This window comes from Ruegeria sp. Alg231-54 (genome assembly GCF_900143525.1).
Lineage (GTDB): Bacteria > Pseudomonadota > Alphaproteobacteria > Rhodobacterales > Rhodobacteraceae > Ruegeria.
The window spans coordinates 1-57,472 of the sequence record NZ_FREZ01000008.1 but is presented as its reverse complement, the minus strand read 5'-3'; the positions used below and the strand labels follow the sequence as shown (position 1 = coordinate 57,472).

The window sequence follows — 57,472 nt, the reverse complement described above, 5'->3', positions numbered from 1 at the left end:
CTACCGCCATCAGACGCTCACCAATATTGCCGCCAGCACTGACCGACATCCGCAGGCCGTCTCGCGCATGCTGATGTACAAAGGCCCAGTCCGTACGGCTCAGCATCCGACGTTCCGGTTCGGACATGGTGACCGTATCCACTGGACCATCAGCGCGCGTGCCAAAAATCACCTGCCCCGCATCGGGTTCCAGATGACCGGCCATGCAATTCAACAGCGTCGACTTGCCCGATCCGCTTTCACCCACAATCCCCATCACCTCACCGGGGAAGAGATCAAAACTCACATCCGAGCACCCGATCCGCGCGCCATAACGCTTTTCGATGCCTTTGACCTGCAACAGGGGGGTCATGCCGCATTCTCCTCGGCCAATCGGCCAACATGGCCCGCCTCGCGGCGAGACCGGCAATAATCGGTGTCGGAACAGACGAACATCCGGTTGCCTGCATCATCCATGATCACTTCGTCGAGATAGCTATCCTCTGCCCCACAAAGATCGCATGGGTGATCGGCCTTGGTGGCCTCAAACGGGTAATCCTCGAAATCCAGACTGACGACCTTGGTATGCGGCGGAACTGCGTAAATTCGCTGTTCCCGTCCCGCACCAAACAGCTGGATCGCGTCCATCTCAAGCTTTGGGTTGTCGAATTTCGGGATCGGCGACGGGTCCATCACATAGCGGTCCGACACTTTCACCGGATAGGCATATGCGGTCGAAATCGCCCCGTGCTGGCTGATGTCCTCGTACAGCTTCACATGCATCAGCCCATATTCTTCGAGGCTGTGCATCTTGCGGGTCTCGGTCTCACGCGGTTCCAGAAAGCGCAGAGGTTCCGGGATCGGCACCTGATAAACGATGATCTGGTCCTTGCGCAGCTTCGCCTCGGGGGTGCGGTGGCGGGTCTGGATGACCGTGGCCTTTTCGGTTTCCTCGGTCGTTTTCACGCCTGCCGTGTTCTCAAAAAACTTGCGGATCGACACAGCATTGGTGGTGTCATCGGCGCCCTGATCGATCACTTTAAACGTGTCTTCGGGTGTTAATGTAGCGGCTGAAACCTGCACTCCACCGGTGCCCCAGCCATATGGCATCGGCATTTCACGGCTGGCGAATGGCACCTGATAACCGGGCACAGCCAGAGCTTTTAGAATGGCGCGCCGGATCATTCGCTTGGTTTGTTCGTCCAAATATGCGAAGTTATACTCATTCATTTTGATGTATCACTTTGTTTTTGGTGTTTTTGTGGACGTATTTCTGTTGGGCGCATTGTTATTGGCGCTATTGGTGTATCTTTTCTTTCACTCTCGTCATGCGAAGCGACGACGTCGTGCGCAAAAGCGGGATCCAAATGGCGAATGGAGTTCGGTTGGCGCGCGCACGGACTCGCCACCCGGTAGAAACCTGCGACGCCAATAAGGCAGGTTGGTAAAATCCCCAGCTTGGCTTGCCGCCGCGCATATGCGGGCGCTATCCAGTTCATTGATGCCCCCTTTCCTTTGGCTCGACCTTCATTCCGCAGCTTCTTTCGGCTGCATCCGTTCTTCGGCTTCGCGTCGTAGTTTGCGAACCAGTTCCAGCTCGGACTGGAAATCCACGTAGTGCGGCAGCTTGATATGCTCGAGGAAACCCGTCGCCTGAATGTTGTCCGCGTGGCTGAGCACGAATTCCTCGTCCTGCGCGGGTGCGCCCAGATTGTCTTCGCCCAACTCTTCCCAACGCAGGGCGCGATCCACCAAAGCCATCGCGATGGATTTCCGTTCAGACTGACCAAACACCAAACCATAGCCACGGGTGAATTGCGGGGGTTCCGTCTTGGAACCTTTGAACTGGTTCACCGTCTCGCATTCGGTCAATTCGATTTCGCCGATGTCGATGGCGAAACCCAGTTCCGGGATGTCCATTTCCACTGCGACCTTACCGATCCGCAACTCACCGACGAATGCGTGGTTACGGGCGTAACCGCGTTGCGTTGAATAGGCCATGCCCAGTACAAACCCCTCATCCCCGCGGGTCAGGGATTGCAGACGCAGGGGGCGGTTCGACGGAAACTCCATCGGTTCGCGCGTCAGATCACCCGGGGTGGTGTCACTGGCGGGTTCATCCTGAATGATGTCCTCGCCCTTCAGGAACTCAGTGATATGCGGCGTCGCCTCGGTGCGGGGTTGCGCCGTAGGCGCAGCCGGAACCTCACCTTCTGCGGCCAGTTTGAAGTCCAGCAAGCGGTGTGTGTAATCAAAGGTTGGCCCCAGCACCTGCCCGCCCGGCGCATCCTTGAACGTGGCCGAAATCCGGCGATCACACGCCATCTCATCAGTCTTAACCGGTTTCGAATAGCCAAATCGCGGCAATGTCGTTCGGTAGGCTCGGATCAGAAAGATCGCCTCGATCAAATCGCCGCGCGACTGCTTGATGGCCAGGGCCGCCAAATCGGGGTCGTACAAAGACCCCTCGGCCATCACCCGATTGACCGCCAGACCCAGCTGTTCCCGGATTTGGGCGATGCTCAGTTCGTCAATGTCGGTTGCGCCGCGTCTTTCTTCCGCCAACCAGGCATGTGCGTTTTCGATGGCCGTCTCGCCACCCTTGACTGCAACATACATTGCCTAGGCCTCCACACTGATTTGGGTACTGCGAGGCAGGGCCGCCACCCGGTCGCCGCAGGTAAAAAAGAAGTCACATCCAAGCGGGTACAAAGCCGCGTTGGCCTGCAATGCCGGGGCATCCGGCAAGGATAGCCGCGCAGTGTCTTTGATCCCCGGACCACTTAGAATAGCACCTGCTTGTTGCAGCGCGTCACATTCAACAATCAAGGTGGCCGAGCGATCTGGGTATTCTGCGGTACCGATACGAAATGATCCCAGTGGGCTGAGCTCAGCCCAACTCCCTACGGCGAAATCTGCTACAGCAGCCTGTGAAATGGGCGCACCTGTGTGAAAGGTCAGCCACTCGCGCACCCCATCGGTGTTGAACTCGCCCGCCAGATGGACCTTTGTCTCGGGGTCACACAAAGTCAGCAGCAAGGTTCCTGCTGCGATCGATAGGGGCTTTGGCGGTTGCGCACCCCTCAGGTCACGGATTTCTCCGGGCTGGGCCATTACGGTCATGGCGGCGCGGAATGCATGCGCGGCCTGGACAGGTGCATTCTGAAAACCCCCGGAAAATTGGGTCTGCGCCGTCATGTGTCCTCTCCCCTTACCATGGTGAAAAACTCAACCTTCGTCGCTGCGGCTTTGGAGGCGCGATCTGTTCTGGCGGACTGTATCTGACCCTCGAGCGGCGCGATCACTTGGTCATGAACTGCACCCGCAGCCGAGGTCTGCATCAAAGCATCAATCAATGCGGCCGCTTGGGCCTTGGACTTGGACCGGCCCTGCACGTATCCATGCCCAACCGTTCCATCCTGCAGCACCAGAGAACACCGCGTGACGGTCATTTCGCCAATGTTGAACCGAGCGCCAGTGCCACCAGTGCGCCCGCGCACCATGACGCCGCCCACTTCGGGGCTGCGCAGCCATTCAAAATTCGGGCGTACTTCGTACTTGTCCCAAAGGGGCATCAGCGCGCTTTCGGGCGCACGCGCCAGCAGGCCCATCCAGTCCTGTCGCGTTGCCTTAGAATTATATGTTTGATCTGTCATCAAAGCCTCTTGGCCGGGTTGTCTACGTGATCTATACAACTAGACAAATACTACATCCCGCTGCTGTAGCTGGCAATCCGCAACCTTGTGAAGATTTGATGACATGAGAAAAACACCTGTCTGGAAAAGCATCGCCCTGAACCTGACATCCGACATTGCGGAAGGTCGGTACAACACTGGCGACCGCCTGCCGACCGAGGCACAATTGGCGGCAAAACACGGGGTCAACCGCCACACGGTGCGGCGCGCATTGTCGGATCTGGCGGATCAAGGTCTGGTGCATGCCCGTCGCGGCGCCGGTGTCTTTGTCGCGGCCCGTCCGACCGATTATGCCATCGGCAAGCGCGTCCGATACCACAAGAGCATCTCGGCCAGCGGCAAGATCCCCGGCAAAAAGATACTAGCGATCACAACACGCGCCGCAGATGAAACAGAAGCAGAGGCCCTAGAGATCGCTTCAGGCGATCAGGTACACGTATATGACGGACTGTCTCTGGCGGATGGGCAGCCGATCGGGCTGTTCCAAAGTGTCTTTCCCGCGGACCGCTTGCCCGGCATTCTTGAGGCGCTATCCGAGACAGAATCTGTAACGAAGGCTTTGCAGCGCTGCGGTGTTAAGGATTACACCCGCATCTCAACGCGCCTGAATGCGCGCGCGGCGACGGCAACACAGGCCCTGCACCTGCGACTGACAGAAGGTGCGCCAGTTCTGTATTCCGTCGGCATAAACGCAGATCCCAATGGTCTGCCGGTTGAATTCGGGCGAACCGTATTTGCCGGAGATCGGGTCACCCTGACCCTGAACGAGGACTAGGCCGTAACGACCCTCCCGCCCGTCTTCAACCTCCTGACTGAAGTCTCATCCCGTTGGTCATTGGCCCCGTTCCCCAAGGACAGGTCCATAATGCGTTCGGCGAAGGCGTTGTCGTGACGGTTAGCGCGTCAGTTCATGCTGGGTTCCAGATTATGCTGGCACAGGAACGTCTGCCCATCTCGGCCAGTGAACTGGGAGCCCTGAATTGAGTGGGCGGTGACCTTGCCTGTGGGCTTAAGGTTTTGGAAAAGGACCATGCCGATCTCGATCTGGTCCTTGACCAATACACAAGGACGGCCAATCGTGTGATCAAGCTCATTCAATTGGATGAGGCTCAGGCCCGATCCGAAGTCGGATCCTTGCGCGACACATCAGAGGCCATCGAGGCCTTTCTGAAACGCCACCTGAGCGATGAGGAAGACCTTGCGGTTCCAATTATCCTGCACCACCGCCTAAGAGGATAAGGCCACGCATGACCGACCATTCCAAACAGGAAGATCAGGCCCATGCCTCAGAACGCCGCGCACGAGGGGAGTTCGTGCGCGGCGTCAGTGGATTCCGACATGCTATCGGCGATCCAGAGTTCCCGGCTGAACCGGGGCGCTATCACCTGTTTGTCGCCCTCAATTGCCCGTGGTGCCATCGGGTGACGCTTGCCCGCAACATATTGGGACTGCGGGATAGCATTTCGATGGATGTGGCGTTTCCCAATCGCACCACAGAAGACGACCCAGAGGGTCCGAACAACTGGCAGTTCGCCCCCGAGCTTGTTGCTTCGGCAACTGGAGCGACGTTGCCTGAATGCACCTTGGAAACCGCAACGGGACAAGGTTTCAGGTTGGTTCGCGAAATCTACCGGGCTGAAGGCTCAGAAGAACGTTCAGTTCCGATCCTGTATGACAAAATAGCCGGCCGTATCGTCAACAATGAAAGCGCCGAGATCATTCGAATGCTGAATGGCAATGCGGCGCTGCTGGGCCGCTCCTGCAATGAAGCCAACCGGCCCAACCTATACCCGGATGATCCTGCGATCCGAGCTGAAATTGACGAACTGAACGTGCAAATCTACGTCGCCATCAACAACGGGGCATACAAGGCCGGGTTCTCGTCTGATCAAAACGTCTATGCCGCCAGTTTCGGGACTTACTTCAAAACATTGGCGCAGTTGGAAGACCGCTTGGCCAGCGATGGCAGACCTTTTCTGACCGGGGACCGATTTACAGAAGCCGATCTGCGCCTTTTCCCGACGCTCTACCGCCACGACCCGGTTTACTACCTGCGCATGAAGCTAAATGGCGCCAAGATCCTTGACTACCCGCACCTCTGGCGCTGGCTTTGTCGCATCCATGACCTGCCCGGGGTGGCGAAAAGCAGTTCATTGGATCACTGTCGGCAAGGGTATTTCGGCCGAAGCTGGAACGGTGTCATTCCCGCAGGCCCATTCGTGCCGATGACGTACCCAAAAGCTTATGGGCATCCTGAACTGGCGGTTCAGCACGGGACTTCGTCGGTCATTCCCAAGACAAATGTTTAAAGCGCCGAAGCAGCGAACTTGGTATAAACTGGCACGAATTTTTCCAACCAAGAGAGGGATATTGCCATGGGAATTCGGCAGACTGAGGGACGCAAACGGCTTTATGACAGTGTTCTCGACACCGTAGGTGACACGCCCTGCATTCGGATCAACAAGATCGCGCCGTCGCATGTGACGGTCTATGTGAAATTCGAGGCTTTCAATCCTGCAGCTTCGGTCAAGGATCGATTGGCGCTGAACATTATCGAGGCGGCGGAACGTGACGGGCGGCTGAAACCTGGACAAACTGTTGTCGAGGCCACATCCGGCAACACCGGGATCGGCCTTGCGATGGTGTGTGCTGCCAAAGGGTATCCACTGGTGTTGACCATGGCCGACAGCTTTTCGGTCGAGCGTCGTAAGCTGATGCGCTTTCTGGGGGCAAAGGTCGTGCTGACGCCGCGCGCGCAAAAGGGCTTTGGCATGTATGTCAAAGCCAAGGAACTAGCCGAACAGAATGGATGGTTTCTGGCCAGCCAGTTCGAGACGTCGGCAAATGCCGATATTCACGAGAACACCACTGCCCGAGAAATCATGGCAGATTTCGAAGGTGAGCGACTGGACTATTGGGTCACCGGCTATGGCACCGGCGGGACCGTTTCCGGTGTCGCACGCGTTCTTCGTGCAGAGCGCCCCGGCACGAAAATCATCCTGACAGAACCCGCCAACGCGGCGATTGTGTCATCGGGTTATACAAACACCCGCAACGAGGGTCACCAACCCACGGAAAGCCATCCGAATTTTGAACCTCACCCCATTCAGGGCTGGACCCCAGACTTTATCCCATGGGTTCTGCAAGAGGCGATCGACAAGGATTACTATGATGAATTGATCCCTGTCCCTGGTGCCGAGGGGATTGAATGGTCCAGGCGGCTGGCGTCGGAAGAAGGGATTTTCACGGGAATATCTGGTGGCTCGACGCTTGCTGTTGCTATGAAAGTGGCCGAGCAAGCGCCACAGGGTTCCGTTTTGTTGGTGATGTTGCCAGACACGGGCGAGCGCTATCTCTCCACACCACTTTTCGACGGGATCGAAGAAGACATGACCGAAGACGAGCGCATGATTTCGATGTCGACACCTTCGGCACAGATGGCCGCCGAATAGGCAAAGCACACTTCAACTGGACGATGTTAAGACAATGGCATTCGGGATGGCCTGCGCCCCGAATGCCCTTTTTTCCAAGCGCGCTCACAACCTTCGGAACACGCAGGTCAGTCTGTAGTCGAATTCGCGCAAGACGTCGTCACCCGAATGAATTCTTATCGCTAAATCAATTGTATATGCCCGGGCGTTTCGCCGATCTTCGGGTTTGAAGCTTGACTCGGCGACCCTCCCTTCGTGCATGATGGAAGAATAAGCATCGTATTTTAGCTGCTTTTCGAACGGTCTGAATTCTCAGGAGGCGGACGATGGAAGCTATTGTTAACGGCATTAACTCTATTCTTTGGAACTACGTCCTGATCTACGGGTTGCTCGGCGTCGGCGTATTTTTCACCATTCGTCTGGGCGCGCTGCAGTTTCTACATTTCGGCGAGATGATCCGAGTTCTGACCTCGTCCAAATCCACTGACAAACGCGGAATTACGCCGTTTCAGGCACTGACCGTTAGTCTGGCGTCACGCGTTGGCACCGGGAACCTGGCCGGTGTCGCTGTGGCTTTGACCCTGGGTGGCCCCGGCGCAATTTTCTGGATGTGGATCGTGGCCCTGGTGGGGATGGCCACAGCCTATTCCGAAAGCACTCTTGCGCAGCTTTACAAGGTCACGTCTTCAAACGGGCGATACCGCGGCGGTCCTGCTTTCTACATGGCCAATGCGCTGAACGCGCCCTGGGCCGGTGTGATCTTTTCGATCTGCCTGATCGTCAGTTTCGGTCTGGTTTTTGTCGCCGTCCAATCCAACTCAATCGCCGAGGCGTTCGAAGGCGCGTTCGGGTTGAACAAATTGATTGCTGGTCTGGCGCTGGCGGCTGCCGCTGCTGTGGTCATTTTTGGCGGCATCCGAACCATTGCGCGGTTTGCCGAAATCGTCGTGCCGCTCATGGCCGGGCTTTACCTGTTGCTGGCCTGCGTCGTCGTTGTCCTGAACCTGCCACAGGTGCCTGCAATGCTGTGGTCTATCGTTGCAGGAGCCTTTGGCCTTCAGGAAGCCGCAGGCGGCGTCACAGGTGGCGTGATGGCAGCAGCGCTCAATGGTATCAAGCGCGGGTTGTTTTCAAACGAAGCTGGCATGGGTTCGGCCCCCAATATCGCAGCCGTCGCCACGCCGGCTCCGCATCATCCTTCGAGCCAGGGTTTGGTTCAGGCGTTTGGATGTTTCGTGGATACGATACTGGTCGCCACCGCGACCGCATTGCTGATCCTGCTGTCTAGCGCCATCGAACCGGACGGGGCCACCGGAATGCGTCTAACCCAGGATGCGGCAGCGGTCCACCTAGGTGAGATCGGCCGCCATTTTATCGCAATCGCAATCGTGTTTTTTGGCTTTACGTCGATATTGGGCAATTACTCATACGCAGAAAACGCCATGACGTTTCTGAAGCTGGAAGGCAATGTGCCTATCTACATCTTGCGCCTGGGCTGTCTTGCCATGGTCGTCTGGGGCGCGGTGCAAGCGGTCAGCACAGTGTTCAATTTTGCAGACGCAGCCATGGGCGTAATGGCAACCATCAACCTGGTCGCCATCGTGCTGCTATCAGGCACGGTATACAAACTGACCGTGGACTATTTCACGCAGCGAAGACAAAATCTTGAACCCCGTTTTGTGGCAAGCAAATTCCCTGAATTTGACAAAGGCGTGGACCACTCCGTCTGGACGGAGGAGGCATATGCCGAGCCCCAGCTTGATTGAAACCGGCGAGTTGCAGGTCATTCTGGATGACATCGCCGATCGCGTTGCCGGCATGTCCGACCGCGGAAAGGTCGCCCAATATATTCCCGAGCTTGCCGGGGTTGACCTGAACCAGTTCGGCATCGCTGTCGCGCCCATTGACGGCGCGCCTGTATCGGCCGGAAATGCGGACACGCTGTTTTCCATTCAAAGCATTTCCAAGGTTTTTTCGTTGACTGAAGCCCTGCAACATGTGGGCGCGACCCTTTGGCAACGTGTGGGCGCGACCCTTTGGCAACGTGTGGGGCGCGAACCTTCGGGCGATCCGTTTAATTCAATCGTCCAACTCGAACATGAACGTGGAATTCCCAGAAACCCGTTTATTAACCCCGGCGCCATCGTAGTGGCCGACGTTCTGCTAGAAGACCGAAGCTCTGATGAGGCGGTCAACGATGTACTGAACCTTTGCCGGACGCTCGCAGAGGATGCGTCCATGCAAGTGGACAAAGCCGTTGCAGACTCCGAGATGCGGACAGGGTCCAGAAACAGGGCGCTTGCGCATTTCATGAAAGCCGAGGGAAACCTAAAAGCGCCGGTCGAAGATGTTCTGTCGCTGTATTTCCGCCAATGCAGCATCGCCATGTCGTGTCGTCAGTTGGCAGTTGCGGGCCGCTATTTGGCCGCCGCAGGCCAAAACCCTGCAGACGGTTCAACCGTTCTGTCCGCGCAGCGCGCCCGCAGAGTGACTGCGCTGATGATGATGTGTGGATCTTATGACGCCTCGGGCGAGTTTGCATTCCGCGTCGGACTTCCTGCCAAAAGCGGTGTCGGCGGTGGCATCCTGTGTATCGTACCAGGCATCGCAGCGGTCACAGCATGGAGCCCGGGACTGGACGCAAAAGGCAACTCTCATTTGGCTAGCATTGCATTTCAGGAACTGGTCCGCGCGACCAGATGGTCAGTGTTCGGGCCAAGTGTTTGACTGCCGAAACACACAGTTCACTCACGCCGCTTCTCTCGTATATTTCGCGTGGTTTTGCGCAACCTTCCGGGGTTCCTCCTGTCAGCCGCTAAGACACGTGGCATACGGCCGACGTGTGACGGACTTTCCCAAGAAATCGAGAGGTTACCTCCAACCGGCATTTGCAGCGTAGCGTTTCAACAGCAAATATAATAATGTTTCAATATGACAAACAGCCTGCGCTGTGTAGTCGGCATTCTGAAGGGGAGATTGGAATGAAATTGCAGTGTGTTTTTGTGTTGTCGTTGGGCTTTGCCGCCTTATCAGCTGAAGCGCAGGAAAACCCAATTCAACACGATGCGGAATTCTATATCCTTCAAGCACAGCGTGGATCGCAATGGGCCCAGGATGACGCGGCCGTTGACGAAGCACTGGCTGCGTTTCGAGAAAGCAATGGAGGAACGCCCCCAAACATCATCAGTGTCTTGATCGATGATATGGGCTTTGGCGACATGGGAATCCCCGAGCTTAACGCCGTTCGGGGATATGAGACTCCGAACATCAACGATTTCTCAGATCAGGCACTGCGGATGGTGCGGATGTACACCGAGCCTTCGTGTACGCCGACCCGCGTGGCGCAAATGACCGGGCGATTGCCTGTGCGAATGGGCATGGGCGATACGACCGTGGACATCGCTGGTTTTGGTTTGCCCGGCGATGAGGTGACGCTGGCTGAGGTATTGAAACAGGCGGGTTATGCTACCAGTCATGTTGGCAAATGGCACATGGGCGATATCGCTGAAAGCTGGGCGATGAATCAGGGTTTTGATTATGCCCAGCACGCCATCCATCAGCAGGGTCAGTTGACTATATTCAACGACGACGCGATCAAGGAGCAGGTCTCGGTCGCGATCAAGGACTATGACGACAAATACACGCTGGACGGTTGGTTCAGACCGGACTCTGCCGCGATGATGACAGTTATCGAGGGGGAAACCGGCGGTCCGATCCGCGAAATCCGCATGGAAACCGGTGAGCGCTGGAACGCAGCGAAATACGACGAGATGAACCAGGCGTTTCAGGACAAGACACTGGAAGAACTGGACCGTCTTGCAGGCGGTGAAGACCCGTTTTTCCTGCAATACTGGCCGATGATTCCGCTGGACAACACCCGCGCCGGACGGTCGGGGCCAGAGAGCGTGAACGGCGGTCTGTATGTGGACAAAATGCAGTTGCTCGATCAGTGGCTGGGCGACTTGTTCGCGCGGCTAGAAGAGCTGGGCCTGACGGAAAACACTGTGGTTGTGGTCATGGGCGACAATGGCCATTTCACCAAATACGCGCCGCAATCCGGATTCACCCCGCTGATCTATGCTGGCGGCAAGGGTGACACGACTGAGGGCGGAATCCGTGTCGATGCTTTCATCCGCTGGCCCGGCATGATTGAGGCGGACGGTTTGCTCAACAGCATCATCCATGTCTCGGACCTCTATACGACATTGTCGCGCTTTGCCGGGGCGGATCAGTACATTCCGCGGGATAGGCTTGTTGATGGAGTGGACCAGTCTGCCGCCCTACTGTTTGCCGACGAATCCAAGGCCCGTCGCGATCACGTAATCGTCTATTCGGTGAACAAGCCCAAGGCGGTCGTGAAAGACCAGCTAAAGCTGAAACTGCCGGGGCCGGGGGAAAGCGCTATTCTGGCAAAATTCTTTGATCTCTACCGGGACACGCGTGAAGAATACTCGGTCTCGACAGAGGTTGGTGCCTGGGGCGGGCAGGAATTCGCACGCATCCTTGGCCGCCACATGGCCCGCAAAGAGAAATTCCCCGACACCGCGCCCGCCTATGGCGTACCTTACGAAGGGATCGAGAATATTCGCCCGGAAACCCAACTCGCCGTCGACGCGTTTCTCATAAAACGCGCGTCACCGCAGCAATAATTCCTGACCGCCCGCGGTTTTCCTCCAGGCGGTCTATTGGAACCCGAAATCAGGAAAAACATATGGCAGGAAACATCATTTTCGCTCTGGGTTTAGTCGTTTCACTGGGTATCGGGTTCGTCTATTTCCGCGATCTTGGCGACATTTCACAAATGGTGCTTAAGGTTAAACGCAAAAACATGATCCGGTTTATCCGGCACGAATACCGTCTGATCGCAGTGGGGTTGATCGGATTTGCCGTCGCTACGCTTGCGCATTTCATTCTGGGCGGCGGCCCATTCTGGCTGTGGCTATTCGTGACGCTACTGGTTCTTGTTCTGTATGGATTTCCCTATGTGTGGGTCCATCTGGGGCTGAGGAACCAACTCAACACTGCGGCCTTCTTTCCTATTGCCGAGGCGCAAAAATTCATCGGTCCAACCGCGCCGGTCATCGTTATTGAAAACAACGGCCATGCCCGGGCGCATCCCGATGCGCAAATCATGCGGCCCCATTTGGCCGGCAACGCCGACGGGTTGGGTGGCGAAGATATCGTCATGACCTTTTGCGCGATGGCCAACCTTGGGCAAGGCTATGCCCCCCGTATCGAAGGCAACCGGCTGGATCTTGAAGTTCTGGCCCAACATGGCAACAACCTGATCCTGCGGGACAACGAAACCGGGGAACCCATCCAACAGATCTATGGGTTTCGCGAGGCAGATCGTGATTCTGGTACGGATGGGCCCGCCTGCCCTGTGCGACCTGACGCCAAGATGCAGCCCTGGCCCACGTATCGGATGACGTTCCGCGGATTTCAAAAAGCGTTTCCCGATGGCGAGGTGTATCTGAACACGCCCTCGCCCAACCCATTCTTGCGGCTGCTGGACATGGTGACCGAGATAACCTTTGGCTGGGGGATCGCGCGCCAGCATCAGGAAGATGCGCCCGTCATGGACAATATGGACAGTTCGGACGACCGGCTTCCGAATAAGTCTTATGTCTGGGGGATCACGATCGGCAATGATGCCGCCTGCTGGACCGATGATTTCGTGGTCGAGAATGACTGGATCGTAAACGCAAATGTCGGTGGACGAGACGTGGTTGTCAGTCTGGACCCAAAGTACGAAAGCCTTGGCGTTTGGTACAATGACAAAGGCCAGCCCATCACCCGCTGCGATTTCTGGGGGATGTCGGATCAGGGAAAACTGCAACGCGTCGAGACCCTGCGTGCCGGTGTATTCTGGCATGTCTGGTCCGAGTTCTTTCCGGAAACCGATATCAATCGTGTCGGACCGCGCGTTCAACAGTCCGATGAAGCCGCTGAATGAATGAGCAATCAGATCAGATTGCCAAATTGGAACAAACGGAGGATCAAAATGGTCTTTAAGAGGGCAATAACGACCGCAGCATGGGCCGTCGCGACATGGATACCAATGACAACTGCCACTGTGGCGCAGCAATCAGATTGGTCCTATGCGGCAACAATTTACCTGTTCATGCCTGAAACGGAGGTTACGCAGGAAACTGCCCGCGGCACCGTTGATGGAACGCTGAGTTTCTCTGACGCGCTAAAAAATCTCGATCTGGCATTCATGGGCGTCTTTGGTGCATCAAACGGGCGCTGGTCACTATTGGCCGACTACAACTACGTAGACGTCTCTTTCAGCAATGACACGCCCGGTCCGGCAAGTTCTGGTCTTGAAACCTCTCTCACAACGCAATTTTTCAGCGGTTATGTAGGTTACCGGGCTTATACTACAGATACGTCCTACGTGGACCTGGTCGGCGGTTTCCGCTGGTTTCGGACGCAGACCGATTTCACCGTCCTTCCCGGAGCAGCCCCGGGCCGGTCCGTCAGTGTCGATGAAAGCTGGACAGACCCGGTCATCGGCGTTCGAGCCCGCGTCGCATTCAACGACAGGTGGTCCGGCACCGGCTTTTTTGACTACGGCGGCTTCAGCAGCGACAGCGAAACATGGCAGGTCTTGCTGACTGCGGATTATGAAATCAACGACAGGTGGGTGATCCGCGGCGGTTATCGCTATATCTCATTCGATCACGAGATTGACGGCAACGATTTCACGTTCGAACAGTCAGGCCCCATGATTGGTGCGACTTATCGGTTCTGAGGGTCTCTTTTAGCCCTTCAAACCTTACCCGATCCAAAGTCACTTAAACGACGGGGTGATCATGACCGCGTAATTGTCGGCCAGCATGGCGGCGTCATCGCGATTGAATTTGACTGATGAGAGCTTACGCAGGTCGACTTGCGTGGGCCCGTCAAAAAGCTTTGCAACATCGACGTTCATGTGCAGGTCCACATCGCCCTCAACAGCGATATCCGGTGGCAACTGGATATCGACCTCGCGCGCGTTGTCCGAAAACCCAACGTGATAGACCAACGGCGAGACCTCTTCGCCAATCCGCAGCGTTCCTTCCATCACGACGAATTTATAGCCGACCTCCCAATTCCATGCCATTTGACTGTTGGGATCAAGATCCCCGCGCGGCTGGATCGAGCCATTGGCTTCTGGGTCTACGCCGATCATGAAACGGACGTTTTCAATGCTGCCCAGGGGAATGTCGTTCAGCCTGATCGAATTGGTTGTTTCCGGATTGTCGAACCGGAGCAGATGATAGCTGTCAGGCTCAGCAAACAGTGCCCCATCTTGCGAGAGGGTCAGGTTGCTGAGGTAGAGCCGGAAGTCACGAACCCTGAACGTGCCGCGCCCGCCGGGGTTTTCGTACACGAACTCATCAAACACCAACGGATGATCACCCATCTTCGCATGAAAGGTCAAAGTGATCGACGTAGTGCGCTGCGGACCAAGAGCAAAGAACAGCGCTCCGCCAACGAACAACAGTATCGCTAGTCCCGTCATCCAAATACGCATCAGCCGTCTCCTTCGAACGGATTGGAAAACTGTGTGTTTGTTAGAAAACCCTCATCCGTCAGCGTGTTCAGGAACGCGATGATGGACTGCACCTCGTCGGGCGTCATACGCAGGCCCACAGTGCCCTGCCCGGCCTCTGGTGCATTGTCGGCCTCAAGGATCAAAGGGCTGAGCGTATCGCTAACGACAATCCCGTCATTGTAGTGATCCATGACCTCTTCCAATGTCTCGAACCGACCATCATGCATGTAAGGCGCGGTTACGGCGATGTTGCGCAGTGTCGGCACTTTGAAGAAGCCCTTGTGCGCCGGATTGCCGGTCACGGCCATCAGGCCATCCGGCAGGTCGTCATCGGAATCCAGCCCATTGTTTGAAAACCCATCCAATGCGTCCCGAAACCCGGAAGTCAAGAACTGGCTGTGGCAGTCGATGCAGTTCCCACCACGCAATGAAACCTTGGTGTCCGGATGCGCCATAAATAGTTTGCGGCCATGTTCTTCCTGCGCAGTCAAACGCACTTCGCCACGCAGAAACCTGTCGTATTTTGAATCCGACGAAATCAGCATTCGCATGAAGGTCGACAACGCCCGGGCCACGTTTTCGGCGCTGACTTCCCCGTATGCCTTGCGGAACATCCGTCGATAGTCGCGGGATGCCTGCAGTTCCGTGATCAGCGCATCCAAGTCCTGATCCATCTCGTCCGGGTGTTGAATCGGCATCAATGCCTGCGCTTCCAACGACGTTGCGCGACCGTCCCAGAAGAACCGCTCTTGGCCCCAAAGAAGGTTGATCAAACTCATGGAGCTGAACTCCAGCTCTCCGCCAGACAATGCGGGCGACTTTGCCAGACCATCAGTGAAGGCAAGGGCCTGCATATGGCATGTCGCGCAGGACACCTGATTGTTGCCGGACAGGCTCGGGTCGTAGAACAGGTGCCGCCCAAGGGCAAAGGCCTCTTGTGTCAGCGGGTTGTCCGGGGGCACAGCAAAGCGTCCAAATACGAAGGGCGCCGAGAAGCCAGCGATCGGCGTTGCCGTGGGCCCGCGTGCGCGGTCCCAGAAGACCCACGCCGTCGCCGCGATCACCACGGCGACGGCCGCTGTCAAAAACACCCGAAGCATAACGGCCCCAGAGCATTAATGGTGGTGCACAAAACCCGAACCAAACAGCCCTTCAACGTTGTCCACGCCTTTGTTGTAGCGCTCCTTGAAATTGACCTCGGCGATACGTTCGCCCGTCTCAAGATCATGGATCGTGATCGTGTGTGCGTTCAGGTCGGCAATAAAATCCACATCCGTTGGGTCGTCATCAGCCGCGTTGCCCAGATTGAGCAGGTTATTTTGAACGGCGATCAGGTCTCGGCCCGAAGCGGACGTGAAAAAGATCATGTGATGTGCACCCGGATCGGCAACGATGTCCGGCCCGCTGGATACAAGCTCGGGCAGTGCGGCCAGTTCATAGCGCTTCACAACACCCGGTAATCCATGAGAGATGAACAGCTCATCTTCAGTGCCATAGAACTCCAGCGGAACAGCGGTTTCATTGGCCACGCCACTATATATGACTTCGGCTTCTCCAAAGGTTTTGGAATCGGCGTCATAGGGGATTTTCCAGGTCTCGAATCCGAACATCGTATTGGCCAGAATGGCTGGTTCAATGTCAGCATGCATGTCAGGTCGTGCGAACAGCACCTCGACAGGTGAAGACGGAAAATCCAACGGCTTTTCGTTTTCCACCACGATGTTTTGGATGGGTTCAAGCGTGTTAAGGTCTATGATCGTCAACACATTTCCCACACCAGTCGTCATATCGGGATGTATCGTTGAGGTGACCACCATGCGGTCGTCGAACGCAGATATCCCGTGTGGGTACATGATATATGGCTCGCCCTCGCCGACTTGGCTTTTGCGTGCTTCGATAATTTTGACCACCTCGTTGGTCTGAGTGTCGAATACACCGACCGAGCCGCCATCATCGCCTCCAGTGCCACCCATGAAGGTCACGAACATATACTCCTGCCCGTTCGACGTGGCCCACATGATGTCCTCGCCAACGATCTGCCCTTGGGTATCCAGGCAGGTAAAGCCCTCAATCACCGGCGTTCCGCTAGAATCGCGGGACAGTCCAATTTCAGCCAGACTGCAGGACGGGTCCAACCCGGTCGAATAGAGACGCCCGTTCGGGCTGTAGTAGAGGTGATGCAATGGATGCTGGATATCGGGCTGCTCAACTTCACTCAGTAGCTCTCCGAACTGATCAGATTCCGGATCCAGCTCGACAATCGCGATGCTGTGATCTGTATCCAACGTCGGCAAACCGCGCAGCAGAACCATGCCCTGACTTTCCTCGCGGGTCTGAGACTGCGCCGGCGTTAGGCCAACCATCAACAGCCCGGCACCGAAAAGCACGCTTTGCGCAAGCAATTTGAATTTCATAATTCCCCCCCTTGCGATGAAACTTCTAAAAATGATTTTGGAATTCACCTTACGTAGCGTCATATCACATTCAGGAAACTGCATCAAATTGGGTTGCGATCGAGCACAAAAAAACGCCGCCCCGAACGGGACGGCGTAGGCTTAATATTTGCTGATAGACTTCTTTAGGACGCTTGGACGGCCTTCATAAAGCGGTCGCGAATCACAACCGGGTCCATCGTGATCACCGGCATCTTGGCATTGCCGCTTTCGCACTTGCTGACGATGATTGTCATTTGGCCGCTGTCGAGCGCTGCCTGCAATGCGGCGCCAGTGTCTTCGGCCTGGCACTCGACCACATTCTCGCAACCACAGGCCTGCGCCACAGCCGCCAGCGATGTCTTTTTGCCCGCGTAAGTCGGCTGATCCCCGGTCGACCCATAAGATCCGTTATCGACAATCAGCAAGATGTAATTGTCAGCCACGTTGTTGGCGATGGTCGGCAAGGTGCCGAGGTTGGTCAGGATGGACCCGTCACCGTCGATTACGATGACCGCCTTTGGCTGAGACAAGGCCAGACCCAGGCCGATGCTTGAGGCCAACCCCATAGTGCCCAGCATGTAGAAATTGGTGGGCTGGTCGTCGATGGCGTGCAGCTCCTGGCTGGGAATGCCGATGTTGCAGACAACCAATTGATCCCGCAGGATCGGCGCGATTTCTTTCAGGATTTCAGAACGGATCATTGGTCGCCATAGCCTCCCCAGAAATTGGCGTCGGTCAGAATGGCGACCGGCTTGTTGCACATGAAGGTGTATTTCAGGATCGCATCCAGCTCCTCGACATCTGCCTGATGATGGAAGTGGTAGGTCGGGATGTTCATCTGTGCCAGAAGCGCCTTGGTATGCACCGCCATCTCGACCTGGCAGGCGACGGGTTCGCGCAGCTCTCCGCGATATGAGATCAACATGGGCAATGGCATGCGGTAGTATTGGATCAACGTTGCCAACGTGTTGATGGTTACGCCGATGGCCGTGTTCTGCATGATGATCGCGGGGCGTTTACCGCCCATCCAGGCACCGGCGCACAGGCCCATGCCCTCATCCTCTTTGTTCGACGGGATGTGAAAGATGTCTTCACGCGCGTCGATTTCGTCGATAACGCCTGCCAATTGCTTGCACGGAACCGTGGTGACGAATGAGATGTCGTTGGCCACCAGATCGTCGGTGATCTTTTTGTCTATGTTCATGTCCGATATGTAAATCCTGTATGGGCGCTATAGGCGCGATTGACGGGTTACAGCCTGCGGTGCACATGCACGGCGCAAGGCGCATGACGGACGACACGCGAGGCGGTCGATCCCAGAAAATAGTCGCTGACGCCCGGTTCGTGCGAACCGATGACGATGCAGTCAAATTTGTTTTGTGTCGCAAAGTCGATCACCGTGCGAGCCGTGTGACCTTTGACAATCTCGGCCTGAACACCTTCAAGCCCCGAAACTTTTTCCCGCAACAAGGTGCGTGCCGCGCGAAAGCCTTCGGCGACGACATCCTTGTCGAGATAGGCACTGACAGAGCCCTGAGGCATCTCGTAGACATGCAGGGCCACGATCTCGGCCCCTTCTGCCGACAAGGCTTTGGCGATTTCCAAAGTGTGCGGCGAAATCCCATGATCCAGCGCCATTGGGACGAGAATTTTTTTATACATGAATACCTCCGTTTCTGCCTGGACTAGACCCAGGGTGCGAGGATGATCTTAGGTGCGGCCACAGCACCTTTCCGCAAATCGCGAAAGGCGTCGGCAGCTTCAGACAAGGCCCGTTCCTCTATCCAGTTCAACGGGCCCAAACGGCCATCGAAAATCGCCTGCACGGTTTTTCTGAAATCCTCGGCAGTATAAGTATAGGTGCCGATAAACGTGATCTCCTGCAAGGTCATACGACGTATATCCAAACCGCCAGCATCCTCACCCAACCCAACATGCACGATAACGCCGCCCGGCTGAACGTGATGGGAAGCGGCTGCACGGGTCGCAGAATACCCCACTGCGTCAACAACCAGTGAGAACGTATCATCCGTGGCTTCAACCACATTGAAAGAGCCCAAACTCTGTAAATAGGCGCGCCGCATATCATTCGGTTCGATGATGACAATATCGTCAACGCCGGCTGCTGCCAGTGCCAAAGCTGCCGCCACACCAATCGCGCCGCCGCCAATCACCAACGTATCACGCGCCATTCCCTGATGCAGCGCCTCAAGGCCCAAACGAACCGCATGCCAACTAACCGCCAATGGCTCAGCCAAAGCGGCCTGCTGAAATGATACGTGGTCCGGCACCTTAACCAGATTTGCATCCGGCATTGCGACATATTGGGCAAAAGCCCCTTCACGCGGTGGCATCGAGATGATCTGCCGGCTGGGGCACAGGTTTTCCCGACCTGCCTCACACGCCGGGCAGACACCACAGTTGACCAAAGGATTGATCGTTACGCGCGTACCGTCGCGTGGACCTCCAACAATCGTCCCTGCGGCCTCGTGACCCAGAATAAGCGGTGCAGGTCGGCGCGCGTCGTGACCCAAATAGGCGTGCATATCCGAGCCGCAAATCCCGACGGCCTCGACCCGGATCAATTGCTCACCTATGTCGGGCGCAGCATCTGATACGTCCTCATAGGTCAAATGCTCAACACCCTGATAAACAAGCGCTTTCATTTCGCTGTAAACCCTCCGTCGACCATCAAAACTTGCCCTGTGACGTAGTCGGACGCCCGTGAGCACAGGAACAGGATCGGCCCATCGATATCCTCCATCTGCCCGTTCCGGTTCATGCAGGTTTGCGCCGCGTTACGATTTGCCCGGTCGGGGTCATCGAAAACGGCCTGCGTTAGCTCGGTCGGGAAAAACCCCGGCCCGATGGCGTTTGCAGTGATGCCGTCAGCGGACCAAGCCTCGGCCATGGCCCGCGTCAGTTGCCCAACCCCGGCCTTGCTGGCTCCATAAGCAATACCGCCCGGGAAAGCGCGCGTGGTCTGAAGCGAGGCGAAATTCACGATCCGCCCCCACCCCCGAGCTTTCATCGCAGGCACCAATGCCTGGCTTAGGAAGAACGGGGCGCTCAGGTTCAGCTCAAGCGTCTTGTCCCAGCCTTCGGCGGTCACGTCATCGGCCACTTCGCGCGTGTTGATGCCCGCCGCATGTACAATGATGTCCGGCGCGCCAAAACTGGCTGAGACCTCTTCGGTGAGCGATGCCATGCGCGACCGATCGGCCACGTCGGCAACAACTGTGGCCACGCTGTCGCCCCCTTCAGCTTGCAAATCTACCAGTGCTTCCGGTCGACGGGCGACACCAACGACGCACGCCCCCGCTGAGGCCAACACAAGCGCTGCTCGACGCCCAAGGCCCGAGCTTGCGCCAGTCACGCAAGCAACACGCCCGGTCAGATCGAACAACGCGCGCGGATCATTCATCGGCGGTCAGGTTAAACTGTTCGTCAGGGAAATATTTGGCAAGGCGCACGTCTGCAGCCCGCGCATGCCCTTCCATGCCTTCCAGCCGGGAAATACGAGCGGTCGCCTCGGCAATGGATTTCGAGCCTTCGCGTGTAGCGCGCTGCCATGTGACGATCTTCATGTACTTGTGAACGCTCAAGCCGCCGGTATAGCTGGCCGCGCCGGATGTCGGCAGAACGTGGTTCGTACCGGTCGCCTTGTCACCGTAGGACACTGTGGTTTCTTCACCCAGAAACAGCGATCCATAGCAGGTCAGCCGACCCAGCCACCAATCCAGGTCCTCGGCCTGAACGGTCAGGTGTTCGGGCGCATAATCGTCCGAACAGGCCGCCATTTCTTCACGATCTGAACAGACGATAACTTCGGCATAATCACGCCACGCAGCAAAGGCGTTTTCCCGGTTGAGTTCAGGCAGATCCTCGATCAGCGCTGGCACCAGCTCCATGACTTTTTGCGCAAGGCCCCGGTCATCCGTCACCAACCAAACCGGAGAGTTATAGCCGTGTTCCGCCTGACTCACCAAATCGGTGGCCACCACATGCGCATCTGCAGAACCGTCCGCAAGGATCAGGCTGTCGGTCGGCCCGGCAATCATGTCGATGCCAACCTTGCCATAAAGAATGCGCTTGGCCTCGGCCACAAACTGATTGCCTGGGCCCACAAGAATATTTGCGCTCGGCAGGCCGAACAAACCATAGGTCATGGCGGCCACGCCCTGAACGCCGCCCATGGCCAGAATGCTGTCTGCACCGCAAATATGCGCTGCATAGACAATCGCAGGCGCCACGCCTTCACTCGAACGTGGCGGCGAACAGGCTGTGATGTGGCGGCACCCGGCAACCTTTGCCGTAGTGACCGTCATGATCGCGCTGGCAATATGGCTATAGCGTCCGCCGGGCACATAGCAGCCAGCCGCGTCCACAGGGATGGCCTTTTGGCCAGCGACGAAGCCCGGGACAATTTCGATCTCAACGTCAGACACTGTGGATTTCTGCGTTTCAGCAAACCGGCGAACGTTGTCGTGAGCAAACCGAATATCGGCCTTGAGCCTTTCGGGAACAAGCGCGCAGGCGGCCTCGATCTCATCGGCGGTCATCAACACGTTGCCGTCAAACTTGTCGAACTTGACTGCGTATTCCAGCGCTTTGGCATCCCCGCCAGCCTCAATGTCGGCAAGGATTGTCTTCACTGTATCATGCACTTCCGTGGCATGAGATTGAGCCGTCAGGGTCGCCTTTTTCAGATAGTCGCGAGGCATATTCAGTAGGTCCTATTGGTAGATTTCAGGAAGCAAAGTGGTCGAAACCGCCGGAACGTAAGCAATCAGAAGAACTACGATCAGCATTGTTAATACGAATGGAATAGCACGAGCCGCAATCTTCAGAATGGACTCACCCGTAATGCCAGATACGACGAACAGGTTCAGGCCAAGGGGCGGCGTGATAAACCCGACGCCCAGCGCGGTGATCATCATAATGCAGAACTGGATTTCGTTCATCCCGATGTTATCGGCCAACGGTTTAAGGATCGGGGCGAGGATCACGATGTTGGGGGTCGTTTCCATAACGCAGCCCGCAGCAATCAGGATACCGATCATCAGCAGGATCAGCAGGTACGGATCGTCGGTCAGCGAAGTGATCGAGGCGACGAACCCCTGAGGCACGCCCATGATCGCCAGCGCCTCGGCCAAGGGGGCCGAAAAGGCAATGATCGGCAGGATCACCCCGTTCACCTTGGCTGAGCTGACCAACATCGACGGAAAGTCGGCCAGTGTCAGGGTGCGCATGATGAAACCCATGATGATGGTGACAACCACGGCGGTGGCACCCGCCTCGGTCGGGGTCAGGCGACCCGAAAAGATGCCATAGAAGATAATCCCGGGCACAATAAAGGCGTACCAGCCGGATTTCAGGGCCTTGCCCAAATTGGCCAGCCACTCGCCCATCGTCATCATGCCGCCACCCTCATAGGCGTAAAGACGGTTCATGATGATGTTGGTGATCAAGATCGAAACCAGAATGGCCAGACCAGGAATCAGGGCGGCCAGAAACAGGGTCGACGCAGAAATCCCCAACACCAGACCGATGATGATGTAGGCAATCGAGGGTGGGATCAGGATGCCGGTACAGGCCCCGGCCGCGACCAAGGCGCAGGCGTAGGGACGCGGATACCCGCTTTCGACCAAACGGTTGATGGTCATGCGACCGACAGCGGCCGCACCTGCTGCATCCGAACCCGAAATGGCGGCGAACATGCCGCAAACCAGAACGGTGGCCGAGCCAAACCCGCCCTTGGCGAAGCAAGTCAGCGCCTCAGCCACATCCAGGAATTTACGTGACAAACCAGTACGGACCAGCACGTCACCTGTCAGGATAAACAGCGGCACGGCTGTCAGAGCAAAAGCGTCGATTCCAGTAAAAAGGCTCTCGCCCACAAGGCTAAGCGGTAGATCGCCCGACATGACCAACATGACGATGGCAGCAGAACCAATCGCTGCCCACACCGGAACAGCCATGGCGATCAGCACAACGAACAGAATGACGGGCAGGTAGAAATCCCAGCCCAGTTCTACGGTTTGATTGAGGGTGTTCCAGAGCATCTCAGATCCCCTCAGTCAAACAGCTTGTCACCTTCGAAGACGGGCGTGCCGTCGCGAAGGGATTTGATGTCACGCATAAACGATTGGATCAGGCGCCAGATCATCAGCGCAAAGCCGGTCGGCACCGCCATCAGGAACCAGACTTTGGACACCCGGAGGCCATCAGTCACTGACCCGAACTTGGCTGAGACGTGAACCGCCTCATATGACCAGTAAAGCGCGATCACAGCGACGGCGAACATCACAAGATCGCCAAAGATGTACAGCAGGGCCTTGGGACGCGGCCCAAGGTAATGCATGACGACATCAATCCGGATATGCGCCCGTTCCTTGACCGCTGCCGCGGCACCGATCCAGGCCAAATAGATGAAGGAATACCGGACGATTTCTTCTCCCCAGATCGAGGAATAAGCGAATATCTCGCGCCGCAGAACCTCGATGGCCATGGTGATGACCAGCATCACGTAGAACACCAGCAGCAGCCAGCGCTCGGCGTTGCGATCAATATTTCGGAGTAAGGTCATCGTGTTCCCTCGGCGACAGAACAGTCAGGCGCGGCCTTCTGTTTCGGGCCCTTTCAGGCCTGACTGCTGTTGAGTGATTGCGGACGTCTAAAAGACGCCCGCCGGTTTAGGTCATGCGTCGTGGACGTAGTACTTGCCTTGCGTCCCGGCCGCCTCGACAAGTTTCTCAAATGCGTCCATCGACCCGGCCAACTCTGTCTTGAACGGATCCCAATCGGCGTTTTGGTAGCCGCCGACACTTTCCCATTCAGCCAGTTGATCCGCGTTGAGCGAATGGAATTCCACTCCGGCCTTGTTCAGTTCGGCCATGGCAAAGGCACGGGCCGAGGGAACTTTGGAAAGGTTCTGATGGCTGGTCATTTCCGAACCCCACATGATGCCTTCCTGAACGTCCGGCGGCATCGAATTGAACCATTCGAGGTTACACGAATAAACCTGGCTGTCCGGAACGGCCTGCGTAAAGGTCACGTGGCTGAGGATGTCCTTGAAGCCAAACACATACAGCGCTCCGACCGACGGATCGAGCGCATCCGCAACACCCTGTTTGATCGCCGATGGGGTCTCACCCCAGGCAACAGGTGTCGGGTTCGCGCCGACCATGCGGTAGTACTGCTGCAGCATTTTCGAGCCGGGCACGCGGAACTTCACGCCGCTCATGTCACCCGGCGTGATGATGGCATTACCACCCTGACGCACGGCAACGACGCGCGGGTCGATCACCACATAGAACAGGGCCTTGAAGCCGGCTGCTTCGACTTTCGGGTGTACTTCGTTCTGCCATGTGTCGGAATGCACAAGGTTGGTGAACCGCTGGTTCGAGCCGCACAGGTACGGCATATTGATAAGGTCTACTGTCGACGCGAACGGGGCGAAGTTGGACAGCGAATGCTGCGCCGCCTGAATGGTTCCGCCCTGCACTTTCTGCACCAATGCACCACCGGCACCCAGCTGACCACCCGGCGCAAGTTTGACGTACACCTTGCCGTTCGTCGCGTTCTGGATGTTTTCTTTCAGATCAAGCTGCATGATCGGATAGCTACGTGACGCGCCCAGTACATATGCGGTCGCGACCGTCATGACATGATCGGCGGCCTTTTCACGCTCACTTTCTTCTTTGGCTGTCTGCGCCACGGCCTCGGACGACCAAAGGACGCCGCCTGCACCTGCGACCAGCGCTGCAGTGAATGACCCACTGGCGCTGAGCTTCAGGAAATTACGGCGTTCGACGGACGCCAGTTCATTTCTGTCGTTTTTCATTTAGTGCCCTCCCAAGCAAAAAATTCAGCCATCCTTTTTTGCGTCGCGGACAGCTTCCCTTTTTAGAATTGCGACAACGAACAGGATCGACGCCGCGAACAGAACCAACATCTCTCCGACGTCACCAAGAAAGGCGCTGTTTGCAAAAGCCCCCAACGCCACGTTCGCAAAATAGACGGCAAACACGAGTGCGGACGCAGCCAGAAACATCTCTTGGACTCCCTTTTCAGATTCGGCCCAACGTCATTTGTAAGCGCTTGCATGCAAAATGCAAGCGCTTACATAATTGCTTCCCTCTCACCGCAGTTGAGTTTAGAGTTATCAGCAAAAGCAAATTGCGAGTTTGGAAATGGCGAAATCCCGGTCGGCGCCGACACTGGATGATGTGGCAAAAATGGCAGGTGTTTCGACGGCCACTGTGTCGCGCTGCCTCAACAGTCCGGACCGGGTGGTCAAAGCTACCCGTGAACGCGTGCAGTCCGCGGTTGATGCGCTTGGGTACACGCCAAACTTTGCAGCCCGTGTAATGGCGGCCAAGCGGTCGTTCACCGTCGGCGCGATCATTCCAACCATGGAAAACGCGATTTTTGCGCGGGGCCTTCAGGCATTTCAGGAGGAACTGCATCAGCGCGGCTATACGCTTTTGGTTTCAAGTTCGGCCTACAAACCGGAAATCGAAGAAGAACAAATCCGGACCTTGATTGCGCGTGGTGCTGACGGGTTGCTGCTAATCGGGCATGACCGCGATCCCGAGATCTATGACTTTCTGGACCAGCGCAATATTCCTGCTTTGGTCGCCTGGTCTTATCTGCCGGACTCCAAACTGCCTTCGGTCGGCTTTGACAATCGCGCGGCGATGTTCGACCTCGCCAGTCACGTTATTGGGTTGGGGCACACGCGGATCGGCGTGATCTCGGCTCGCGTTGACGGAAATGACCGCGCCCGTCTCAGGGTTCAGGGCATCCGAGAAGCAGTCGCTGATCGTGGGCTTGAGGCCAACAATCTGACCGTTATCGAAACGTCGTATGAAATCGAAAACGGCGCCAAAGCCTTTAACGACCTGATGAACGCCGCCACGCCGCCGACAGCAATCCTGTGTGGTAATGACGTGTTAGCCGTTGGTGCTTTGCGACAGGCGCAAAAAATGGGGCTCGATGTACCCGGCGATGTTTCGATCACGGGCTTCGATGATATCGAACTGGCCCGGATCGTCTCCCCGGCTCTGACCACAGTGCATGTCCCCCACCGTGAAATGGGGCATAAAGCAGCCCTGCAATTGATTGAGATGGTCGAAAACCAAACCGCAGGGACTGGCGAACAACTGGCGACGAGAATTGTAAATCGACCGTCGCTTGGTAAGCCCGCGTCGGGCTAAGCCGCCTCCCCCTCCATCGTGCGGAAATCGTCTTTCAACCAAGGATGCTTGGCGCACATTGGGCGCGTAAAATGTTGCCGGATCAGTTTCACCATAACTTTCTGGATCAATTCCGAGGTCGTCACGGGATACACTTCGGTCGTGAACAGCGACACGGTTCGCACGAAATTTCTGCCGGGAAACGGCATTGCTTTGACGCTGTTATGGAACCGCTGAGTCCGATGAAAACAGGCGGCCGTTGTGATCGCCCAACCGCTACCCTGGGCTACCAAACCGATGATCGACTGGTTGCATTCCAGTTCGAACCTGTTCGGCAAGCTGAACTTGCTACGCGCCAGCTGGATCTCGATTTGCTTCCCGATCACGTAGTCCCGAGAATATCGCAACAGGGGTAGATCCGCGTCCGGGTGAAACAACTCTTCGGGCGCCCCTTCAAAACTGTTGGGAAGCACGACCAAAAACGGGTCGCGCATCAATGGGTACTCGATCAACCCTTCGGTTCGTCCCGGTGGTCGGGTGGCAACGCCCACATCCAGTTTGTGTTCCTGTAGCTTGGAGAGGATTTCGTGGCTGGGACGCGTATAGTGACGAAAATTGCAGCGTGGCAATGCCTGCGCCAGAAACCGGACCATATCAGGCGCGATCTGGTTGTCGAAATCGTCAATAAGCGCCAATCGCAAGTCGGTCGCATGTTGCCAATTGCCCGTTCGGATTTCGGCCTCGCCGCGTTTTAGAACAGTCAAACCGTCGCGGACGTACCGCGCAAAGACCTCGCCCGCGGGCGTCAGGCCCATGGGTCTGCGCCCATGATCGACCAGCTCGATACCAAGCGTGTTTTCCAAGCTGCGCAGGTGGTTCGAGACTGTGCTGATCGACAGACCCGTTTCGGACGCGACCTGTTGGATCGATCCGGATTTGGCGATCAATTGGAAGATTTCCAACCATCTCAGGCTCAGCGATTTGGACATGGGTGCCAATCATTGTTTCGATTTGCTCGAAACTAGCCAAGCAAAGATTTGACCGCACGGCAATGCTGAATTTGACTTTGGGTTCAGGCTTACGCCTTCATCCGGTCAAAGCCCGGGTCATATGGGCATGGCGGAATGACCGTTGCGTGCACCCTCTGCCCGCAGCTGTCCAATTCCATTTCGGAGCCTATATCCGTGTAGACGGGGTCGACAAATGCATGCGCTAGGTTCAGCCCGGTGCGGTGCCCCCATTCGCCTGACGTGACGGTGCCTACCACCTGATCCCCCTGCATCAAGGACGCTCCGGGATGTGCAGGACCCAGGGTCGAGGAGACCCGAAGTGCGGCAAGCTTTTTGCGAGGACCTTCCGATTGCCGTTTCATCAACGCGTCGCGCCCGACAAAATCACCCTTATTCAATCGGACGAACCTGTCCAATCCGGTTTCAAACGGATCGAACTCAGTGATCAGGTCTGCTTTCCAATGAAGAAAGCTCTTCTCCATCCGCATCGATTCAACAGCCCGCGCTCCGAACAGTTTCAACCCTTGCGCCTCACCTGCTTGCCGTAACGCCAGATAGGCCGCGTAGAGCGAGGCGTTGGGCACGTGTATCTCATAAGCCAATTCACCGGAAAAGCTAAGGTTCATGACCGTAGCCGGGGCGATGCCAACAAAGCACTCGCGCACACTGAGCCATGGGAAAGCCTCAGCCGACCAATCCCCTCGGGCGCAGGCCGATAAGACGTCTCGCGCCTTCGGGCCAGCGAGCACCAATATGGTTTGATCATTTGTCAAACTGCGCAAATGAACGTCTTCATCGCTTCGCATGTGCTGGCGTAGCCAATCCATGTCATGAAATTCGCTTGCTGCGGCTGAGCCATACCAGACGCGCGCCTCCCCCCGGTCGCTGGCCGGTAGATTGGCGACAGTAGCCTCTGCTTTGATCATACCACGATGGTTCAGCAGGTATCCTAGCCCAACACGCCCCTCGCGCCGGGTCACAAGCCCGCAGAACATCCGGTCCAGAAAAGCATGCCGGTCGTTTCCAGTGATTTCGATCCGATTGAACCCGTTCACCTCGGCCAGTCCAACACCCGATTGCACATTCCGAACCTCAGCGGCTACCACGTCAAATGTTTCGTCAAAACCGAAACTATGCGTCGGCGTGAACTCCGGCGAGGGTTTGAAATAATCCACCCTCTCCCACCCATTGACCACGGTGAACTCGGCCCCTTCCGCCGCCAGCACCGGTGTCAGAGGTGTGGTCTTGGCGGGACGCCCTGCTGGGCGATGTTCATGCGGAAAGTGGAACCGGAATTCGTTTTGATAATCTTCGATGGCCTTGAGCGCGGTCAATTCGACATTTGCATGGCCAGTGAACCGCCGGGGGTCGAGGCACCACGTATCGTAACAAGCCTCACCATGCACGATCTGCTGGGCCAGCAGCCACCCATGCCCGCCCCCTTCGCCCAGACCTGCGCGCAGGCCAATGATACAAAAGGCGTTGCGTTTGCCAGGGATTGGACCCACCAGCGGAGCCCCGTCGATCGTATAAGTAATCGGCCCATTGACCACCGTGTGAATACCAACCTCCATCAGCGCTGGCATCCGCGCGAATGCGCCCTCCAACACGTCCGTCACGCGATCCAGATCGTCGGGGCAAAGGGCGTTCACAAAGTTCGGATCAATCCCGTCCATACCCCAGCTCTTGCAGTCCTGTTCGTAAAACCCGAGCAACAGGCCGTTTTTTTCCTGCCGGCAATAATAGTCGCTGATCGGACAACGCAGCAGCGGCATCCGGTGACCCGCGTCGCGTATCGCTTGTATCTCTTCGGTCAGGAAGTACTGGTGCTCCATCGACGAAACAGGATGATGAACGCCCATCATTGCGCCGACTTCGTTGACGCGATATCCGCAGGCGTTGACCACGATGTCGCAATCGATGTCACCATGCTCGGTCTGCACAGTCCAGGTGTCGTCGGCGTGCTGCACCAGACCAGTCACTGGTGTATTCCGATAAACCTCTGCCCCTGCCTTGCGCGCCCGGCGCGCCAATGCCTGACACAACTGAGCGGGGTCAATATCGCCGTCCAAGGGGTCCCACAGCCCGCCGATCAGGTTGTCGGTTGAAATCAGAGGGTGGCGGCGGGCGCATTCGTCCGCGTCAATCACCTCGAAGTGCACATCCATACCCCGCGCCATGGATGCAAAGTGGCGATAGCCCTGCATCTGGCCTTCGGTGTTGGCGAGGCGTATCCCCCCATCCCCGTGGTGGTAGTTGATCGGATAATCCGGATCGTCGGCTAACTCCTTGTACAATTGGATCGAGTGCGTTTTTAGGCCCACCATCGTCTGGTTCATGCCAAAGTTCGTCACCTGCGCGGCCGAATGCCATGTCGTGCCCGAGGTCAATTCGTTCCGTTCGACCAGCACCACGTCGATCCACCCCTCTTGCGTCAAATGATAGAGGGTCGAACATCCGGCGATGCCGCCACCTATCACAACGACTTTGGTACGCGACTTCATTGGCTTTGCTCCGTAAGATTTCGTCCAAGTTTTGCGGAAGAAAAGGCTTAGGCGACAACTGCGCAAATGCGGGTGCAGGAAAATCGAAACTACGATTTCGGATTCTGAAAAAGGCAATTCGCCTTTGATGCTGGGATGTTCCGCCCCTTACGGTGCAGGAAAGTGGTAAAAAGGAATTGGACCGGATGTCATCAGAGGGTTCTAAACGCAGCGGCCGAAAAGCGCGGCATGCCCAGCGAGCAGCCAAACCGGTCGTAGACCCCTGCCCACCCGGCCAGAAGGGCGGCGCTTATAAACCTCTGAGCCAACGCGAGATCGAACAGATATACGATACAGCACTGCAGCTGTTGGAACGTTTGGGCATGGGAAACGTGCCAGACAAATTAGCGGCAGACCTCAAAGCCGCAGGTGCGCAGGCGGGTCAGCAAGACCGGTTGCTGTTCCCGCGTGAAATGGTTCAGCGCGCAATCGATACAGCCCCCAAGAGTTTCGTGCTCCATGGCCGGGACGAAAACCGCTCGATCGAGGTTGGCGGCGACCGCGTGTATTTCGGCACGGGTGGCGCCGCCGTTCAAACGCTGGACATCGATAGCGGCCTTTATCGCCCCTCTACCTTGGCGGATTTGCACGACTTCACGCGATTGCAGGACACGCTGGCCAATGTCAGCTGGTTCACCCGATGCTGCGTGGCCACAGATGTACCTGACGTATTCGATCTGGACGTCAACACCGCCTATGCGCTGGTGCGCAATACGACCAAACCAGTGGCAACATCATTTACCCTGGCCGAACATGTCGGCCCCATTGTCGAGATACTGGATATCGTCGCCGGAGGGCCGGGTGAATTCGCCAAACGTCCCTTTCTGAAAGCTCATATCAGCCCAGTGATTTCGCCACTGCGGTATGGGGAAGATGCGGTTGATGTCGTCTATGAATGCGTCGCCCACAACATCCCCATGTCGTGCATCACAGCCGCGCAGGCCGGCGCCACGGCCCCGGCAACTTTGGCTGGGTTTTTGGCGCAATCTCTGGCCGAGACATTGGCGAGCCTTGTCATGGTCTACGCGATCAGACCCGGATTTCCGATGGTGTTTTCCAATTGGCCTTTCATCGTAGACCTCAGGACCGGGTCTTTTGCCGGCGGCAGCGGAGAGACGGCCGTTTTGAACGCGGCCTCGGCGCAGCTCACGAACTGGTTAGGTCTGCCCTCGGGCGTAGCCGCGTCCATGACCGACGCAAAGGCTATCGACGCGCAGTACGGCGTTGAAAAAGGCATGACATCGCTTGCCGCAGCACTGGCTGGAGGGAACCTGATCTATGAAAGCTCGGGCATGACCGCATCCTTGTTAGGGGCAAGCTTCGAGGGGTTTGTGCTGGACAACGAAATGCACTCACACACTTATCGCGCGCTGCGTGGGATTGAGGTGACCGAGGAAAACCTGGGCTTTGACGCCATCTGCCATTCGGTCTTGGGTGACGGACATTTTCTGGGCAGCGAACAGACCTATGCCGCCATGGAGCGAGATTACTTTTACCCTGAACTCGCCGACCGTCAGGAGCCCCGCACTTGGCAAAACGATGGCGCCAAGGATGCATGGTCGTCTGCCCGGCATCACGCCAAAGAAGTTCTGGCCAGTCACCACCCGCAATACCTGAGCGCCGAACAGGATGCTGAAATTCGCAAACGATTCCGCATTCTGGACTGAAGTCTACTGAGCATTCCCAGCACTGCATTGACCCGCTAGGGTCAGCCGGGAAATTACCAAAGGATACCGGTCATGACCGATTCATTTTTTCAGCCGATATCGGCGATGGAGCTAGCCCGATTTGCCGGCATCCCTTCGTTCATGCGTCTGCCCAGTTTGGGCTTAGAACACGAACGCATATCCGAAGTTGAATTGGGTCTGGTCGGCATCCCGTGGGATGGCGGAACCACCAATCGTCCCGGTGCGCGGCATGGCCCGCGACAATTGCGGGACTATTCCACGATGATCCGCGCGATGAACCCGGTCACAGGCGTCGCGCCGTTCTCAATGGTCAATTGCGCCGATCTTGGCGACGTAGCGCCCAATCCGGTTGATATCGAAGATACTCTGAACCGGGTTACGGATTTCTACTCAACCCTACAGGCAAAAGGCATTGTTCCGCTCACCGCTGGCGGGGACCACCTGACCACCCTGCCCGTTTTGCGCGCGCTTGCAGCCGCAGGCCCCGTCGGCCTGATCCAGTTCGACAGTCACACGGACCTGTTCGACAGCTATTTTGGCGGCCATAAGTTCACCCACGGCACTCCGTTTCGGCGCGCGGTAGAAGAAGGGCTGGTCGACCCCAAACGCTTTGTTCAGGTTGGCATCCGGGGCACTGCGTACAACACCGAAGACATCGAATGGGGCGAGGCACAGGGTATTCGCATCATCCGTATCGAGGAACTGTTTGATCGGGGCATCGACGACGTCATGGCCGAGGTGCGCGGCATCGTTGGGCAAGCACCAACGTATTGCACCTATGACATTGATTTTGTTGACCCAACCTACGCCCCTGGCACCGGAACGCCCGAGATCGGCGGACCAAACAGTTTTCAGGCGCAGCAGGTCATCCGCCGGATGTCTGGTGTGAACCTGATTGGCGCTGATCTGGTCGAAGTATCGCCCCCATTCGATCCGAACGGAGGCACCGCGTGGCTGGGCATTTCGCTGATGTTCGAACTGCTCTGCGTTTTGGCGCAGGCTGTGGACGCACGGCGCTAGCTGGCGTTTTCGGCGATCATCGAGATCATTTCGAACATCACCGCAGCTGCCGTTAGCGCGGTGATGTTGTTCGGGCTGTCCTTGGTTGGCATCATGCAGACGACGTCTCCGCCCACAATGTTCAACCCGCGCGCGGCACGCAGAATGCCGATAGCCTCGTCAATATCGAAACCCTTCTCGCCCGGTTCCAGATTGGACACGGCAGGCGCGACAGTGGGATCAAGGCAATCCAGATCGAACGTGATATAGACCGGGCGGTCCCCCAGAACTTCTTTGGTCTGAGCCACGACGTCTTCCAGCCTGCGCTGGCGAAATTCACGCATGGTGACGATGTTGTAGCCATAGTCGTAGGACGGCTGCAGCCAGTCCAAGCTTCGCGGATGGCCCCTAAGTCCGATTTGCATGGATCGCGTGGGGTCGACCTGCCCCTGATCCGCCAGATACGCGCCCCAATGAGCCGCCGACTTCTCGGCCCCTAGGAAATGATCGACCTTGGTGAACACGTCCGTGTGCGCGTCCAGATGCAGAAAGCTGACAGGCTCTCCACCCGCCAGTTTACCGCGACCCAGCGCTTGCACGATCCCGCCAGTGATGGAGTGGTCGCCGCCAATCGACACCGGGCGAGCACCGGCTGCATCGATGTCTTTGTAAAAAGCCGTAATCCGTTCGATGCAGTCTTCGTTATCGTTTGCCCGCGGAAATGGCACGTCGCCTACATCTGCAATCTTCGCACAATTCCACGGATCAATTTCAAACACCGAATGTACCCGCCGCTGTACGGCCGAGACATGCCGCAAAGCACGCGGGCCCAAATGCTGATCCCGCTCGGTTGTGCCGTTGCCCGCCGAATGCGGTACGCCGACCAAAGCGATGTCCTGCCCTTCGGGACCCTGATTGGGGCACCGAAATAAGGTCGGTATCCCCCACCAATATAGATTATCCATCATAGACTGTTCGTAACGGTCGGTCATCTGCGTCTCCGGTCAAAGAAAAACGCCCCCGATGTGATCCGGGGGCGTTTGCGTTCAGAGTTTTTCGTCTTCTCGGCGGAAGGCACCTTGAACGATACGGTCCATGACCATGGCCAGGAACAGGATGGCGAACCCACCCAGCAGACCCGGACCTTTGGCAGCGTATTGCAGCGCCTCAAGGATTTCCTTGCCCAGACCTCCACCGCCGATCAGCGAGATGATCACCACCATCGACAAGCACATCAGGATGGTCTGGTTCACGCCGGTCATGATCGATGGCAGAGCAAGCGGGATCTCAACATCCTTGAGCAACTGCCATTTCGATGCGCCAAAGGCCACGGCAGCCTCTTTGATGCTTTCCGGAACCCCGCGCATCCCCAGCGCGGTCAGACGAATGACCGGCGGCATGCCAAAGATGATCGTCGCCAGAATGCCCGGCGGGTTACCGGTGCCAAAGAAGGCGATGATTGGGATCAAGTAGACAAACGCCGGCAATGTCTGCATCAGGTCCAACACCGGCTCGGCCGCCCGGTAGGCGCGCTTGGATTTGCCGAACCAGATGCCCAGCGGTATGCCAAAAACCACGCATAACAGCACCGCCGCGCCCACCAAGGCCACGGTTTCCATCGCCACATCCCAATACCCCAGAAGCGCGATATAGGCCAACGAAGACGCGGTGAAGATTGCCACCCTTGGCCCTGCCGCGCGCCACGCGGTCACACAGATCACCAACATCACAACCGGCCACGGGGAACCGATCAATGCCACCGTCAACGCATCCAGAACAGATCGCACACCCGCCACGATGCCGTCGAATACATCCCCGCCGGCAGCGGCGGCTGCATCTATTTGCGCCTCCATCCAGCTTGCCAGGTTTGAGAACAACGTTCCGTTGCCATCGCCCAATATCATCGCGGAGACTTCCTGCTCGGGGAATGCATCCAACAATGGGAGTGAGGCGTTTACGGTGAATTTGTACACGATCAGTGGGCCAATTGCGGCCACCAAAACAGCACCCAGAACAGTGTTGCGGGTCGAGCGGCCGCTTTCGGTGCTGGCAGGATCTGTCCGCCAATTCGAGTACTGCTTTTCGTACACACGGTCCGCATAAAAACCTTGCGCAAGCTTGAAAACCAACAACATCAACAGGCCTGTAACCATGATGCCAAACGCCTCAGACTGGGCCGACGCCGCTTTCTCAAAACTGGCATCTGCGGCCTTCTGGATATTCGCTGCCAACTTGTTGAACCGGTCGATGTCCGCCTTTTCGGTGGCCGCAGTCGCACGTTCCAATAGCTCGTTCGCGCGGGTCTGCTGACGTTCAGCCCGTTCGGCCAGATCAGCGCCGGGGTTGCCCCAGGCACCGCGGCCGATCTGAACCCAGGCGATGATTTCCAGGATCAGGAAGGTCCAGAACATCCCCCAGATCGCGCGGGACGCAGACCAGAATGGTCCCAAAACAGCCGCCCAGATGTTGAAGGTATTGGGAATACCGCTGGTCGCGTCATGGATTTTGTGAAACGCGTTGACGTAGTAGTCGCCGTTTGGCCCGGTAAATTCGTGGATCGAGCGGTCCAGCGCCTCGCGGTCGACTTCGATATCCGAGGCGGCCGTGACTTTTACTTCCGTGGTTGCATCAGTCATTTTTGCCCCCCTGAATTCCGCGCAGCAACCGCGGTTTTGTGACCACGCCTACATCAGCGCCAGCATCGGTGATGATGACAGGCAAGTCCGTATTGACGGCAAGGTCAATCAACTGATCCAGATCAGCCCCTTCATCCGCGCGCGGCGCGCCATCGGTCGGGCCAGAGTAACTTTCGATCGGCTCCATGATTGAATGCGCCTTGACCAGTTTCAGCTTGGAAATGCCCTGCACAAACTCTCGCACATAGTCGTCTGCAGGGTTCATGACGATATCTTCCGGCGTACCGATCTGCACAATGACACCGTCTTTCATAATCGCGATGCGGTGACCTATGCGAATGGCCTCGTCCAGATCGTGCGTGATGAACAGTGTCGTCTTTTTCAATTGTGCCACCAGTGCCTTGAACTGGTCCTGCAATTGCAGGCGGATCAGCGGATCAAGGGCTGAAAACGGCTCATCCATCAGCAGAATCTCGGGGTCCGAGGCCAGCGCACGGGCGATCCCCACACGTTGCTGCATCCCACCCGACAATTCCTTGGGCAGGCGATCCTCGTAGCCTGTCAGGTCTACCAGCCCTAATGCGTGATCCGAGACAGCCCAGCGTTTCGACTTGGACACTTTGCGGATTTCCAGCGGGTAGGCGACATTATCGCGAACCGATCGGTGTGGCATCAGTGCCATGTGCTGAAACACCATCCCGATTTGCATGGCTCGAATGCGACGCAGCTCGGCCTCGGAAATCTTGGAGACATCCTGCCCCAGAATTTCGATTTTTCCAGCGGTCGGTTCGATCAGGCGATTAACGTGACGTACCAACGTAGATTTGCCAGAGCCTGACAGGCCCATGATGCAGAAAATCTCGCCCCTTGGCACTTCGAAGGACGCGCCTTGCACGCCAACGACACAATTGAATCTTTCCAGAACTTCAGGCTTTCCGATTCCTTCATTCCGGACGGCTTCCATGGCTTCTTCGGCTTTTGCGCCAAAGATTTTCCAGACATCCGTCAGTTTAACGACTGTTTCGGTCATTTTTGTCCCTTTAGTGCAAAACAGGCCGCCGGGGCTGTCCCGACGGCCTGCCAGAGTTTCAATTCCGGTGGGCGTCAATCAATTTGACATCCAACCCAGAACGGCATCTTCGTTCGCACCGACCCACTCCTCGGCATAAGCCAAAGGCTCTTGGCCTTCGATCACCAACGCAAAGGTCATCGCCGAAACCGTGTCCGTATCCAGTTTCATGTTGGACAGCATGGTCGCCACTTCCGGGTATTCTTCCTCAAGCGACTTTGCGAAGTGCAAATGCAGGTAGGCAAGATCCCAGGCAACACCGGCCTCGGATTTTTCCAGCCAATCCGGGTCGTCTGTGGGCTGCAGCACGTTCCACTTGGCCGCGTCATATGCCGGTTCTTCCAAGATCTGCATGTCATGCAGGGCGAACACGTAGTGCGGCGTGTAGCAGAACCCAACCCACGGCTCGCCTGCCTTGATTGCATTGTCGAGATTCGCGTAAGCCACTGTCTCATCGATTTCTGTCAGTTCAAAAACCTGGTCATAACCATACGATTTGGCCCGAATTTTTTCGACATTGGTCGACGCCCATCCTGGCGCACCGATCCAAAGCTCACCCTGCCCGTCTCCGTTGCTGTCAAACAGCGCAGCATTGTCGGGGTTTGTCAGATCTTCAATGGACGTAATGCCATGTGCTTCGGCGGTTGCCTTGTCGACGCACATACCCTGAAAGGCTTCAACGCCATTCGCGTTGAACGTAACCGTGCCCTTATCTTTTACGTAGGTATCATGCAGGTTTTGCTGGTTGGGCATCCAAACTTCGGGGTGTACATGCATGGCGCCAGAGTCCATCGCCTCGAACACAATCGGGTTGGTGCCATTCTGAAGCTCAACCTCAAGGCCGAGGTTCTGTTCGATCGCGACCTTCAAAATATGTGCCGTCGCATTTACCGAAGGCCAGTTCGGCACGCCTATCACGATATCAGCAGCAAGGGCGGGTCCAGCGACCACAGCGGATACGCCTCCCAGTAACGTGGCTAGTTTTTTCATTTGTGTCTCCATGTTGGGCGTCTGCGGCGCTGTTTTTCTATGCCCGAGGGCCGTGGTGCACCTTGCAAACAAAGTCGGAAAGCCGATGCTTTCCCATTTTTGGGTCAGCCGCACGATGCGCCGACCCGGCAAGAAAAATTGAAACATGGTGACGCGTCACCCATCAAGCGTTACGTCCAAGAAGCACTCAAATTCGATATTATCATAGTAATGTTTCGGCATTGTCGAATATTGGCCGTGAACTCGTACTCTGCCATCAGGCAGCGCCCAGTTCCAGAATGTAAGCGACCGCCTCTTCGGTCAGATGCTTGAACCGCGCATGTTCACTGACATAGAGGCAGACCTGGCGCTGATCGGGCAAATCTGCAATTTCGCGAAACGCCGTCGCCTCGGGCATGAAACTGGCGACCGATTGCGGCAACACCGTTACCCAATCCCCGGTCTTGACCATTGTGATAAGGGAATGGGTGTTGTGAACAGTAACATCCGCCTGCGCTTCGGATGCCCGGAACTTGGGCGATTGAATCAGATCGCACAGCGCGTTTCGTATAAACGGAAGTGTCAGGACTTCGTCAATTGTTGGCGTATTTGGCTGTCGTATCAAACGGTGATCAGAGGCGCATACCAGCCCAAACCTGTCTTCGAACAACGGAAGCGACCGAACTCCGTTCAGCGCGTGCTGACCTGAGGCGATGCCAATATCCGCTTTACCCTCAACCAGTGCGTCCAATACCTGCTGAGTATCTGTGTCGCGCAATTCGACTTTTACTCCGGGAAAGCGTTCTGTGACATAGGCCAGAACCTTAGGAAAAATCAGCGCCGCAACCGATGGTACGGACGCGATGCGCAGCAACCCGTGCTCTGCTTTTGCTGCGGCCATGATATCCAAGACGGCCTGATCGAATTGGCGGACTTGTTTCAATGCCACTTCGAAAACCTGTAACCCCAACGGGGACAGCTGGTTTTTGCGCTCTCCTTCAAAGAGCTTTTTGCCCAGATGATCCTCAAACTGCTTGAGGGTCATCGAGACCGCCGACTGGGTTCGGCCCAATCGGTCGGCCGCCTCGATCAGGTTGCCAGTTTGAGCGACGGTGCAAAAACACCTTAAGGTCTCGATCTTGATCGCCAAGCTTCACCTTTTTTGAAGTTTGCTCAATTTATTTGAGTTTGACTGATATCTACTCAAAAAGCCATTCTGCGCCAGACCAATTTTCATGACTCTGGGGCGCATCGTGACAAAACTGAACCTGATTGCTGGCGAATGGCTGGCGGGCGAGACCGAAATTGAAAACCGCAACCCTTCGGATCTGAGCGATCTGGTTGGCATGTTCGCACAGGCCAGCGCGGATCAGCTTGAGGCCACATTGGATCAGGCGCGTGTTGCACAGGCAGAATGGGAAGCCTACGGTCCCGAACGCAAGCAAGCGGTTCTGATGAACATCGGCAACGAATTAATGTCGCGCGCCGAAGAGCTGGGCACCCTGCTGGCCCGCGAGGAAGGCAAGCCGCTGGCCGAAGGCAAGGGCGAGGTTTACCGCGCCGGTCAGTTCTTTACCTATTACGCAGCCGAATGCCTGCGGCAGATCGGTGAGAACGCCGACAGCGTCCGCCCCGGTGTTGAAATTGACGTACGCCGCGAGGCCGTGGGCGTGGTTGCCATCATCAGCCCGTGGAACTTCCCGACCGCGACCGCGTCGTGGAAGATTGCTCCGGCGCTGTGCTATGGCAACGCAGTAGTCTGGAAACCCGCCAACATCACGCCGGCTTCTGCCGTGGCCCTGACCGAGATCATCGAACGGCAGGACATCCCCAAGGGTCTGTTCAGCCTTGTCATGGGGTCGGGCCGCTCGATCGGTCAGCGTTTGGTTGAAAGCCCCAAGGTCAATGCGATTTCCTTCACCGGCTCCGTCCCGGTTGGCAAAGGCATCGCCGCCGCTGCGATCCAGAACCTGACCAAAGTTCAGATGGAGATGGGATCGAAAAACGCGCTGGCAGTCATGGACGACGCCGATCTGGATCTGGCAGTGACGCTGGCACTTGGTGGAGCCTTTGGTGGAACAGGTCAGAAATGTACCGCGTCCTCGCGGCTTGTGGTTCATGCCGGTGTGCATGATGCGTTTGTTGAAAAGCTTGTGGCTGGTGCTCAGGCGATGAAGGTTGGCCACGCCCTGGAAGAAGGCGTTCAGATGGGTCCGGTCGTCAGCGACCAGCAGCTGGGCGAAAACCTCGCCTACGTCGATCTGGGCAAATCTGAGGGCGCAGAACTGGCCTGTGGCGGTCAGCGGCTTGAGATGCCGCATGACGGCTTCTACATGTCCCCCGGCGTTTTCCTGAATACCAACAACGATATGCGGATCAACCGCGAAGAGATGTTCGCGCCGTTGACCAGCGTCATCAAGGTCGGCAGCTATGACGAAGCGCTGAGCGTGGTGAACAACACAAATTTCGGCCTGACATCAGGCATCGTTACGCAAAGTCTTGCCCGTGCGACCCACTTCCGCCGCAATGCGCGCACCGGTGTCGTAACGGTGAACCTGCCGACCGCGGGCACCGACTATCACGTGCCCTTTGGCGGGCGCGGCGACAGTTCTTACGGACCACGCGAGCAAGGCAAAGCAGCGGCTGAATTCTATACCACCGTTAAAACCGCCTACATCAGCGCGGGAACACCGGTCTGATGCGCATCGACGGGCTGCAATACGCCAACTGGTCGGAGAAGATTTTTCGGCAGCTACGTGAAGGGGGCGTGGACGCGATCCACGTCACCATCTCGTATCACGAGAACTTCCGCGAAACGGTTCTGAACTTTGAAAAGTGGAACCGCTGGTTCGAGCAATACCCAGACCTGATCATGAAAGGCCGCTGGGCCAGCGATATCGACATCGCCCGCGAAACCGGGCGGACGGCTGTGTTCTTTGGCTTCCAGAACCCATCGCCCATCGAAGACGATATCGGGCTGGTGGAAATCCTGCACGATCTGGGCGCGCGGTTCATGCAGCTGACCTATAACAACCAGTCGCTGCTGGCGACCGGCTGCTATGAGGCCGAAGACACCGGCATCACCCGCATGGGCAAACAGGTCATCAAAGAGATGAACCGCGTTGGGCTTGTCGTAGACATGAGTCATTCGGCGGATCGTTCGACTATCGAGGCCGCCGAGATGTCCGAACGCCCCATTGCCATTACCCACGCCAACCCGCACGAATGGTCCCCGGCCCTGCGCAACAAGCGTGATGCGGTGATCCGGGCAGTGACCGAAAACGGTGGGATGTTGGGCTTTTCGGTCTACCCTCATCACCTGAAAGACAAGTCCGACTGCACGCTGGAGAGTTTTTGCGAGATGATCGCCCGTACAGCCGAAAAATACGGTGCACAACATCTGGGGATCGGCACCGACTTGTGTCAGGATCAACCCGACAGCATTGTCGAGTGGATGCGCGTTGGTCGCTGGACCAAGGAAATCGACTATGGCGAAGGTTCCGCCAGCAATCCCGGCTTTCCGCCGATGCCCAGCTGGTTCGAGGACAATCGCGACTTTGGCAATATCGAAACCGGGCTGCGCAACGTTGGCATGAACGCCGAAGAAGTCTCGGGCATCATGGGCGGCAACTGGTATCGCTTTTTCGATCAAAACTTTGGACCACGAACTGCATGAACCACGTCAGTACTGATATCCCGCGACGCGATCCTGCGCAGGTTATGCGCCTGTCGCGGCTGGGCTCGCTGCATCAGTGCAGACTCAGCTTCATGCGGCAACTGACCCGGCGTATGGCGCGTGAGAACTGGGCCTTTACGCGCCCTGTTTTTGAGATCGACGAAAACGGCGTCGGCCACGCAGTCTACACGGCGCAAGGTCCGGATCGCGCCTATTCGCTGGTTGCGTTTGCCCATGACCTGCCGCCCGAACAACGGTCGGACCGGGTGATCGCTGAGGCGTGGGACGCCACTTTCGCATTATTCGATGGCATCCCAACGGAGCAGGACATCCAACGCCTGTCAGAAAACGTTCCTTTGCAAGAGGCAGGGCGCGTAAGCGAAAGCGAGCTGTCACTGTCCCGCGCCAACCGGTCTGTACGTTTGTGGAAACACGTGGTCGACAGGTTGGCTGCCGGACAACAGCCCGACTTGGAGCAAATCCATAAAGTTGGCTACCTGATGCGGACGACGGCCGTATACGGATCGGGCAAGTTCGGCGCCGCAGATCGCGAGAAGATAGCGAACCGGCCAGAACTGCTCGCACCATTTCAGGCGGAAATGCTGTCGGTCTACCTGACGCGAACATTTGTCCGCGATCTGGTGCAACATATGGCCCTCGCCAAAGGCGGTATGCAGACGGCGGATCTGGACCCCGAGATTGCGCAGTGGCTGGGCATCGGTAACTCTACCGGCCTTGGAATGGCTCCGTTCATCGTGAACCACCCGGTGCTGTTCAACAATTGGATTATGACGCGCGAAGAAGCTTTGGCACGGGTGCGATCCCTGCAAACAGCGTCTGAGGATGAAGCCCGACACTTTCGTGAAATCTACGATCGCAGCAAACTGTCGATGTCGTGGTGGCGATCAGAACATCCGGTCCAGATTGAGAAGCTTGCGTCGCTGAATGCCGATCTTGCGGCAATTACCAACTACCTGGATCAGAATGACCTGACGCAGTACCACCCGTGGGACAGGCTGATCCGATGGTCCGAAACCGCACTTGGCGAAGAAGGGCAGGAACTGCTCGCCTCACTTGTTCTGGAACCCTATGGCGATCTGGTGGATGGCCTGACCGGCTGTATGGCTGACGGGAATGCGCAGGCACAGGTTATCAACGGGGGTATGACCGTCGATCAGGTCCGCACCGCGATTCAGGACCGCTTTGGTTGGGCGTTGGATTTGGAATGGTCGGCAGAGGCAAACTGCGCGCGCGCCTGGTACGTGTCTGAAGAAAAACTGGAACCACGCTTGGGTGAACGGTTCGAGGAACCAATTGCCGAATACGAACAGCCCCTTGCCCCGGCCAGAGACGCCGCGCTGGCTTTCGCGGACCTTGAGAATTGGCAGGACGACAGGTCGATAGCCGAGTTCCTACTGCGCCATCCTGAACACCGTCACACGATCCGGCGTGCGCAGATCGGCCTTGTCGCGCCATATGGCGAGCTTCGCGACAACACGATCAGCGCTGGGGTCATGCCCATCGATATGCTCCGGGCCAAGTTATCCTTTTTTGGTGCTACGCATTTTGACCCACGCTCGGACCGCTGGGTGCGTATCTGCATGTACGCTGGCGCCCCCTACCCCGAAGATCTGAACGCCAAAACCGCAGATCTGTGGGTCTATCCGGAGCTTTCGCAATGAACGTCTCGCTGAATGAGGTCGAAGCCACCGCAAAGCGTGCGACCCGAGGAGCTGGATATAGCTGGGGACTTGCTGAGGAAGCCGCGAAAGCAACGCGCTGGCTGTGCGCGCACGGGCAAAACGGTACCGGTGCTTTGGCTCAACTGCTGCAACTAGATTTGGCGAGTACACCAAAAACACACACCCCGTCCGGTCTGAGCGGCGAATGGCAGAGCGAAAACCAGCTGTGCCCATTGGTGACCGGCGCATTATTGTCTGATTGTGCCCACCGCCTGAATTCATCCCCGATAGCAATAAGAAACGTAGCCGTACCCGCACTGCTACTTCCATTTGCGGCCAATGCCGCGCGCTTTTTAAAGACCTGCGTGTGCGTCGAATATGACCACGCACTGGCAGAAACCGACGGTTTTGACTTGTCCCTGGGCGCCCCGATCCCGGACCGGGCACATCAGGTATCTGTGCACCTTGGCGGCCAACTTACAGCCCCCGCCCCGCATCGAACACGGGCCGAACCCGATCCGACCGATTGGGCCATACTAAACCGGTTCGCCCACCGAACATACGCCCCCGCCACCGAGGAATCCCGCCTGCGCGGGGCCGGAGCGGGCTTATCCGACAACGACTAAAGAGGCCCCTATGATTGAAACCCGTACCCTGACCCTTGAGCAGATCGAAGATCTCGCCTTTCGTGCGCTTGTCGCCGCTGGAACCTCTGAAGCCAACGCGCGGCCCTTGGCCGTTGCGACTGCTGCAACCGAGGCGGATGGGGTCGCCAGCCACGGCCTGGCTTACGTCCCAATATATTGCGAGCACGTACAGTGTGGGAAAGTGGACGGAACGGCCCAACCGGAACTGTCGCGCCCGCGCCCCGGCGCAGTGAACGTAGACGCAGCAACGGGCTTTGCCCATTCCGCAATTGATATGGGTTTTGAAGCCCTTATCCCAGCTGCACGTGAACAAGGGATCGCGGCACTGTCGATCCGCAACAGCTATAACTGCGGTGTCCTTGGCTACCATACGTACCGTTTGGCGCAGGCCGGATTGGTGGGATTGGGGTTCACCAACGCTCCGGCCTCGATCGCGCCTTCGGGCGGCGCAAAACCCGTCGTCGGCACCAACCCTTTCTCAATCGCCGCGCCTGGCGCGGACGGCCAGCCCGCCCTGCTGATCGACCAAAGCGCCAGCACGATTGCCAAAAGCGAGGTCATGAAACACGCGCGCGAAGGCAAACCGATCCCGGTTGGCTGGGCACTGGACGCAGATGGCAATCCGACCACGGACCCGAATGTTGGCCTGAAGGGGTCGATGGCACCGTCAGGTGGTTACAAGGGTGTGGGTGTTGCCTTACTGACCGAGATCCTGGCCGCAGCGTTGACTGGAGCGACCCTTGGCATTAACGCCTCGCCCTTTTCCGGTACCGCTGGCGGGCCACCCAAAACTGGACAGTTTTTCATTGCGATAGATCCAACCGCAACCTCTGGCGATGCGTTTGCTTCAGGGATCAGCGAGTTGGTCGGCGCAATCCGCGCACAGAACGGAGCGCATCTGCCCGGCGATGGGCGCGGTGGCAAGCGCAGGCAGGCACAGACCGACGGCGTTGCAGTCAATGCGGCCACGCTGGATAAGATTGAGGCAATCATAGCCTAGCTATTCTGCCCAAGCCTGTCAGGTCGCCAGCGAACGGGTCGTTTGTCTGGCGACACATTCCAAATCACAGCGGATGCTAAAATGCTTTGGGTCATCCGACGTAATAAAGTCGGTAAATTTTTCACCAGCCAGCGCCCCTATGTTTTCTGCGGGAATGCGGATGGTTGTAAGGCCCGGCTCGACGTCAGCTGAGCCTTTGAAATCTCCGATACCAATTATCGACAGATCATCGGGAACGCTTAAACGAAGCTTTTGAGCGGCAAACAGCGCCCCCTGCGCAATGACGTCATTGCCGCACAGCAATGCCGTCGGACGTTTCGGCGTCGTCAAAAGGGCCAAGGCCGCCTGCTTGGCCTGAGAAACACTGTATGGCGCTTGGGTTTCATGCTCGTCAGGCACCGAAACCCCCTGTTCGCCCAGCGCGTCATGCACGGCGGAAAGGCGGTGCTGCGCGCGGTCGTTCCCCTGAGTTTCGGGAAAGATCAACCCGATGTCACGGTGCCCCAGCTCTAACAGGTGTTCCGCTGCCAATCGTCCGGCCAGATGGTTGTCCGCCCCCACACAAGGAAGGGGTGATTCTTCTGAGTAATTCCAGATTGCCAACGCGGGTATCTTCTGCTGCGTGATCAAGCGGTTGGTGGCATCGGAATGTTCCAACCCGACCAGCGCCACACCGTCCACACGATGTTCAAGAAACTTGCGAACCATCGCGTATTCACGATCCAGATCATACCCATGTGACGCCAGCAACAGGCTGAACCCTGCCTTGTCGATCGAATCCGAAAAGGCCTGAATAACCTCGGAAAAAATGGCATGGTTGATTGTGGGCACGACAAGGCCAATTGTACCCGACCTTTTTCCGTGCATCGTTTGAGCCGCGCGGTTGCGGATGTATCCCAACCGCTGCACGGCCTTGTTGATCTTTTTGCGAGTCGCTGGGTTGACCAGATCGGGGTGATTGAAGGTACGTGAAACCGTAGACGGCGACACCTTTGCAGCCTTTGCAACGGCCACAATATCCACCTTACCCTTTTGAAAGTTAGCCATAATTTTACCCCACCCGGTCAAATTTATGAAAACATTTGCAATACTATTTTCATCCCCTAACCTGATTTGTCAACAAAAGTAAAAGTGCGAACGGACGGGTTGGGAGGCCCAGGATGGAATTCATTTACTACTTCGGAGATGTGTTCACGCCGATGTCGTTCCTGCTGCTCTTAGGCGGCACGATCGGAGGGCTGATCCTGGGCGCGACACCGGGCCTGTCGCCAACGATGGCGGTGGCCCTGTTGATCCCGTTCACCTTTCAACTTGAGGCCGCGCAAGGCCTGATCTTGCTGGGGGCGGCCTATACCTCGACCGTGGCTGGCGGAGCAGTCAGTGCCATCTTGCTGAAGATCCCTGGCGCTCCGGCGAATATCGCTACCACTCTGGATGGCCACACGATGGCCAAGAAAGGCGAAGGTGCCCGCGCCTTGCAGCTGTCTTTTCTGGCATCGGCCGTGGGCGGAATCTTTGGCGTTCTGCTGCTGATCTTCCTGACGCCCGTTTTGGCGCAATGGGCGCTTGCCTTTGGCCCGTCGCACCTGTTCTGGCTGGCCATTCTAGGGGTCACGGTGATTGGAACACTGGATTCCGCGTCGGTGGTCAAAGGGCTGCTGTCCGGATGTATCGGGTTGTGGCTGGCCACGATCGGGTTCGACGACATCATGGGTGCACAGCGCTTTATCTTTCATCCCGCGTTGGGCGGCGGCATCAACATCATCGCCGCGTTGATTGGCTTGTTTGCGATACCTCAGGTGTTGACCATGTTCGCCAAGGGTCGCCACAACACAGGTGCCGAAGTGATAGAAGTGCAGCGCCACTCTATCATGGCGGCGTTCAAAGAATTGTTCAGCCGCACCCGTGCGCTGAGCATCGGCACGCTGACAGGCTCGATCATCGGCCTGATCCCAGGTGTTGGTGGGCAGATCGCGGGCCTCGTCGCCTATGACCAGACCAAAAAATTCTCGTCGGAAAAAGAAAAGTTCGGCACCGGCCATTCCGAGGGCGTAATCGCAGCGGAATCCGCAAACAACGCGATGGTCGGCCCCTCGCTGGTCCCGCTGCTGACGCTGTCCATCCCCGGCAGCCCGACTGCCGCCGTGCTGTTGGGCGGGTTGTTGATCCACGGGATTTTCCCTGGCTCGGACCTGTTTGACAATCACCCCGATGTCGCCTGGACCTTCATCAACTCGATGCTGATTGGGCAGGTTCTGATGTGTATCTTCGGCCTCTATGTCGCCGGTCTTGCAGCGCGTGTCGCACAGGTTCCCCAATCCGTGATGGCAGCCATCGTTCTGGCCTTGTCGGTCTTCGGTGCATACTCGGTTCAGGGTTCCATGGGTGATGTCTATGTCATGGCATGTCTCGGAATCGGGATGTTCTTTTTGGAACGCTTCGGTTTCTCGGCTGCTCCGCTGGTACTGGGTCTGATCCTCGGGCCAATCGCCGAGGCCAACTTCATCCAGGGCGGAATGATCGCTGACGCCACCGTCGGCAAGGCTTCATACTTCATGACCGGTGGATTGAACCTGTTCCTGATCGCCGTGGTACTGGCCTCGATCGCCTATTCGGTCTGGATGGAACTGCGCAGCCGCCGCTACACCACCAAAGAGGAGGCACAGGCATGAACCGCTCACAACACGTATTCGGGTCAGGCCTGGTCTTTGCAGTTGGCCTGTGGGTCGCATGGGTCAGTTACACGCAACAACCGGCCGAGGCATTCCTGTTCCCACGCCTTATAGCAACGGTCTTTGTGGTTCTGGCCGGATGGACATTTGGCAAAGCGGTTATGGGTCTGTCCAAGGTCGGAAACGGCGTGACGCGGACGATGTTCGTGAACATGCTGCCAGGTCTGACCATCACGCTGATCTACGTATTTTGGGCGGCGAAGACACTGGGGTTCTACACCGCGACAACCATCGCCTTTTTTACCCTTCTGTCGATCTACGACCCCGCCCCGCATTCCGAGGCCAAAACCTGGATCAAACGCGGGATCATCACGGCGGTCTTTGTGGCGGTGATGTACGGGCTCTTTGCCATGCTTTTGAACGTGTACACACCAAGAGAAATTCTGTTCTGAACACGCAAATGCGCGGATGAACCAACTTAGGGAGGAAACGCAAAATGAAACGATTGATTGCAGGGGCAGCAATGGCTCTGACGGGCCTGACAGGCGCGGCAATGGCCGAGGAGTACCCGGAACGGCCGATCATGATGATGGTCAGTTACGGAGCCGGAGGCGCGACCGATTTTCAGGCACGGATCGTCACCATGACCTCGGGCAACGAGGATGCGCTGGGGATGCCCATCGCCATCATCAACAAGCCTGGTGCCGGTGGGCGCGTTGGCTGGAACTGGTTCGCAACTCAGGCCGATCCGGACGGCTATACGCTGGGTGCCTACAACGTTCCTCATTTCATCGCCCAGTCGATCAAGGGTGGCGTCGAATATTCGACCGACAGCTTTGAACCCATCGCGAACTGGGGTGCAGACCCGGCCGTGTTCGTGGTTGGTGCCGACAGCGAATTCAACTCGATGGATGATGTTGTCGCCTATGCCAAGGAAAACCCAGGCAAGCTGACCGTATCCGGCGCGGGCCTTTTTGTGGGCCACCACATCGCGGCGTTGCAGATCGATAAGGCAGCCGGGACTAAGATGGCCTACATCCCAACCAAAGGCGGCGGAGCAGCAGCGATGAAAGCCGTCATCGCAGGCGAAGTCATGGGTGGTATCAACAACCTGTCGGACGCCTTCCGTGCGAAAGAAGCTGGAAATGTGAAGATCCTCGGCGTTGCTGATCTTGAGCGCAATGCGTTCCTGCCGGATGTTCCGACGATGATGGAACAGGGGTTGGACGTGGACAATTCCTCGGTCAATTTCCGGGGTGTCATGGTGCCCAAGGGAACACCTCCTGAGGTGATTGAAAAATTGGCCGCAACCGTGCCCGAGATGTTCGCCAATTCTCGCGTTTCCAAGAAGATGGAAGCGGGTGGCTCGCCCATGCACATCATGACACGTGACGAAGTGATCGAGATGTGGGCGCAGCGCCAGCAGACCCTGAACGAATTGCTGGCGGGTCTTTAACCGACCACAATCGGGGCGGGCAGAACCCGTCCCGTACAACCAATCGAGGACCAAAATGAACGCTCCAAACGACATAGCCCCCGAAATCGCCGAAGTGGACCGGATCGTGGCACATGCGCGCAAGGCTCAGGCTGCCTATGAGGCTACAGGCAGTCAGGCGCTCTATGATAAGGCGGCGCTGGCGGCAGGCTGGGCGATCATGGAACCCGCGCGCAATCAGGCGCTGGCAGAACTGGCGGTTGAAACCACCGGGCTGGGCAATGTCCCCGACAAGATTACCAAGAACCACCGCAAAACTCTGGGTCTTTTGCGCGACATTGCTGAGGCAAAAACATATGGCATCATCAGCGATGACGCTGAAACAGGCATCACAGAAATCGCCCGTGCGATCGGCGTCGTAGGCGCGGTGGTTCCTTCGACCAATCCGGCCGCAACACCGGCCAACAACATCATTAATGCTCTCAAAGGTGGCAACGCCATCGTCGTCGCCCCCTCGCCCAAGGGCGTTGCATCCTGCGAGAAACTGCTAAGCTTCATTCACGCCGAGTTTGACAAGCTGGGGCTGGATCGGGATCTGGTTCAGATGATCCCCGCACCGGGATCAAAGGCCAAAACACAACGGCTGATGGAGACTTCGGATCGGGTGATCTGCACCGGCAGTCAGAACAACGTCCACCGGGCCCAGTCCTGCGGCACACCCGCCGTCGCGGTCGGCGCGGGCAATGTCATCGTGATTGTCGATGAAACCGCCGATCTGTCGGCGGCCGCGGCCAAGATCACAGCGTCAAAGTGTTTTGATAATGCGACTTCGTGCTCGTCCGAGAACGCGGTTGTGGTGGTGGACGCAGTCTATGACGACTTCGTCGCAGCACTGGCGGCCGAAAGCGGTGCGCTTGTCCCTGCTTCAGATGCCGCAGGTATCATTGCACGTCTCTGGCCGGACGGGCACCTCAACCGATCAGCGATCGCTCAGGACGCCGACAAGATGCTTGAGGCGTTGGGGATGGCAGACAAAGCGCCCGAAGGCACGAAGTTTCTGGCGGTAGAGACCGATGGGATCGGTCCTGACCATCCCCTGTCCGGAGAAAAGCTGAGCCGCGTTCTGGCGCTGTACCGGGCCTCGGACTATGCGGGCGCCAAAGCCCTCGCAGCGCGCGTCCTGGCCCATCAGGGGGCCGGACATTCGGTTGGCATTCACACCAGCGACGACGCGCGCGCTGTTGAGCTGGGCCGAGAGCTCCCCACCTGCCGGGTTATCGTGAACCAGGCGCATACCTTTGCAACGGGCGGCAGCTTTAACAACGGAATGCCCTTTTCCCTGTCCATGGGATGCGGCAGTTGGGGCGGAAACTCTATCGATACCAACCTGCATTGGCGGCATTTCGTCCAGACCACCAAAATTGTGCGTGAAATAGCCCCACGCGAACCCGCGCTTGAGGATGTATTCGGCGCGTATTGGAGGGAGGCTGGCCAATGATGGAACCGCCCAAAGGAACTGTCCGCGATTGGCTGGACCTAAGAGCCGATCAGGGCGGAACCGGGTTTGTTTTTCCCGATGGCGCACAAGATCTGAGCTGGGCTGAACTGCGCGGCTCGGCCAGAAACGTTGCTAGCATGCTGACCAGCCTTGGGGCGCAAAAAGGCGAAAGCGTCGCCCTTATCTACCCCAATTGCCGCGAGGCGCTTATCGCATTGTTCGGCGTACTCTATGGCGGATTCCGGGCAACCATGATCAATCTCGTCGCTGGCGACAGCGCCGTGGCCTACGCCCTGGAACACAGCGGCGCGCGCTATGCTTTCGTGCACCCGGATCAAGCAGAGTTGTTCGGCCGAACAGCCGACCCTACCGTGACCAAGCCTTTGCAGATCGCCGATGCTGGTGACGCAGATACCCAGCTTTATGACCTGACGCCGGAGGATCATGCCCTTCTCATGTACACCTCAGGCACAACCGGCAGACCAAAGGGCGTTGTTCATACCCATTCCAGCCTTTTGGCAGGCGGCTGGACCACCGCTGTCGCACATGAGCTGACCGACACGGATCGCGGTTTCTGCGTCCTGCCGATCTATCACATCAACGGTCTTTGCGTGACCGTGATGGGAACGCTCGTTTCGGGCGGGTCCCTGGCTATGTGCGAACGGTTTTCGGCCAGCCGGTTCTGGGACAATCTTGGAAAAACTGAGGCAACTTGGTTTTCGGTAGTCCCGACCATCATCTCTCATCTGCTGCAATCCGACACCAACCCGGACAGCCAAACCCGTCAACGGTTGCGGTTCGGGCGCTCTGCCTCATCCGCGCTGGCACCGGACGTACAACGGGCTTTCGAAGAACGGTTCGACGTTCCCATCGTCGAAACCATGGGCCTTACCGAAACCGCCGCGCAGATCCTGTCTAACCCACTTCCGCCGGGAGTGCGAAAGATCGGCTCACCAGGTGTTGCCTATGGAAACGACGCCGCGATCCGGGATGCAAACCAACAGCCCGTCCCACTCGGAACCGAGGGTGAGCTTGTCATACGCGGCCCGAACGTGATGCTTGAATACCTTAAGGATCCGGATGCGACCGCAGGCACGTTTACTGCCGATGGATGGCTTCGCACCGGCGATCTGGCGCGTATGGATGAGGATGGATATGTCTATGTCACGGGCCGCTTGAAAGAGCTGATCATCAAGGGCGGCGAGAACATCGCCCCACGTGAAATCGACGAGGCGCTTTATTCCCACCCCGACGTTGTCGAAGCCGCAGCCTTTGCACGCCCCTGCCGCAGCTATGGCGAAACCGTCGAGGCCGCTGTCAAAATCCGGGAAGGATCTAAACTGACGCCGCTGACCCTTTTAGAGATTTGTGAGACCAAGCTGGGTCGGTTCAAATCCCCTGACGAGGTTCACATCCTGCATGATCTGCCAAAGGGACCATCGGGTAAGATTCAGCGCAACCGGATACTTGAAATCGTTGACGATCAGGGCTGAGCACCCGCGCTACGACCGCTGGCGCGCAGCCGGGGCCGACCCGTTGCATTGAACGGCGCTAAGTCTTGCGCCGTTTCGGCAAGGCATCTCCACCTTTTCCCGGTTTCGCGGTCGTAGCGCGGGCGCGGTTTTTCTTGCTGCTGGGTTTTCCCTTGGGCGGCAGCGGGCCTTTGGTGGGTTTGCCGCCCGGCTTTACGCTCGCGTCTTTACTTTTGCTGGCAGGTGCTTTGTGGGGCTTCTTCTTTGCGCTTGTTGCCGTGAATTTGACATCCGCCTCACCCGTTGCACCGGTCACTGACGGGTCCTTGCGCTGTACCGAACCAGATTCTTTGAATCGGGTTGGTTTGGAACGCTGTTCCGCAGGTTTTTTGGGCTTACGATCTTCGGGCTTGGGTTTGCGGCTACGGGGCGTCGGGGCATCGTTCCAATCAACCGGGGTGGTGTCCCCTTTGCGCGGACGCGGTTTACCCTTGGGTGGGCGGTTGGACCTTGGACGCTCAAATGCTGGCACGTCAGGCGCGCCATCCAAGCGCACAACGTCTTTCGAACCTTCGATTTTCATGCCAGGGCCAACAGCCGCCAGAAAGCCTGCAACACTGGCTTCGCGGATCTCGACGTAAGACACATCATCGGCAATCCGGATCGCGCCGATATCGTCTTTGGTCAGATCACCGGCCTTGCAGATCATCGGCAGCAAATGTCGCGGCGAGGCATTTTGGTTGCGACCTTCAGACAAGGAAAACCAAACGCTCGGACCAAAGGCGGCCCGGGATTTCGGGCGGTCCGCCGTCACCGGGGCCAACTCTTCCGGCGCTGAGTGGCGCAATTTATACTGACGAAGATACGCTGCCGCTATTTGCTCAGGGGTAAATTTTTCAACCAGGTGCCGAACAGCACCCTGTTCGCTTTCGGTAACTTCGACTTGCCAGTCATCCGAGCCGAGCATCCGCGCCTGATCCCTTTCGTTCACCTCATCCGAAGACGGGGCGACGCCCCAATCCGCCGTGAGCTTTGCGAACTTCAGAATACGCTCGGCCTTTTTCCTCGATGACGGCTCGACCACCAGGGCGCTGACGCCCTTTCGCCCTGCCCGGCCCGTGCGCCCAGAGCGATGCAAAAGTGTCTCGTGACTGTTGGGCAACTCGGCATGGATTACTAGATCGAGGTTCGGCAAATCAATTCCGCGCGCCGCGACATCTGTCGCCACACACACCCTCGCACGTCCATCGCGCATCGACTGCAACGCGTTGGAGCGTTCACTCTGCGTCAGCTCACCAGACAGTGCCACCACCGAAAACCCGCGGTTGGAAAGCCGCGTGGTCAGACGCGACACCATCGCGCGGGTGTTACAGAAAACGATAGCATTGGGGGCTTCGTAATACCGCAGTGCATTGATGATCGCGTTATCCCCGTCCCGAGGTGCCACCATCATCGCACGATATTCGATATCAGCATGTTGGGTTTTCTCGCTGACAGTGCTCACCCGCTCGGCATCGCGCTGATAGCGCGTTGCCAGGCTAGCAATGGCGCGCGGGACTGTAGCCGAGAACAGCAACGTTTGCCGCTCTGCCGGAGTTTCATCCAGGATGAACTCAAGATCCTCGCGAAATCCAAGGTCCAGCATTTCATCGGCTTCGTCCAGAACCACAGCCCGGATCGCGGTCAGATCAATGGAACCACGCATGATATGATCGCGCAGCCGCCCCGGAGTTGCGACAACAATATGCGCCCCACGCGCCAGAGCCCGGCGCTCGTCACGCATATCCATGCCACCAACACACGAGGCCAGAAACGCACCAGCATCCGAGTACAGCCAGCTCAGCTCGCGCTTGACCTGCATGGCCAGTTCCCGCGTTGGCGCAACCACCAAAGCCAACGGCGCGCCGGACGCCCCGAACGTCTCATCTTCGCCCAGCAACTGTGGTGCGATCGCCAACCCGAACCCGATTGTTTTTCCCGATCCGGTTTGCGCCGACACCAACATATCGCGCCCTTCCAGCTCAGGCCGTGTTACGGCCTGCTGGACTTGTGTCAAAGTATCGTAACCCTTGCGGGCAAGCGCATCTGCGATGGTCTGTTTCACGGTGGTGTTCTTTGTATCAGCCGGGGGATACGTGCCTTGCGGTATTGCAATCAGCGCATCTTCCAAGGTTAAAGACCGCCTCTTAACGGGAGTCGCTGGCAATGTATAGCCGTGTCTTTTGTGGTGACCGAAGTAAAAAACCGCCGGTCACGAAGGTGTATTTTGATAAACTGATCTGCGGCTTCAGCCAACTGTCAAAAGCCGATGCGAAACCAATACTTTACCAGATAAAGTGGTGCCCGGGGGCGGCACATGCAACCTGTTTGAGAATGTTCACTCTTGTGCAGATTCCCCTTCATTTACAATGAATTACCTGATTTAATTGTCCGAGCTTGTCTTGCCATGTTTGACGCCATCCAATAAGTTTAGGTGGATATTAGGGTGGATAGAAATGCGGGCAACAAACAGACTTTCAGCTTCCTTTGTAAAGTCCGCACAGGTCGGTAAATACTGCGATAGCGCTGGGCTTTGGTTCATTAAACGAGACGATGGTGGCGCGCAGTGGATGCTGCGTGTGACGGTGCATGGCTGAAGGCGTGAAATGGGCTTAGGCGGCTATCCAGCTCTTTCTCTTGCAGGTGCCCGAAGTGTTGCACAGCGATGGCGTACGGTTGCTGCTGAAGGCCGCGATCCGGTTAAGGAGCGTGAAGCAGAGGCACGAGCGGCGCGGCGGGAAGATGTTTCACTTGCGGTTCTGACTGCAGATGCATTCGAAGCGCGAAAGGCTGAACTCAAAGGCGATGGAAAAGCCGGGCGTTGGCTCTCACCGCTAAATGGGCATGTACTGCCCAAGCTTGGAAAGGTGCCAGTAACAGACATTGACCAGCGCGACATTCGCGACACCCTGGCTTCAATCTGGCACACAAAAGCCGACACAGCGCGCAAAGCAATGAACCGGCTAAACATTGTATTTCGCCATGCGGCCGCGCTCGGATTGGACGTTGACCTTCAGGCGACAGCTTGTAGCTACGTTGCCAGAGGAGGCGACAGCGGACGCATCGTCTCTGCACAGCAAACTCAGCGTCGAGCCGGAATCGCTTCTGCAATTTGCACCCGCCTTACTCCTGCAGTACGCAGGGTAATCTCAATCTCAGAACCGAAACAAGCCAGCGCCTCGTCTGCAGGCACCATCCAGTGCTACAATTTTCGAAGAGGACGAGATTTCTTGCGAATAATACCGTCATCGAAATCATACCCGAAGTTTTCAACGTCACGGATGTATACGTCGCCAACAGCTTTGTTACTCTCAGCGGAATAATACTCTCGGTAGTCCCGTCTTTTTGACTTTTTTCGATGCTTAAGGAACATACGCCTGCAGTCGATCTCTCGAAGCACGACCCTGAGGTCTTTCTCGAAGGTTTCGAAGCGACCCAGGAAATCCAATGGCATTTCTCCATTGTCATCTATGAGAAAACTAGATTGGGGTCGGAAATATGGAATATCGAGGTACTGTGAGGGCATTTCAATGAATGAAGCCAAGAAGCTTTCAAAGTTCTCGTGATTTGCCACCAGTTCAAATTCTTGGCGCCGCGCGATGATATAGTGATAAGCGGATACCAATCGGTCCCAAGGATTCCGAACAAAACTAAACTTGAAGTACTCGCCCGCCTCCGGCCCCAAATGCCCTAGGTGCTCAAATACTGACGAGTGTTTGTCAATCGCGGGCGAAGGATCATGTTTGCTTAGACGTAAGGGATTCGGGCGACGTAGAATAGTCGATATGGTTGACCCCCCGGTTTTGGGAATATGAACAAAAACGGTCTTTAATGTGGGATAAACTGGCACCGATTTGCTACGCCTTCTTACCAATAACGCTTCCAGCGCTAGCGGGCCTAAGTTGTCGCGCAAAGTTCGCATACGAGGGAACACTCCGACGGAACGTTAGAAAGGGGTAGCGGCGTGTTTTAGGTACCATTGGTCTCACCCATTTCAACGGATTAAACTGCGGTGCTTATACAAAAACCATCGAACAGAAGCATAGAATGCGAACAAGTTTCCCGCCCGGAATCAGAATCTGTAGTTCAATGAAAAAGCAAGCGTGGTTACAACCAAATCTTCAAACTCACGTTCAAAATCTGAGAATACAGAATAGACCACCTCCGCCCCAAGCGTAACCTCCTCTCGAATGAAGCGTTCATAACCAAGGCCTACGAAATAACCACTGCCTTCGCCCGGGTTTATGTCGCCCCTAGCGTGAGTGTCGAGTACAGAATAACCAGCGCTGGCGTAGTACATGCTCAACCCACTGTCGAAGCCGCCTCGCGCACCGAAACGAGTATACGAGCCAAGTTCGAAACCGGGGTCAATGTCCAATACCGTCCGGGTGTATTGCAAGAAATACCCAGCAATGACCTTGCCAAAATCGTAGTCCCAACCAAATTTCGCGCCATAAATCGGGCCGCTGGAGCCTTCCACGTCGGGAGCATAGCCAAGCTCTAAACCGATGGAAAAACCTGTCCAGTCGACGCCCGACTCAGATAGCACGGCCGGCTGTTCGAACGCCTTTAAGGCACTGGAAACCTCATTGTCGCCCGCCATCGAGACTGCCGGATAAATTGAAGCAACGATTAGAGCGACGGTGTTGATGCGTATAGGCAATTTGATCAGATCCAAAGTAAATTTTGTTAGGATTTCATGATAGTGCAGATGCTCCGAATATTTCTATGTACGAACTCTAAAGACACACAAATTCAAAGGCTATTGTGTCAATGTGGCAATGGTTTTGAAGAAGGCTTCTACGACAAAATGTCGTGGCAAATTCCCTTATCTCTCGTGGAGGATCTGTTGCATTAACTGAAGTTGACAGCGATAGTCTCACGGTTTTGAAATGAGGTTCTGATTTCGCGCCGTTATCTATTGAGGTATCTCCGATTTGCCAAGGAAGTCATTCTGTTGGCGGTACGATGGGAATGCAGATATCCGCTGTCCTATCGGGACGCGCGCGACCTATGGGCGAAACGAGGTGTCGATGTGGATCCGTCGACGGTTTATCGATGGGCTCCAACGTTCGGTCCCGAAATCCGCAAGCGCGCCTATAGCAACTACCGATCCTGGTGCGGGTTACAGTGGCACGTGGATGAAGCTTTTGTTCGCGTCGGCGGGAAATGGCGTTATCTTTGGTGTGCAGTTGATTCGGGCGGCCAGCTGATCGATTTCCGACTAACCGCCCCGCGCAATGCCAAGGCCGCAATAGCTTTCATCCGCCAGGCCAGCACCGCCGTCCGCCAATAAAGCCGATGACTATCGTCACGGGCAAGGTTCACAGCTATGGTAAGGTGATCAAAGAAATCAGCAGCACGTGCAGCCCACAAGATGCCATTCCACATTTCGATCACAAACATCTGAACAATCGTATCGAGACCGATCATGGCTCCATGAAACAACCACTCAGACCGAAACGTGGATTTCGCTCACTGACCTCCGCGAAGAACACTTTGTGCGGGCTCGAAACGTTCCGAGCCATCCGGAAAGGTCGCTTCGCGAGCAACCCTACCGGAGTCCGCAAGGAAATCACGTTTCTTGAAATCCTGTTACCGAAAGCCGCTTGAAACCCGGACCAACCTTCCAATTCTGCGGCCAATTGAGCCTCCCCAACTGAACTGGTCCACCGTTATGCTTAGGAAACGGAGGACCACGAATGGCAAACAAGAGACCGAAGCCCGAAGAGATTGTCTCGAAGTTACGGCAGGTTGAAGTTCTGATGGGGCAAGGCATGTCCCGACTTGATGCGATCAGACAGATCGGCGTTGTTGAACAAACCTATTACCGCTGGCGCAAGAAGTACGGCGGAATGGGCGTAGATCAGTTGAAAGAATTGAAGCGGCTTCAGAAAGAGAACGAACGATTGCGACGTGCGGTTTCTGATCTGACGTTGGACAAACTGATCCTGACGGAAGCCACAAAGGGAAACTACTGAGCCCCGCTCGTCGTCGTGCTTGTGTTAACCATGTACGCAACCAGCTGAACGTTTCTGAGAGACGCGCCTGTCGCGTGCTTGGACAACACCGGTCCACGCAACGACGCATCCCAAGAGGCCGCGCGGACGAGGACAGGCTGGTCGCCGACATGATCGAGCTGACCCGTCAATAT

54 protein-coding genes and 2 pseudogenes (1 of these 56 cut by a window edge) are annotated in these 57,472 nt (G+C 56.8%); 26 read left to right on the top strand and 30 right to left on the bottom strand.

The features are described 5' to 3' along the window. The 6 genes in view from phnK to phnG are tightly spaced (at most 28 nt apart) and all read right to left on the bottom strand, a layout consistent with a single transcriptional unit that may run on beyond the window. Positions 1-352: the 5' portion of a phosphonate C-P lyase system protein PhnK gene (gene phnK / locus DHN12_RS14835; RefSeq protein WP_108860913.1), read on the bottom strand. It extends 419 nt beyond the left edge of the window; only the first 352 of its 771 coding nucleotides appear in the window; its start codon is at positions 350-352; its stop codon lies off the left edge, out of view. Further along, a complete protein-coding gene (locus DHN12_RS14830; protein ID WP_108860912.1) occupies positions 349-1,209 on the bottom strand; it encodes an alpha-D-ribose 1-methylphosphonate 5-phosphate C-P-lyase PhnJ in 861 nt (286 codons plus the stop codon). The genes phnK and DHN12_RS14830 overlap by 4 nt, the downstream gene beginning before the upstream one ends. Then, positions 1,206-1,478: a hypothetical protein gene (locus DHN12_RS24460; protein ID WP_159090041.1), complete on the bottom strand. Its 273-nt coding sequence runs from the start codon at positions 1,476-1,478 to the stop codon at positions 1,206-1,208. The genes DHN12_RS14830 and DHN12_RS24460 overlap by 4 nt, the downstream gene beginning before the upstream one ends. Before the next feature lie 28 nt (positions 1,479-1,506). After that, positions 1,507-2,598, bottom strand: a complete 1,092-nt coding sequence (locus tag DHN12_RS14825; protein ID WP_108860911.1) for a carbon-phosphorus lyase complex subunit PhnI — start codon at positions 2,596-2,598, stop codon at positions 1,507-1,509. Positions 2,599-2,601: 3 nt separating this feature from the next. Beyond that, entirely contained in the window at positions 2,602-3,177 is a 576-nt protein-coding gene (gene phnH / locus DHN12_RS14820; protein WP_108860910.1) for a phosphonate C-P lyase system protein PhnH, read from the bottom strand. Next, complete coding sequence (phnG, locus tag DHN12_RS14815) at positions 3,174-3,635, bottom strand: phosphonate C-P lyase system protein PhnG (RefSeq protein WP_058279421.1); 462 nt, start codon at positions 3,633-3,635, stop codon at positions 3,174-3,176. Before phnG ends, phnH begins: the two co-directional genes overlap by 4 nt. A gap of 103 nt (positions 3,636-3,738) precedes the next feature. On the opposite strand from phnG, the gene phnF reads away from it, so the two are divergent. The 9 genes from phnF to DHN12_RS14770 all read left to right on the top strand — a co-directional run bounded on the left by phnF (position 3,739) and on the right by DHN12_RS14770 (position 13,862). Beyond that, the gene (phnF, locus tag DHN12_RS14810; RefSeq protein WP_108860909.1) at positions 3,739-4,449 is read left to right on the top strand and encodes a phosphonate metabolism transcriptional regulator PhnF; all 711 of its coding nucleotides are present in this window, start codon (positions 3,739-3,741) and stop codon (positions 4,447-4,449) included. A 209-nt stretch (positions 4,450-4,658) separates the two neighbouring features. Beyond that, positions 4,659-4,913: a hemerythrin domain-containing protein gene (locus DHN12_RS14805; protein ID WP_108860908.1), complete on the top strand. Its 255-nt coding sequence runs from the start codon at positions 4,659-4,661 to the stop codon at positions 4,911-4,913. A gap of 8 nt (positions 4,914-4,921) precedes the next feature. Next, positions 4,922-5,983, top strand: coding sequence for a glutathione S-transferase C-terminal domain-containing protein (locus tag DHN12_RS14800; RefSeq protein WP_108860907.1), 1,062 nt, complete (start codon positions 4,922-4,924; stop codon positions 5,981-5,983). Positions 5,984-6,049: 66 nt separating this feature from the next. After that, on the top strand, positions 6,050-7,126 hold the full coding sequence (locus DHN12_RS14795; RefSeq protein WP_108860906.1) for a PLP-dependent cysteine synthase family protein: 1,077 nt from the start codon (positions 6,050-6,052) through the stop codon (positions 7,124-7,126). A 305-nt stretch (positions 7,127-7,431) separates the two neighbouring features. Further along, positions 7,432-8,871, top strand: a complete 1,440-nt coding sequence (locus DHN12_RS14790) for a sodium:alanine symporter family protein (RefSeq protein WP_108860905.1) — start codon at positions 7,432-7,434, stop codon at positions 8,869-8,871. Beyond that, on the top strand, positions 8,849-9,832 hold the full coding sequence (locus tag DHN12_RS14785; protein WP_108860904.1) for a glutaminase: 984 nt from the start codon (positions 8,849-8,851) through the stop codon (positions 9,830-9,832). The genes DHN12_RS14790 and DHN12_RS14785 overlap by 23 nt, the downstream gene beginning before the upstream one ends. Before the next feature lie 254 nt (positions 9,833-10,086). Further along, positions 10,087-11,754 carry a sulfatase-like hydrolase/transferase gene (locus DHN12_RS14780; RefSeq protein ID WP_108861038.1) on the top strand — a complete coding sequence of 556 codons (1,668 nt, stop codon included), beginning with the start codon at positions 10,087-10,089 and terminating at the stop codon, positions 11,752-11,754. Between the two features lie 62 nt (positions 11,755-11,816). After that, positions 11,817-13,061, top strand: a complete 1,245-nt coding sequence (locus DHN12_RS14775) for a DUF3179 domain-containing (seleno)protein (protein ID WP_108860903.1) — start codon at positions 11,817-11,819, stop codon at positions 13,059-13,061. Positions 13,062-13,166: 105 nt separating this feature from the next. Beyond that, on the top strand, positions 13,167-13,862 hold the full coding sequence (locus tag DHN12_RS14770; protein ID WP_108860902.1) for an outer membrane protein: 696 nt from the start codon (positions 13,167-13,169) through the stop codon (positions 13,860-13,862). A gap of 39 nt (positions 13,863-13,901) precedes the next feature. Here DHN12_RS14770 and DHN12_RS14765 read toward each other — a convergent pair whose 3' ends face one another. The 13 genes from DHN12_RS14765 to DHN12_RS14705 form a co-directional block, all read right to left on the bottom strand. Further along, a complete protein-coding gene (locus tag DHN12_RS14765; protein ID WP_108860901.1) occupies positions 13,902-14,627 on the bottom strand; it encodes an MbnP family protein in 726 nt (241 codons plus the stop codon). Further along, positions 14,627-15,748 (bottom strand): cytochrome-c peroxidase, encoded by a 1,122-nt coding sequence (locus DHN12_RS14760; protein WP_108860900.1) that lies wholly within the window; start codon positions 15,746-15,748, stop codon positions 14,627-14,629. The genes DHN12_RS14765 and DHN12_RS14760 overlap by 1 nt, the downstream gene beginning before the upstream one ends. Before the next feature lie 15 nt (positions 15,749-15,763). Further along, positions 15,764-17,062 (bottom strand): hypothetical protein, encoded by a 1,299-nt coding sequence (locus DHN12_RS14755; protein ID WP_108860899.1) that lies wholly within the window; start codon positions 17,060-17,062, stop codon positions 15,764-15,766. Between the two features lie 164 nt (positions 17,063-17,226). Next, a complete protein-coding gene (gene comE, locus DHN12_RS14750) occupies positions 17,227-17,784 on the bottom strand; it encodes a sulfopyruvate decarboxylase subunit beta (RefSeq protein WP_108860898.1) in 558 nt (185 codons plus the stop codon). Continuing rightward, positions 17,781-18,287, bottom strand: coding sequence for a sulfopyruvate decarboxylase subunit alpha (comD, locus tag DHN12_RS14745; protein WP_058275426.1), 507 nt, complete (start codon positions 18,285-18,287; stop codon positions 17,781-17,783). Before comD ends, comE begins: the two co-directional genes overlap by 4 nt. A 47-nt stretch (positions 18,288-18,334) precedes the next feature. Continuing rightward, positions 18,335-18,745 (bottom strand): universal stress protein, encoded by a 411-nt coding sequence (locus DHN12_RS14740; protein WP_108860897.1) that lies wholly within the window; start codon positions 18,743-18,745, stop codon positions 18,335-18,337. Between the two features lie 23 nt (positions 18,746-18,768). Beyond that, entirely contained in the window at positions 18,769-19,749 is a 981-nt protein-coding gene (locus DHN12_RS14735) for a zinc-binding dehydrogenase (RefSeq protein ID WP_108860896.1), read from the bottom strand. Continuing rightward, positions 19,746-20,507, bottom strand: a complete 762-nt coding sequence (locus DHN12_RS14730) for an SDR family NAD(P)-dependent oxidoreductase (RefSeq protein ID WP_108860895.1) — start codon at positions 20,505-20,507, stop codon at positions 19,746-19,748. Before DHN12_RS14730 ends, DHN12_RS14735 begins: the two co-directional genes overlap by 4 nt. Next, complete coding sequence (hisD, locus tag DHN12_RS14725) at positions 20,500-21,807, bottom strand: histidinol dehydrogenase (protein ID WP_108860894.1); 1,308 nt, start codon at positions 21,805-21,807, stop codon at positions 20,500-20,502. The genes DHN12_RS14730 and hisD overlap by 8 nt, the downstream gene beginning before the upstream one ends. Before the next feature lie 12 nt (positions 21,808-21,819). Then, entirely contained in the window at positions 21,820-23,148 is a 1,329-nt protein-coding gene (locus tag DHN12_RS14720) for a TRAP transporter large permease (protein ID WP_108860893.1), read from the bottom strand. A gap of 11 nt (positions 23,149-23,159) precedes the next feature. Continuing rightward, positions 23,160-23,672, bottom strand: coding sequence for a TRAP transporter small permease (locus tag DHN12_RS14715; RefSeq protein ID WP_058275420.1), 513 nt, complete (start codon positions 23,670-23,672; stop codon positions 23,160-23,162). A gap of 111 nt (positions 23,673-23,783) precedes the next feature. Beyond that, positions 23,784-24,929, bottom strand: a complete 1,146-nt coding sequence (locus DHN12_RS14710) for a TRAP transporter substrate-binding protein (RefSeq protein WP_058275419.1) — start codon at positions 24,927-24,929, stop codon at positions 23,784-23,786. Between the two features lie 24 nt (positions 24,930-24,953). Next, the gene (locus tag DHN12_RS14705) at positions 24,954-25,139 is read right to left on the bottom strand and encodes a hypothetical protein (RefSeq protein WP_108860892.1); all 186 of its coding nucleotides are present in this window, start codon (positions 25,137-25,139) and stop codon (positions 24,954-24,956) included. 139 nt (positions 25,140-25,278) lie between these two features. Between DHN12_RS14705 and DHN12_RS14700 the strand changes: the two genes are divergently transcribed. Next, a complete protein-coding gene (locus DHN12_RS14700) occupies positions 25,279-26,304 on the top strand; it encodes a LacI family DNA-binding transcriptional regulator (RefSeq protein WP_108860891.1) in 1,026 nt (341 codons plus the stop codon). Here DHN12_RS14700 and DHN12_RS14695 read toward each other — a convergent pair. Next, positions 26,301-27,272, bottom strand: a complete 972-nt coding sequence (locus tag DHN12_RS14695) for a LysR family transcriptional regulator (RefSeq protein ID WP_108860890.1) — start codon at positions 27,270-27,272, stop codon at positions 26,301-26,303. The genes DHN12_RS14700 and DHN12_RS14695 overlap by 4 nt on opposite strands. A gap of 89 nt (positions 27,273-27,361) precedes the next feature. Further along, positions 27,362-29,797, bottom strand: coding sequence for an FAD-dependent oxidoreductase (locus DHN12_RS14690; protein ID WP_108860889.1), 2,436 nt, complete (start codon positions 29,795-29,797; stop codon positions 27,362-27,364). A 185-nt stretch (positions 29,798-29,982) separates the two neighbouring features. Between DHN12_RS14690 and DHN12_RS14685 the strand changes: the two genes are divergently transcribed. Together DHN12_RS14685 and DHN12_RS14680 are read left to right on the top strand one after the other, a co-directional pair. After that, complete coding sequence (locus tag DHN12_RS14685) at positions 29,983-31,503, top strand: trimethylamine methyltransferase family protein (protein ID WP_108860888.1); 1,521 nt, start codon at positions 29,983-29,985, stop codon at positions 31,501-31,503. Positions 31,504-31,575: 72 nt separating this feature from the next. After that, entirely contained in the window at positions 31,576-32,544 is a 969-nt protein-coding gene (locus DHN12_RS14680) for an agmatinase (protein WP_108860887.1), read from the top strand. Here the strand turns inward: DHN12_RS14680 and DHN12_RS14675 are convergent. From DHN12_RS14675 to DHN12_RS14655, 5 genes are all read right to left on the bottom strand, one after another. Next, positions 32,541-33,515, bottom strand: a complete 975-nt coding sequence (locus DHN12_RS14675; protein ID WP_108860886.1) for an arginase family protein — start codon at positions 33,513-33,515, stop codon at positions 32,541-32,543. The two genes, DHN12_RS14680 and DHN12_RS14675, sit on opposite strands and share 4 nt — an antisense overlap. A gap of 54 nt (positions 33,516-33,569) precedes the next feature. Beyond that, positions 33,570-35,159, bottom strand: coding sequence for a proline/glycine betaine ABC transporter permease (locus tag DHN12_RS14670; RefSeq protein WP_108860885.1), 1,590 nt, complete (start codon positions 35,157-35,159; stop codon positions 33,570-33,572). Next, on the bottom strand, positions 35,152-36,189 hold the full coding sequence (locus DHN12_RS14665) for a glycine betaine/L-proline ABC transporter ATP-binding protein (protein WP_058275713.1): 1,038 nt from the start codon (positions 36,187-36,189) through the stop codon (positions 35,152-35,154). Before DHN12_RS14665 ends, DHN12_RS14670 begins: the two co-directional genes overlap by 8 nt. A gap of 78 nt (positions 36,190-36,267) precedes the next feature. Then, complete coding sequence (locus DHN12_RS14660; protein WP_108861037.1) at positions 36,268-37,218, bottom strand: glycine betaine ABC transporter substrate-binding protein; 951 nt, start codon at positions 37,216-37,218, stop codon at positions 36,268-36,270. Positions 37,219-37,474: 256 nt separating this feature from the next. Beyond that, positions 37,475-38,347, bottom strand: coding sequence for a LysR family transcriptional regulator (locus tag DHN12_RS14655; RefSeq protein WP_058275410.1), 873 nt, complete (start codon positions 38,345-38,347; stop codon positions 37,475-37,477). A gap of 85 nt (positions 38,348-38,432) precedes the next feature. Here DHN12_RS14655 and DHN12_RS14650 point away from each other — a divergent pair, with 85 nt between their 5' ends. Genes DHN12_RS14650 through DHN12_RS14630 form a run of 5 tightly spaced genes read left to right on the top strand, consistent with a single transcriptional unit; the run spans position 38,433 to position 44,202 of the window. After that, entirely contained in the window at positions 38,433-39,896 is a 1,464-nt protein-coding gene (locus DHN12_RS14650) for an aldehyde dehydrogenase family protein (RefSeq protein WP_373455760.1), read from the top strand. Then, positions 39,896-40,873: a membrane dipeptidase gene (locus DHN12_RS14645; RefSeq protein WP_108860884.1), complete on the top strand. Its 978-nt coding sequence runs from the start codon at positions 39,896-39,898 to the stop codon at positions 40,871-40,873. Before DHN12_RS14650 ends, DHN12_RS14645 begins: the two co-directional genes overlap by 1 nt. Then, on the top strand, positions 40,870-42,555 hold the full coding sequence (locus DHN12_RS14640) for a hypothetical protein (protein ID WP_108860883.1): 1,686 nt from the start codon (positions 40,870-40,872) through the stop codon (positions 42,553-42,555). The genes DHN12_RS14645 and DHN12_RS14640 overlap by 4 nt, the downstream gene beginning before the upstream one ends. Further along, positions 42,552-43,181, top strand: a complete 630-nt coding sequence (locus DHN12_RS14635; RefSeq protein WP_108860882.1) for a DUF3726 domain-containing protein — start codon at positions 42,552-42,554, stop codon at positions 43,179-43,181. Before DHN12_RS14640 ends, DHN12_RS14635 begins: the two co-directional genes overlap by 4 nt. A gap of 10 nt (positions 43,182-43,191) precedes the next feature. Continuing rightward, entirely contained in the window at positions 43,192-44,202 is a 1,011-nt protein-coding gene (locus tag DHN12_RS14630; RefSeq protein WP_108860881.1) for an Ldh family oxidoreductase, read from the top strand. Between the two features lie 18 nt (positions 44,203-44,220). Here DHN12_RS14630 and DHN12_RS14625 read toward each other — a convergent pair whose 3' ends face one another. Further along, positions 44,221-45,249: a LacI family DNA-binding transcriptional regulator gene (locus DHN12_RS14625; protein ID WP_108860880.1), complete on the bottom strand. Its 1,029-nt coding sequence runs from the start codon at positions 45,247-45,249 to the stop codon at positions 44,221-44,223. 113 nt (positions 45,250-45,362) lie between these two features. On the opposite strand from DHN12_RS14625, the gene DHN12_RS14620 reads away from it, so the two are divergent. Genes DHN12_RS14620 through DHN12_RS14600 form a run of 5 tightly spaced genes read left to right on the top strand, consistent with a single transcriptional unit; the run spans position 45,363 to position 51,300 of the window. Then, positions 45,363-46,874: a tripartite tricarboxylate transporter permease gene (locus tag DHN12_RS14620; protein ID WP_108860879.1), complete on the top strand. Its 1,512-nt coding sequence runs from the start codon at positions 45,363-45,365 to the stop codon at positions 46,872-46,874. After that, positions 46,871-47,326 carry a tripartite tricarboxylate transporter TctB family protein gene (locus DHN12_RS14615; RefSeq protein WP_108860878.1) on the top strand — a complete coding sequence of 152 codons (456 nt, stop codon included), beginning with the start codon at positions 46,871-46,873 and terminating at the stop codon, positions 47,324-47,326. The genes DHN12_RS14620 and DHN12_RS14615 overlap by 4 nt, the downstream gene beginning before the upstream one ends. 44 nt (positions 47,327-47,370) lie before the next feature. Next, a complete protein-coding gene (locus DHN12_RS14610; RefSeq protein WP_108860877.1) occupies positions 47,371-48,330 on the top strand; it encodes a tripartite tricarboxylate transporter substrate binding protein in 960 nt (319 codons plus the stop codon). 55 nt (positions 48,331-48,385) lie between these two features. Next, positions 48,386-49,807 (top strand): aldehyde dehydrogenase family protein, encoded by a 1,422-nt coding sequence (locus tag DHN12_RS14605; RefSeq protein WP_108860876.1) that lies wholly within the window; start codon positions 48,386-48,388, stop codon positions 49,805-49,807. Further along, positions 49,804-51,300: an AMP-binding protein gene (locus DHN12_RS14600; protein ID WP_108860875.1), complete on the top strand. Its 1,497-nt coding sequence runs from the start codon at positions 49,804-49,806 to the stop codon at positions 51,298-51,300. Before DHN12_RS14605 ends, DHN12_RS14600 begins: the two co-directional genes overlap by 4 nt. A gap of 58 nt (positions 51,301-51,358) precedes the next feature. Here DHN12_RS14600 and DHN12_RS14595 read toward each other — a convergent pair whose 3' ends face one another. Further along, the gene (locus DHN12_RS14595) at positions 51,359-53,383 is read right to left on the bottom strand and encodes a DEAD/DEAH box helicase (protein ID WP_108861035.1); all 2,025 of its coding nucleotides are present in this window, start codon (positions 53,381-53,383) and stop codon (positions 51,359-51,361) included. A gap of 541 nt (positions 53,384-53,924) precedes the next feature. Between DHN12_RS14595 and DHN12_RS25230 the strand changes: the two are divergent. Beyond that, positions 53,925-54,308, top strand: a pseudogene (locus tag DHN12_RS25230) (integrase arm-type DNA-binding domain-containing protein); the annotation flags it as partial. 212 nt (positions 54,309-54,520) lie between these two features. On the opposite strand, the gene DHN12_RS25225 reads toward DHN12_RS25230, so the two are convergent. Beyond that, positions 54,521-55,240 (bottom strand): sulfotransferase family 2 domain-containing protein, encoded by a 720-nt coding sequence (locus DHN12_RS25225; protein ID WP_108860874.1) that lies wholly within the window; start codon positions 55,238-55,240, stop codon positions 54,521-54,523. 150 nt (positions 55,241-55,390) lie between these two features. Next, the gene (locus DHN12_RS14580; RefSeq protein WP_108860873.1) at positions 55,391-55,996 is read right to left on the bottom strand and encodes an outer membrane beta-barrel protein; all 606 of its coding nucleotides are present in this window, start codon (positions 55,994-55,996) and stop codon (positions 55,391-55,393) included. Positions 55,997-56,239: 243 nt separating this feature from the next. Between DHN12_RS14580 and DHN12_RS25095 the strand changes: the two genes are divergently transcribed. The 3 genes and pseudogenes from DHN12_RS25095 to DHN12_RS14570 all read left to right on the top strand — a co-directional run. Continuing rightward, positions 56,240-56,614, top strand: a complete 375-nt coding sequence (locus DHN12_RS25095; protein WP_199913515.1) for an IS6 family transposase — start codon at positions 56,240-56,242, stop codon at positions 56,612-56,614. Between the two features lie 5 nt (positions 56,615-56,619). Further along, positions 56,620-56,931 (top strand): DDE-type integrase/transposase/recombinase, encoded by a 312-nt coding sequence (locus DHN12_RS25090; RefSeq protein WP_199913514.1) that lies wholly within the window; start codon positions 56,620-56,622, stop codon positions 56,929-56,931. 89 nt (positions 56,932-57,020) lie between these two features. Beyond that, positions 57,021-57,472, top strand: a pseudogene (locus DHN12_RS14570) (transposase); the annotation flags it as partial.

Excerpts from the sequence above, each read along its gene's own strand:
- DHN12_RS14775 (WP_108860903.1), top strand. The coding sequence starts at position 11,817 with ATGGCAGGAAACATCATTTTCGCTCTGGGTTTAGTCGTTTCACTGGGT.
- DHN12_RS14705 (WP_108860892.1), bottom strand. The coding sequence starts at position 25,139 with ATGTTTCTGGCTGCGTCCGCACTCGTGTTTGCCGTCTATTTTGCGAAC.
- phnH (WP_108860910.1), bottom strand. The coding sequence starts at position 3,177 with ATGACGGCGCAGACCCAATTTTCCGGGGGTTTTCAGAATGCACCTGTC.
- DHN12_RS14650 (WP_373455760.1), top strand. The coding sequence starts at position 38,433 with ATGACTCTGGGGCGCATCGTGACAAAACTGAACCTGATTGCTGGCGAA.
- DHN12_RS14695 (WP_108860890.1), bottom strand. The coding sequence starts at position 27,272 with ATGTCCAAATCGCTGAGCCTGAGATGGTTGGAAATCTTCCAATTGATC.
- DHN12_RS14680 (WP_108860887.1), top strand. The coding sequence starts at position 31,576 with ATGACCGATTCATTTTTTCAGCCGATATCGGCGATGGAGCTAGCCCGA.
- DHN12_RS14770 (WP_108860902.1), top strand. The coding sequence starts at position 13,167 with ATGACAACTGCCACTGTGGCGCAGCAATCAGATTGGTCCTATGCGGCA.
- DHN12_RS14620 (WP_108860879.1), top strand. The coding sequence starts at position 45,363 with ATGGAATTCATTTACTACTTCGGAGATGTGTTCACGCCGATGTCGTTC.
- DHN12_RS14605 (WP_108860876.1), top strand. The coding sequence starts at position 48,386 with ATGAACGCTCCAAACGACATAGCCCCCGAAATCGCCGAAGTGGACCGG.
- DHN12_RS14795 (WP_108860906.1), top strand. The coding sequence starts at position 6,050 with ATGGGAATTCGGCAGACTGAGGGACGCAAACGGCTTTATGACAGTGTT.
- DHN12_RS14790 (WP_108860905.1), top strand. The coding sequence starts at position 7,432 with ATGGAAGCTATTGTTAACGGCATTAACTCTATTCTTTGGAACTACGTC.
- DHN12_RS14640 (WP_108860883.1), top strand. The coding sequence starts at position 40,870 with ATGAACCACGTCAGTACTGATATCCCGCGACGCGATCCTGCGCAGGTT.
- DHN12_RS14670 (WP_108860885.1), bottom strand. The coding sequence starts at position 35,159 with ATGACTGATGCAACCACGGAAGTAAAAGTCACGGCCGCCTCGGATATC.
- DHN12_RS14600 (WP_108860875.1), top strand. The coding sequence starts at position 49,804 with ATGATGGAACCGCCCAAAGGAACTGTCCGCGATTGGCTGGACCTAAGA.
- DHN12_RS14660 (WP_108861037.1), bottom strand. The coding sequence starts at position 37,218 with ATGAAAAAACTAGCCACGTTACTGGGAGGCGTATCCGCTGTGGTCGCT.
- DHN12_RS14615 (WP_108860878.1), top strand. The coding sequence starts at position 46,871 with ATGAACCGCTCACAACACGTATTCGGGTCAGGCCTGGTCTTTGCAGTT.
- DHN12_RS14715 (WP_058275420.1), bottom strand. The coding sequence starts at position 23,672 with ATGACCTTACTCCGAAATATTGATCGCAACGCCGAGCGCTGGCTGCTG.
- phnG (WP_058279421.1), bottom strand. The coding sequence starts at position 3,635 with ATGACAGATCAAACATATAATTCTAAGGCAACGCGACAGGACTGGATG.
- DHN12_RS14830 (WP_108860912.1), bottom strand. The coding sequence starts at position 1,209 with ATGAATGAGTATAACTTCGCATATTTGGACGAACAAACCAAGCGAATG.
- DHN12_RS14630 (WP_108860881.1), top strand. The coding sequence starts at position 43,192 with ATGATTGAAACCCGTACCCTGACCCTTGAGCAGATCGAAGATCTCGCC.
- DHN12_RS14625 (WP_108860880.1), bottom strand. The coding sequence starts at position 45,249 with ATGGCTAACTTTCAAAAGGGTAAGGTGGATATTGTGGCCGTTGCAAAG.
- DHN12_RS14785 (WP_108860904.1), top strand. The coding sequence starts at position 8,849 with ATGCCGAGCCCCAGCTTGATTGAAACCGGCGAGTTGCAGGTCATTCTG.
- DHN12_RS14685 (WP_108860888.1), top strand. The coding sequence starts at position 29,983 with ATGTCATCAGAGGGTTCTAAACGCAGCGGCCGAAAAGCGCGGCATGCC.
- DHN12_RS14755 (WP_108860899.1), bottom strand. The coding sequence starts at position 17,062 with ATGAAATTCAAATTGCTTGCGCAAAGCGTGCTTTTCGGTGCCGGGCTG.
- DHN12_RS14675 (WP_108860886.1), bottom strand. The coding sequence starts at position 33,515 with ATGACCGACCGTTACGAACAGTCTATGATGGATAATCTATATTGGTGG.
- DHN12_RS14645 (WP_108860884.1), top strand. The coding sequence starts at position 39,896 with ATGCGCATCGACGGGCTGCAATACGCCAACTGGTCGGAGAAGATTTTT.
- DHN12_RS14710 (WP_058275419.1), bottom strand. The coding sequence starts at position 24,929 with ATGAAAAACGACAGAAATGAACTGGCGTCCGTCGAACGCCGTAATTTC.
- hisD (WP_108860894.1), bottom strand. The coding sequence starts at position 21,807 with ATGCCTCGCGACTATCTGAAAAAGGCGACCCTGACGGCTCAATCTCAT.
- phnF (WP_108860909.1), top strand. The coding sequence starts at position 3,739 with ATGAGAAAAACACCTGTCTGGAAAAGCATCGCCCTGAACCTGACATCC.
- DHN12_RS14690 (WP_108860889.1), bottom strand. The coding sequence starts at position 29,797 with ATGAAGTCGCGTACCAAAGTCGTTGTGATAGGTGGCGGCATCGCCGGA.
- DHN12_RS14760 (WP_108860900.1), bottom strand. The coding sequence starts at position 15,748 with ATGCTTCGGGTGTTTTTGACAGCGGCCGTCGCCGTGGTGATCGCGGCG.
- DHN12_RS14730 (WP_108860895.1), bottom strand. The coding sequence starts at position 20,507 with ATGAATGATCCGCGCGCGTTGTTCGATCTGACCGGGCGTGTTGCTTGC.
- DHN12_RS14635 (WP_108860882.1), top strand. The coding sequence starts at position 42,552 with ATGAACGTCTCGCTGAATGAGGTCGAAGCCACCGCAAAGCGTGCGACC.
- DHN12_RS14610 (WP_108860877.1), top strand. The coding sequence starts at position 47,371 with ATGAAACGATTGATTGCAGGGGCAGCAATGGCTCTGACGGGCCTGACA.
- DHN12_RS24460 (WP_159090041.1), bottom strand. The coding sequence starts at position 1,478 with ATGAACTGGATAGCGCCCGCATATGCGCGGCGGCAAGCCAAGCTGGGG.
- DHN12_RS14765 (WP_108860901.1), bottom strand. The coding sequence starts at position 14,627 with ATGCGTATTTGGATGACGGGACTAGCGATACTGTTGTTCGTTGGCGGA.
- DHN12_RS14780 (WP_108861038.1), top strand. The coding sequence starts at position 10,087 with ATGAAATTGCAGTGTGTTTTTGTGTTGTCGTTGGGCTTTGCCGCCTTA.
- DHN12_RS14800 (WP_108860907.1), top strand. The coding sequence starts at position 4,922 with ATGACCGACCATTCCAAACAGGAAGATCAGGCCCATGCCTCAGAACGC.
- comD (WP_058275426.1), bottom strand. The coding sequence starts at position 18,287 with ATGAACATAGACAAAAAGATCACCGACGATCTGGTGGCCAACGACATC.
- DHN12_RS14720 (WP_108860893.1), bottom strand. The coding sequence starts at position 23,148 with ATGCTCTGGAACACCCTCAATCAAACCGTAGAACTGGGCTGGGATTTC.
- DHN12_RS14700 (WP_108860891.1), top strand. The coding sequence starts at position 25,279 with ATGGCGAAATCCCGGTCGGCGCCGACACTGGATGATGTGGCAAAAATG.
- DHN12_RS25225 (WP_108860874.1), bottom strand. The coding sequence starts at position 55,240 with ATGCGAACTTTGCGCGACAACTTAGGCCCGCTAGCGCTGGAAGCGTTA.
- DHN12_RS25090 (WP_199913514.1), top strand. The coding sequence starts at position 56,620 with ATGACTATCGTCACGGGCAAGGTTCACAGCTATGGTAAGGTGATCAAA.
- comE (WP_108860898.1), bottom strand. The coding sequence starts at position 17,784 with ATGATCCGTTCTGAAATCCTGAAAGAAATCGCGCCGATCCTGCGGGAT.
- DHN12_RS14825 (WP_108860911.1), bottom strand. The coding sequence starts at position 2,598 with ATGTATGTTGCAGTCAAGGGTGGCGAGACGGCCATCGAAAACGCACAT.
- DHN12_RS14735 (WP_108860896.1), bottom strand. The coding sequence starts at position 19,749 with ATGAAAGCGCTTGTTTATCAGGGTGTTGAGCATTTGACCTATGAGGAC.
- DHN12_RS14740 (WP_108860897.1), bottom strand. The coding sequence starts at position 18,745 with ATGTATAAAAAAATTCTCGTCCCAATGGCGCTGGATCATGGGATTTCG.
- DHN12_RS14665 (WP_058275713.1), bottom strand. The coding sequence starts at position 36,189 with ATGACCGAAACAGTCGTTAAACTGACGGATGTCTGGAAAATCTTTGGC.